Origin of the sequence: Microcoleus sp. B6-A1 (assembly GCF_036705085.1) — a bacterium.
Lineage (GTDB): Bacteria > Cyanobacteriota > Cyanobacteriia > Cyanobacteriales > Microcoleaceae > Microcoleus.
The window spans coordinates 1-46,717 of record NZ_JAUBTU010000057.1 but is presented as its reverse complement, the minus strand read 5'-3'; the positions used below and the strand labels follow the sequence as shown (position 1 = coordinate 46,717).

Below are 46,717 nucleotides of genomic sequence, written 5' to 3'. Positions count from 1 at the left end.
ATATATTGATTCCATGGCTTTATGCCTCCCAATTTAAAACTATTAAATTTGTCTAAATATCTGCGGAATGTGGGTTGGATATCGGCAACAGTTTCTTGTACTTTAGCCGTTAGGAATTCGAGCGGATTCTGGCTAATTTCCATGTTGATCCAGCTTGCATCGTTAATGATTGAATTATTTTGACTATAACATTCCTCTTCAGTAAGTGTGATTTTTTACTGAATTGCTTCTACCTTCTAACTCCGGCTGTAAATTTAGAGCTTTTTTTTGATAAAATAAACCTTCATTGATTCGACCTTGCTCTTCCAAACTTTTGCCTAAATTCCAATAAGCGACGGCTAAATCTGGTTGAAGAACGATAGATTTTTGGTAGTAACTTATGGCCTCATCGAGCTGGCCTTGTTTGTAAAACATACTGCCCAAATTAACATAGGCTTCGACAAAATTAGGATCAAATTCGATCGCCTTGGAGTAGGCGCGAATTGCCGCGTCTATTTTGCCTTGGGCTTGCAGGATATTCCCTAGGGTTTTGTAGGCGGCAGGGAAATTGGGTTGCTGGCGAAGTGCTTGGTAACAGGATGCGATCGCCTCTGCATATTTCTGTTGCGTATAATAAATTTCTGCTATCTTGTTGAGTGCGATCGCACTATCCACTTGAATGGCTAGTAATTTTTGATATTGAGCGATCGCCTCCTCAAGTTTTCCTGATTTCTGAAGGCTATCGCCCGCTGACAAATACTGCTCTGCTAACTCGGAATTTGCGGTCATATATTTTAGTTTAACAGCCGACACTACTTTACCACAAGTGTTAGTTAGCAACTGCGATTTCTAGGGATATTCTGACTCTTTGATATTTTAAATTTGTTTTTGTACCAACATAGGAATTACGCAATCATTCCAGGTATGGGGGCAACCGGGCGTGGGTTTGGTCCCTACAAAACACTAGATCGGGCAACCGGGCGTGGGTTTTGCCCCTACAAAACACTATATATTGAGGCTGTGCGTAAGTCCTGCAACAGTTCGGACAGTTTTTGATTACTAACCGTAGAATAGAGGTGTCAGGGAACCCCGATTAAAGCAAGATAAAAGCCAGCAAAGTCCTGGACACACTCTTGACAATCTGAAACCCGGTTGCTCACTAGATTTATCGTTCCTGTTAGCAAAACTCATAGGAACTGGGTTTCTAAAACCCATGCGTCAGCCTTGAAACTGTCCGAAGCGTTGATAGATAAATTAGCTAAATGTTCGATCGCCCTAGCTGTTCAAAAATTGATTGAACGGGCGATCGAAAAAATTAAGGAGACAGTCGCCACACCTTAATCGTGTCGTCAAAACTGCCACTGATCAGAGTTTTGTCTTGAGGATTAAAAGCCAAATCCACCCAGGTAGAATGACCCTTCAGCGTACCCGCGATTTCGCCGGAACTCATGCGCCACAGCTTGATAGTCCCGCTCAAATCCGCGCTGGCGAGTTTGTCTCCGTCGGGACTGAAAGCCAAGGACTTAACCTTGTCGGAATGGCCGATCAAAGTCCGTAGCAGAGAACCGTTGGGCTGCCCGGAGTGATTATTTGCGCTGATATCCCACAGCTTCACCGTCTTGTCCCAACTGCCACTGGCGAGAGTTTGACCGTCCGGGCTGATGGCCAGAGACCAAACCGCCTCGGAATGACCCCAAAAAGTGTCTTTGAATTCTCCAGTCTGCCAGTTCCACAGGTTGATCTTACCGTCGCTGCTGCCGATCGCCAAAGTTTCTCGATCGGGACTGAAAGCCACCGACTGCACCTCGTCCAAAACCCCCTTGAGAGTTTGCAACTCGGCCCCGCCTTCGACTTGCCACAACTTCAAAGTTTTGTCCTTACCGACACTGGCCACAGTCCGGCTATCGGGACTGAAAACCACCGAGAACACGCCGTCTTGGTGTCCCTCCAAAGTCCGAATTAACTTGCCCGAATAGAAATTCCACAATTTAATCGTACCGTCAACGCCACCGCTGGCGATCGTCCTGCCGTCGGGACTGACTGCCACCGACCACACCGGCCCCAAATGTCCGGCTAAAACCTTGAGCAGCTTGCCGTGACGCTTGTGCAGCAGGTGAATTGTGCCGTCGTTATTCCCGCTGACAATCACGCGGCCCTGGGGAGCAACTGCTACCGCCCAAACCGGGTTTTTGTGTTGATCCGCCAGAGTCCGTACAGCCGGCCCTGACGGCGATGCCTCACCCCGGAAATTCTGCATGGGGGGCGGATTGAACCGAATTTCGGGAATGCTAGAAGCAGGCTCACCAGAAGTGAAAGCCTGCGGTGCAGGAGATGGCAAGCGAACACCCAGCACTACGGACAGCAGGGCAACCGTAGTTGCTCCCCACATGGCCAAAGTCCACTTGGGTTTGCTGAGAATCACGTCTACCGGTGCCGGGCCGTATTTCATGTCTGTGAGAATTGCCTCGGTCGAGCGATAGCGTTTTGATGGTTCTCGCTGCACCATTTTATCCAGAATGCGGCCGAGTCGCGCCGAAACTGGTACTTTCAAATAATGTCTCCAAGTCCAACTTTCGGCTTTGATGTCAAACAAATCAAAGGGCGACATTCCCGTTAACAAGTGAATGCAAGTGACGCCCAAACTGTAGATGTCGCTGCTCTTAATCGCTTGGCCTTTAATTTGTTCCGGGGCCGCGTATTCCGCAGAACCTGTCACCGTTTCGGTTTTGAGCGGCCCACTATTAGCCGGAATTGCCGCGCCGAAATCGACTAAAACTAGCCCAGAGGCACTTTCTTGGGACACTCCATGTAAATCCTCTTTCCCTGCCAAAGCTGGGGATGCTTGGGGAGTTTTCCGGTGAATAATATTGGACGGTTTGATATCTCGGTGAATCAGTTGATTTTCGTGAACAAATTGCAGGACTGGCAACAATTCGCTCAGCAGATACCAAATTTGAATTTCTTTAACAACACCTTTTTCTGAAAGCCGATCGGCTAAATTGCGGCCTTCGATGTATTCTTGGACTAAATACTGGCAGCCTTCGACTTCAAAAGATGCCAGCAGTTTCGGTATTTGCGGATGTTTGCCCAACTCGTCGAGAACTGACGCCGAGCCGCGAAATGTCCGGTTTTGCTGTGTGCCACCGTCTGCGGCTGCTGCTGAGCCGCAGAACTGTTGAATGACGCAGCGGGGTTGCGAAGGTTGGTCTTCATCGACTGCTAAGAAGGTGCGACAACTGAGACTTTGACCGAGGGTGTGAAAGACTCGGTAGCGGCCTTTTAGCAGCAAGTTCGACTCGCAACTTTTGCATACTGTCGCGCGATCGAGATTTTGGGGCTTCTGGCAATGGGGATTGATGCAGTAACTCATTTGTCTTTCCGCTGGAGACCCCCGTCCGACATTATTGCTGGTGGGGGAGGAAAGCGGGGCGGTGCGTGCCGCTTCCTGTGGACAAATTAAATAATTGGAATCTTTGCTTGATCATAATTGTTTCCCAGATTTTCGCCACAATTGCTGCCGTCGATCGCGCGTAAATAATTGCTGACTTTCCTGCGAGCGAGGTTTAATAGGTCGATCGTACCGAGCTCATTCGAGCGATCGGCGGGATTTGCTGTTACCGAATTACGTTATACTGTCATTGCGAATACTTTCAGTGCGATCGCAAGCATTGCCAAAGCTATCGCGAGGCATTGCCAAACATCGGCGATTCTTTGTTCTATGGAGTGAATCTAAAAGTTGAAATTTCCCATGTCAAATCGACTAAGCGATTAAAAATTAGGCAATTTTTGCCAAACTAACTATAGCGGTTCTCAGGAATGTAAGGTATTCTTCCAATGCCCAATGCCCCATGCCCAATGCCCGATGCCCAATGCCCAAGAACACCTCATGTTACTGAGAAAGGCTATACTAACTTTTAACTATTACTTATGCCCTTAATTCGCGTACCCAAACCTTGGGAAATTCTCGAACCCCAAATTACCCCAGAAACAGCCTTTCTCAACCGCCGCCGCTTCATGACAAACTTAATCGGCGCCGGCGTGACTGCTTCGCTGCTGCCACTGACCGGCTGCCAAAGCAATGCTAGCTCAAAAACTGCTCTGGATCAAAGCTCAACCCAAGCATATTCGGAATTGAGCCGGAATCCCGCCTTTGCGAAAGTCGATCGAGCGATTACCGACGAAGCCTTAGCTACAAAATACAACAATTTTTACGAATACGGCGGCACAAAATCAATTTGGCAAGCCGCTCAAGCTTTGCCAACAGAAAACTGGAAAGTTGAAGTAGGCGGTTTAGTAAAAAATCCCCGCACTTATGATATTGACGACCTCAACAAAAAATTTCCTATCGAAGAACGAGTTTATCGATTTCGCTGTGTAGAAGCCTGGGCGATGGTAGTTCCTTGGGTCGGATTTCCCATGAAATTACTGATGGCTGATGTCGAACCGCAATCGAAAGCTAAATTCGTTCGCTTCACCTCATTTTACGATCGCAAAATAACTCCCGGCCCCGGTTTAATGTCGCAATTTTATCCTTGGCCTTATACAGAAGGTCTGCGAATTGAAGAAATGGCGAACGATTTAGCATTTTTCGCCACAGGCTTGTATGGTCGAAGGCTACCAAAGCAAAATGGTGCGCCGCTGCGGCAAGTGATTCCTTGGAAATACGGTTTTAAGGGCGCAAAGTCGATCGTCAAAATTGAATTTGTCGAACAGCAGCCCGCCACTTTTTGGAATACAATCGGCCCCAACGAATACGCTTTTGAAGCAAATGTCGAGCCCGACAAACCGCACCCCAGATGGTCGCAGGCCAGCGAACGCATAGTCGGTCCCGGTAACAGTTGGTCGTGGGAAACTCGCCCAACTTTGCCCTACAACGGTTACGGCGAATATGTGGCGAGTTTGTACAGTTAATTAACTACGCGAGATGTAATTTGAGAAACAGGCTTTTCTGCTTCTCAAATTATTAATTTATCTCTTTTCTCTTTCTCTGCGCCCTCTGCGTTCTCTGCGGTTAATAAAAAAATTATTTTTTTCGGTTCAGCAAAATGAAATACAGGACACGGCATTGCCCTATCCCTACCCTATACCTTCACTTTGTTTTTAAATTTTACCTTAAATTTGAAGTCCATCGACTACAATAAAAATTGATGAATCTACCAAGGAATTGTTAAATGGTAACAACAACATCAACTCCCATCGAGCAGCAAACTACCCCAGAAAACCGAGTTATTTTAAAAGGTGTCAGTTGGTCAACTTTTAAAGCATTGGTGGCAGATGTTGGGGACGAGAGAGCTTGGAGAATTGCTTACGATGAAGGAGTATTAGAAATCAGGATGCCACTGGAAGAACACGAAGAACCCAAACGACTGATAGAAAGCTTTGTGGAAGCTATTGTAGATGAGCTGGAAATTGAACTTAGAAGTCTTGGTTCGCTGACTCTTGAACGAGAAGATTTAACTCGTGCTGTCGAACCTGATTCCTGTTTCTACATTCAAAATGAATCTTTAGTTAGAGGCAGAAATATCAATTTGCCAAATGACCCGCCGCCCGATTTAGCAATAGAGTCGGATTACACGAATTCTTCTGTTAATAAAGATTCCATATATGCTGCTCTTGGTGTTCCCGAACTGTGGAGGTATCGCCGAGAATCTCTGCAAGTTTATCAACTTGTAGATGGAAAATATGAAATGTGCGATCGGAGTTTAGCATTTCCCTTTTTACCAGTTGCTGAAATTCCCGGTTTCATAGAACAAAGCCGAACAATCGGACAGCGTGCTGCTGTGCGTTTGTTTCGGCAAAGAATTAGAGAAATTTTGCCAAATTAAAAATAACACTTACATCTCTCCTTAACTCTTTCTCTGTGCCCTCTGCGCCCTCTGCGGTAAAAAAACTCTTTATTGTTCGCAAAACTCTGCAACCCTCCGCCAAACTCGATCGCACAAATCTGGTGCGCTAACATCAAACCATTCAATTTGAGGATAGGCCCGAAACCAAGTCCCCTGTCTCTTCGCAAATTGCCGCGTGTGCAAAATTGTTAATTCTTTCGCTTCTTCAAGCTTAATCTCGCCAGCCAAATATTGTTTCATTTCCTGATAGCCCAGCGTGTTCAACAGTGGCAAGTCGCAGCCGTATTTTTTACACAAATATTCTACTTCCGCGATCCAACCGCGTTCTAGCATTTGTTCGGTGCGCTGTTTGATACGATCGACCAAAACATCGATCGCGCAATCCAACCCAATTTGTAAAATAGGATAATTGGGAGGATTTTCGCCCTGCTGTTCGGAGATAGGGCGACCGGTCGCATAAAATACTTCCAGTGCTCTTAAAGTTCTTACTGGGTCATTGAGGTGAATTTTCTCAGCGGCAGAGCGATCGACCTGCTGCAACATCGCGTAACATTGAGATTGTCCGAGTTCCGCAAGCTGCGATCGCAATTCGGGCATCGGTGCTACCCTCGGAATTTTTAAACCGCGCACGATCGATTTAATATATAAGCCCGTCCCTCCAACCAACAACAGGGGGGGAGACAGGGGAAAATCGACAGCAGCAATTAAATTTTGAGCTTGTTCCTGGTAATCTGCTAGTGTCAGAGTTTCTGTCGGATCGCAGATGTCAATTAAGTGATGCGGTACACAAGTGCGATCGACCGCCGTCGGTTTTGCGGTTCCGATGTCAAATTCGCGGTACACTTGACGAGAGTCCGCACTTAGAATCGAGGATTGCAGTCGCCCCGCCAAAGCCAAAGCCACTCCCGACTTCCCCGTCGCCGTCGCCCCGCAAATCGTAATTAATCTAGGCATAAGCTGTCGCAAATTTCCCTATAAAAACTCTCAAATCCTCTCCTCTCCATGCTTTCCCCTCTCTCCTACACTGATTCACCGCGATCTGCCAGGGCATTCCTCCAGCAATCTCAAAACTATTCCCATCCCTCCCCCCGATAAATTTCCCTTCAGAAAGCCCTAGCATCGCCTTTAACGGTTTTGTGCTATAATTTTAGGAGTTTTCCCATTTTAGAAGCTTTTGGGGCTTTAGGCCTCATTATTGGAGCTATTTTTGTATGACCAGCAGCTACAGCGCCGACCAGATTCAAGTTCTCGAAGGTCTCGAAGCAGTCCGTAAACGACCGGGGATGTACATCGGTACCACCGGCCCGCGAGGACTCCACCATCTAGTTTACGAGGTTGTGGACAATTCCATCGATGAGGCGCTGGCTGGCCACTGCACTCACATCGAGATTGACATCAACGCCGACGGTTCCGTTACCGTGACAGACGACGGCCGGGGTATTCCGACCGGCATCGTTGCCAAGACTGGCAAATCGGGAATAGAAACAGTAATGACTGTACTCCACGCCGGCGGTAAATTTGGCGGTGGTGGCTACAAGGTTTCTGGAGGATTGCACGGTGTAGGTATTTCTGTTGTTAACGCGCTGTCCGAGTGGGTAGAAGTGACAGTTTGGCGCGACCAAAAAGAACATTTACAGCGCTACGAAAGAGGCAATCCAGTTACTGAACTTACTGCCAAGCCCAACAAAGGCACTCGCACCGGCACTTCAGTTTCTTTCTTGCCAGATACTCAAATATTTAGCACTGGCATTGAATTTGATTACACTACACTCGCGGGGCGCTTGCGAGAATTGGGTTACTTGAATGCGGGCGTGAGAATTACGTTTAGCGACCACCGTTTGGAACTGCTCAAAAGTAGCGAACCGCGCATCGAAACATACTGTTACGAGGGCGGAATCAAGGAATATATCGCCTACATGAACCGCGAAAAGCAGCCTCTGCACGAAGAAGTGATCTACGTGCAAGGAGAACGCAACAACGTGCAGATAGAAGTGGCTTTGCAGTGGTGCGTCGATGCTTTTAGCGACAATGTTCTAGGTTTTGCTAACAACATTCGGACGATCGACGGTGGCACGCACTTAGAAGGTTTGAAGGCAGTTTTGACGCGGACGATGAATTCGATCGCCCGCAAGCGCAACAAAATCAAAGAAAACGAGCCCAACCTCGCCGGCGAAAACGTGCGCGAAGGTTTGACAGCAGTGATTTCGGTCAAAGTCCCAGATCCGGAATTTGAAGGTCAAACTAAAACCAAGCTAGGAAATACAGAAGTTCGGGGAATTGTCGATTCCTTGGTAGGCGAAGTATTGACAGAATATTTAGAGTTTCGCCCCCAAGTAGCCGACGCTATTTTGGAAAAAGCAATTCAGGCATTTAAGGCCGCTGAAGCCGCCCGCCGTGCCCGCGATTTAGTGCGCCGAAAATCAGTCTTAGAATCGTCTCCTTTGCCTGGAAAATTAGCGGACTGTAGCTCTAGAGACCCCGCCCTGTCTGAGATATACCTGGTCGAGGGGGATTCCGCGGGGGGCTGTTTTTTTTCATTTCAGGAAATAAAATTAGCTGACGGCACCACAAAAACTATCAAACAGATAGTTGACGAACAAGCAGAAGGTAAAGAACACTTTTGCTACACCATTCGCGAGAGTGGAAACATTGGGTTTGAGCGAATAACTAATGCTCGGATGACTAAAGCAAATGCTGAAGTTGTCAAACTGACATTAGACAATGGGGAGACAATAACTTGCACTCCCGACCATCCATTCATGTTGCGGGATGGCACTTACAAAGCAGCCGCCATGCTGACACCGGATGATTCATTAATGCCGTTCCACTGCAAGTTGTCGGAAAAAAACAAACAGGGTCAGGGACTTAACGGTTACGAAATGGTTTGGAATCCCAACAGTGATAAGTGGATTTACACCCATCTTTTAGCGGATTTCTACAACCTGAAACATGGCGTTTATCTCGCATCTGACGGCAATCACCGCCATCACGTTGACTTTAACAAACTCAACAACAATCCGACAAATATTCAGCGATTGCCTGCTGAGGAGCACTTGGCTCTTCACCGCGCGAACCTTGAGAAAACCTTGCACAGGCCCGATGTCATTGAAAAGAGCCGTCAAGCTCACATGACCGATGAATTTCGGGCGATGATGAAAGAGCGGATGCGGCAGCCTGAAACGCGACAAATTCTTTCGGAACAGGCGAAAGCTCAGTGGGAAGATGAAGAGTATAAAGCTTACATGATGAGCAAGTGGCGGGAGTTTTACGATAGTGATGAAACTTATCGCCAGCAAAATAATGAACTGCTGAACCAAGCGCAGCAAGAGTATTGGAGTAGTGAAGAAAACCGTTTGGCTCAGTCGGAACGGGTGAGTAATCATTTTGCTAACAATCCTGAAGCACGGGAGACTCATTCTCAACTTGCTAAAGAACAGTGGCAAGATGAGAATTTGTTGGAGTGGCGGCGCGAAAAAACTAAGGAACAGTGGACGCCGGAGTTTCGCCAGAAACGTAAAGCGACTTTGAAGGAAACTTATTACCGCCAGACGCTGGAAGCTTTGAAGACAGTCCACCTGAAAGAAGGTTGGATGAATGTAGATGCTTACAATCTTTATCGCCGCATGAAGGGTGATAAGACTTTGTTGAAGTTTGAGACGTTTTGCGATCGCTACTTTAATGGTGATGAAGTATATGCTCGCCAAGCGGTTCGGAATTACAACCACCGCGTTGTGTCGATCGAACATTTGGAGGAACGCTACGATGTTTACGACATCGAAGTGCCCAACAGTCACAACTTTGCATTAGCTGCGGGAATTTTTGTCCACAACAGTGCCAAACAAGGGCGCGATCGCCAATTCCAAGCAATCCTGCCTTTGCGCGGTAAAATTCTCAACATTGAGAAAACCGACGACGCCAAAATCTACAAAAATAACGAAATTCAATCGTTAATTACAGCCCTGGGTTTGGGCATCAAAGGCGAAGAATTCGATCCGGGTCAATTGCGGTATCACCACATCGTAATTATGACTGACGCTGACGTAGATGGTGCTCACATCCGCACGCTGTTGCTGACTTTCTTCTACCGCTATCAGCGGGCACTTGTAGAACAAGGTTACATCTATATTGCTTGTCCTCCTCTCTATAAAGTGGAACGGGGACGCAATCATTACTACTGTTACAGCGATCGCGAAATGAACAATCTCGTCCGCAATGAATTTCCGGCGAATGCTAATTACACGATCCAGCGGTTCAAAGGTTTGGGCGAAATGATGCCGACACAGTTGTGGGATACAACGATGAACCCAGAAACTCGGACGCTGAAACGGGTGGAGATTGAAGACGCTGCTGAGGCCGATCGCATCTTTACGATCTTAATGGGCGATCGTGTCGCCCCCCGCCGCGAATTCATTGAAACCTACGGCCCCAAACTCAACCTCCTCGACTTGGACATCTAAATTAGCCAGTAGTCAGTAGTCATTAGTCAGTAGTCATTAGTCATTAGTCATTAGTCATTAGTCATTCGCTAACAGCCAATGACTAAGGACTAATGACTAAACTGCTTGTGCCTTCTACCTTCGGAGGCCTTCTGCGGAGTCTAGGTTTTGTTATAAAAATTAATACAATCTCTCATCAAATCGATCTAAGGTAAATGCTTAGGTAAATTTTAGATTTTTGGCGCATCCATCAGCTACCACAAAAATAGAAGGTTGGACAGTATAGCATGAGCATCAATTTAGCGACCAAATTGCGTGAGGGAACGAAAAAGTCCCACACAATGGCAGAAAACGTCGGTTTTGTCAAGTGTTTTTTAAAAGGCGTTGTAGAAAAAACTTCTTACCGGAAGTTAGTAGGAAACCTCTACTTTGTCTACTCGGCAATGGAAGAGGAAATGGAACGCCAAAAGCAGCATCCGGTTGTTTCAAAAATTTACTTTTCTGAGTTGAATCGCAAACACAGCTTAGAGCAAGATTTATTTTACTACTACGGTGCGAATTGGCGCGAACAAGTAGCTCCGTCAGCAGCAGCTAAAGCTTATGTGGAGCGAATTCGCGAGATTTCGGCGATCGCGCCGGAACTGTTAGTAGCTCACTCTTACACTCGCTACCTTGGCGATTTATCCGGCGGACAAATCCTGAAGGGAATTGCCCAACGCGGGATGAATCTTTCCGAGGGAGAAGGCACTGCTTTCTATGAATTCCAGGATATTCCTGATGAAAAAGAATTCAAGGGTAAGTACCGTCAGGCAATGAATGAACTGCCGATTGACGAAGCAACAGCAGAGCGAATTGTTGACGAAGCTAATGCAGCTTTTGGCATGAACATGAAGATGTTCATGGAGTTAGAAGGCAATTTGATTAAAGCAGTTGGTCAGATGCTTTTCAATACCCTGACACGGAAGCGCGGTGGTGCCAGTACCGAATTGGCTACTGCTGATTGAGTTAAAGCTCACTGGGGATAATTTGAGCCTCGTTTAAGAGGAAAAACTTAAATCCTGGGGGTTTGATGGCTGCTTTTACAGTCACCAAATCTCCGGGATTTTGCATGGTGTTTGAATTGCGGGCGATCGACTTTTTAACTCATATCGTTTCCGGTTGTATCGGAATGATTTAACCGCAGAGGTCGCAGAGAACGCAGAGGGAGAGAATACAGAGAGGAATAATTCCGATGCTACCGGATTTGATATCACAATTCAACACTATCACCTTCCCACGCCGCGATCGGGAGGCTCCTCGTCCGGGACAGGCAAAGAACTGGGCCTTACCTGCCCCTCCAAATACTTGCTCAAAGCGTAAGCGATATCTCCACGAGTCATCGGCTTCAAAGGATTAATCTTATTAGTTGCCAGCTCAACATTAACAAACCCTTCATAAAGTGCAGTAGCCAAAGACTTTCTAGCCCAATTAGGAATTTCGCCTGCATCTGGATACTTAGCTAAAATTTCGGAAATGCTGGGTTCGGGAAACTGAAAAACCCCGTAAGCTTGAGCAAAAATCGCCAAAGCTTCAGCGCGAGTCACCCTTTGATTGGGGAAAAACATTCCGTCGCGATATCCACTCATCGTTCCCGTTTTCAAAACAGTTTGAATCGCACTGTAAGCCCAGTAACTCTTCGGTACGTCCGGCAATTCCCTATCCGGTTTCTGAGCGGTTTTCCGGCGTTCCAAACCAAAAGTTTTCACTAAAATCACCGCCAAATCGGCGCGACTGACAAGGCCATCAGCATTAAAATTACCACTAGCATCTTTATTCATCAATCCGGCACTCACAACCCGATCGATCGGGTCAATTATTTGTTGAGATTGAACCGCCATTGGGACTCCTTGCATTAGCGCGATCGCCAAAAAAATACTCACTAACATTTTCACGATTTTAATCCTTTCTGTCGCTAAAACCATCATGAAAACAGCAGTAATATTTTTTAGGGTTCCATCGGTATTATTCGGTGGTTTCGGCGGTGCGCGAGATTTGGGGATTATATATTAAAATCAAAGATTGGCTTCCGGCAAAGCGCCCTGCATTTTACCCAGCCAATCAATCAAATTATCCAATTGCTTTTGGGCCGTCAAAACCGCCATACCTCGAATAGTAACCTTCCCCTTGCTGTAGACAAAACGAGAGCGCAAATGTTCCGGCAAATTAGCCTTGAGCAAATTCCAAGCAGGCTCTTCCATCGTAGTTTCCAAAACTATGTTCTGCTTATTCTCCGGTTTGATCCGAGAAAAACCGATTTTTTTAGCGATTTGTTTGAGTTCGACCACACGGATAAGTTGTTGGGCTGGCAGAGGAATTGGCCCATAACGATCGCACCAATCAACCTGAATCTGCTGTAACTCTTCTGGAGTATTAGCAGAAGCCACAGACCGGTAAGCGCTCATCTTTTGATCCAAATCTGCGATGTAATCTGCAGGAATAAACGCCGTCAAAGTTAGGTCAATTTGCGCGTCCTCAACTTTCGGAATTTCCTGACCCTTAATTTCCCGAATAGCCTCCTCTAACATTTCAGCATACAAATCAAAACCGATCGCCTCCATTTGACCAGATTGTTCAGTACCCAAAACATCACCCGAACCGCGAATTTCCATATCTCGGACAGCCAACTGATAGCCCGAACCCAACTGGGCAAACTCTTGAATAGCCCGCAGCCGCTGCCTTGCAGCATCAGACAGTTGGTTCTGCTTCGGATAAAACAGCCAAGCGTGAGCTTGAATCCCCGCGCGTCCCACCCGTCCCCGCAACTGGTAAAGCTGACCCAAACCAAACTTCTGCGCGTCTTCAATTAAAATTGTATTGACTCGCGGAATATCCAAACCCGACTCAATAATCGTCGTGCACACCAAAATATCAAACTCCGCCGCACTGAAAGTCAGCATGATGGATTCTAATTCCGAAGCCTCCATTTGACCGTGGGCGATCGCAATTCTGGCAGACGGAACCATCTCCTGCAACTGAACTGCCAACTCATCAATCCCCTCAATCCGCGGCACCACGTAAAAAACCTGACCGCCCCTGTCTAATTCTTGACGAATTGCCGATCGCACCACTTCCGGGTTATAGGGAGCCAAATGCGTCTGAATCGGGCGCCTGGAAGGAGGCGGAGTCGAAATCAAACTCATCTCGCGAATCCCCGACAGCGACATATACAAAGTCCGGGGAATCGGCGTTGCTGTCAGAGTTAGAACATCTACCTCTGTTTTGAGAGATTTAATTGCTTCCTTTTGCTTAACCCCAAACCGCTGTTCTTCATCCACCACCAACAAGCCCAAATCCCGAAATTTAATCGCTTTGCTCAAAACAGCTTGAGTACCGACAATCACATCTAATTCCCCAGTCGCCAAACGCTTGTGAATCTCCCGGCGCTCGGTTTCAGTGCGAAAGCGATTCAGCAAACCAACTTCGATCGGATAAGGGGAAAAACGCTCCGAGAGCGTGTGATAGTGCTGTTGGGTCAAAATCGTCGTCGGAGCGAGCAAAGCCACCTGCTTGCCCGCCGTAACCGCCTTAAAAATCGCTCTCAGAGCCACTTCTGTCTTACCAAAACCGACATCGCCGCACACCAAGCGATCCATCGGTCGATCGCCCTCCATATCGCGTTTCACATCTTGAGTTGCCTTCAACTGATCCGGCGTCGGCTGGTAAGGAAAAGAATCCTCTAATTCTTGTTGCCAAGGCATATCAGGAGGAAAAGCGTAACCTGTTTGTTGAGCTCTTTTAGCATAAAGATTCAACAAATCTACCGCTAATTTCTTAACAGCTTTGCGAACCTTGGTTTTAGTTTTTTCCCAAGTTTGACCTGTCAGCTTGTTTAAATCCGGTACTTTATCGGCTACAGTCCGAAACCGCGACAAAGCGCCCAATTGATCTGCCGCCACCCTCAGAGTACCGTCAGCGTATTGAATCAATAAATATTCGCGAGTTTCCCGATCAATCGTCAAACGTTCCAACTTGATAAATTTACCCACTCCATGCTGGCGGTGAACCACATAATCACCAGGGCTTAATTTATTCGGGTCTACTTGCTTAGAAGCAGCACGGCGGCGCTTGCGGACGTAGCTAAAAGTAGCGAGAGAATGCTGACCGTAAAATTCCCGATCGGTAATTAACACAATCCGAAAAGTCGGCAGAATAAAACCTTCCAATTCTGCCAGCCCGCTGTACTTCAAAGCAACCGGAACGTGCTGCAATTGCAACTTATCGATCGCCAAATAATCACGCGGATTTACCACAAACTGAGCCGGACAGTCGTGTTCCGAGAGCAAAGAAACAGAACGGCTGGGTTGAGCCGAAACCAGGAAAATAGTAAAACCCCGATCGCGCTCTTCCCTGAGCATTTGAGACAGCTTAGCAAATTGGTGAGGCATCACCGGCACAGGGCGAGAAGCCAAATTAATCGCAGACGGTAGCTGGTCGCCCTCCGCAGAGCTTTGAAGTTTTTTCGCCGTAGAATCTTCGGCTAATTCAGAAAGTTCTAGCCGCTCGAAAGCTGCGACATCTGCCATAGATTCAGCAAAAGTGCGGTGAATTTTCGGAACTTTCAAATGAGAAATTGGCAACTTTTCTGTTCCCGCCTCCGCAACAACAGATTCCCGCTCGCAATTTTTCCACTGTTGCTCTGCATTCTCAAACCAGCGGTCGCTGTGACCTTCGCACCCTTGTGGTTCGTCAATAACAACTAAAGTATTTTCTGGCAAATAATCCAACAAAGATGCGGGTTTTTCAAACGCTAAACCCAACAGCCTGCGGACAAATTTTTCGGTTTCATTTTCTGGGTCAACAGAGCCTAGATGGTTGATTTCGTCAACCTTTTTTTCAGATAAAACTGCTTTAATAATTGTGTTAAAATTAGTGGGAGTTAAAACTAATCGATCGACCTTATCGAGCGATCGCTGGGAAGACGGATCAAACTCTCGAATTTGCTCCAAATCATCCCCAAACCACTCCAGCCGCACTGGCAACTCCGCCGCTACCGGAAATACATCGACAATATCACCCCGGCGACTCCACTGGCCCTCCATTTCTACCAGAGTCACTCGATCGTACCCCATCGACACCAGTTGACGATCCAGTATCTTCGAGTCTTGAACCGCACCTCGCTTCAGCGTCAGACAGTAGGGTTCAAAAGCAGCAGGTGGCGGCAAGTGAGACTGGAGAGCTCTTTCGGTAGCTACAATCGCGATCGGCTTAGAATTAGCGTTTGTTTCTCGTTTCTCGACCAAATCCGCCAGCACCTGCATTTGCCCCCACGTCATTTCGTTCTCGTCGGAGTAAGATAGCTCGTAGGGTGAAGCCTCCGAAGTCGGGTAAAAATGTACGGTTTGCCAGCCCATCGCCTCTAAAGAGGCAACCCAGCGGCCGGCTTCTTCTAAAGTAGCCGTTACTGCCAATAAGTTTCGCCCCTCTTGCTGTGCGAGGGCGGAAGCTACCAAACTTTTAGGCAACCGGGCGATGCCGGACAGTTGCAAGCAGCGATGGCGCTTGAGCTTGTTGAGGAGTTCTGTTGCTAGGGGCGATCGCCCCAGGGTACGAATTATTGAAGAGAAAGTCATGCGCTTTTAATTTTAATCCCCGATCGGCGAAGGCTCTTTCCCTTTGCCTGTTAAGGAGATTGTACGACAAACATCCATGATTGTGCCGCTCTGCTGTTGACGCCTGGGAACTTAACTGGAGATAGATTTCTGCTTTAATGTGTCGATCCAGCGATCGGGATCGAGCCCGGGACGTTAATCTAGTGACAGGTTTAGAAAAAATTTCGATTTTGCGATCGAGATTCGCAGCTTCCAGACCTCTCCTGTGACTGCACCCAAAGACGGATACCCTGCCACGTACTCAAGTTGTGAAGATCGAAGAATTTTAGACATTAGGGAAATCCCCCAGATACTGGCGGCGTCGTCAATCTAAAATCTAAAATCTAAAATCTAAAATCGACTAACCGGGCACAGCGCTTTGCCGTTACTACCGAAAATTTTAGAAATGTCCCCAAGTACCGATATTCTGATTGTTCTCCTGCTGGTTTTCCTCAATGGCTTATTTGTGATGTCAGAGATGGCCATCATCTCTGTACGGAAGGTGAGACTGCAACAGATGGCCAACCAAGGTTCGATCAATGCCCGCGTAGCTTTGGATCTGGCTAATGCCCCCAATCAGTTCTTGCCGACAGTTCAAATCGGGATTACGATGCTGGCCATTCTGTCGGGCGCTTTCGGAGAAACGACGATTTCTAGAAGGGTAGAGCCTTTGTTGCGCCTGATCCCTGCCCTTGCGCCCTACTCTCAGACGATCGCCTCAGTAGTAGCAGTTTTAACGATCACTTATCTGACCCTAATTATCGGCGAACTTGTGCCGAAGCGGCTAGCGCTCAACAACCCGGAGCCCATCGCCTCAAGCGTAGCAATTCCCATGCGAATGCTCTCAAAAATTGGCGCTCCTGCGGTTTATCTGTTAAGTCATTCCACTGACTTAGTAATGCGGATCATGGGGATTGTGCCTTCAACAGAACCGCAAGTTACAGAGGAAGAAATTAAAGTTTTAATCGAGCAAGGAACAGAAGCCGGAACCTTTGAAGAAGCCGAACAAGATATGGTGGAAAGAGTGTTTCGTTTGGGCGATCGGCGAGTCAGCGCCTTAATGACCCCGCGTCCCGATCTTACCTGGCTCGACCTCGACGACTCAGTGGAAGAAAACCGCCAAAAAATGCTCGGCAGTGGTCATTCTCGGTTTCCCGTTTGTCAGGGAGGGCTCGACAACGTTGTCGGTTTAGTACACGTTACTGATATGCTGTCTCGGACTTTAACTGGTCAACCCCTAGATTTAAGCGCTTCTTTACGACGACCGTTATTTGTACCGGAAAGCACGCGGGGTTTAAAAGTATTAGAACTTTTCAAACAATCTAGCAATCAAATTGCCTTGGTAGTAGATGAATACGGGGTAATTCAAGGATTGGTTACAGTCAACGACATTTTGGTCGAACTCGTTGGCGACTTTCCCTCAATAGAAGATGCTGACGAGCCGGAAGCCGTGCAGCGCGAAGACGGTTCTTGGCTGTTAGACGGAATGCTAGCAGTTGAAGATTTTTTTGAGCTGTTTGGAATCGAAGAGTCAGCAGAACACAAAGGAAGTTACCACACAATGGGCGGTTTTGTGATTACAAATTTGGGCAAAATTCCCACAGCAGCAGAGCATTTTGAGTGGAACGGTTTGCGCGTGGAAGTAGTGGATATGGACGGGAATCGAGTTGATAAAATCTTGGTAATGCCGATCGACTCAGCGGGCGATCGACCTAAAACCGAACCAAAAACCTAAAACTAAAAACCATGTAATTTTAATCCATCGACATAATACCCGTAGGGGCGGGTTCACCAACCATCATCGCCGGAAACAAACAATCTCAAAAACCCGCCCCCACCCAACGATAAATCATCACCTACATTTAGGAATTAAATATAAATATCAGGTTGATGTGAATTATTGGTGAGTGGGGCGGGTTTTTATATATTGTTGGTTATCGTTATATATTGTTGGTGAACCCGCCCCTACGAGTTCGCAAATTGTACAATAACGAATCAACCAGACATAATATCACTTCTTCTTTTTTATTTCATCTTTCCGCAAAGATTCCAGAATAGAACGGCCCACATAATTGCTGAAAACTACCTCTCCAGCTTGATTGTAGTGGCAGCAGCTATCTACATAAACAGCATCTTTTGTCTTGTCAAAAACATTGACAGCATTCACTAGAGTGATATTATTTTTTTCTAAATTAGGAAACTTTTTGAAAAGAGCCGGATATCCAATTTGCACAGCTTTAGCATAAGGAGTATCCTTGTTAAAAGCAATCTGCTTTTCGGCTTCACCAAACACCCTTTTCGTCTGATAATATTGATTAGGCTGAAGAACATGAAAATAAGGCACCTTACTAGCAGACAGCACTTTTTGCATAAAAATTGAACTTTTCGCCCAATTCTGGGCCATTTGTTCAAAAGCAGCATCATCTTTTATAACAGAATTGTTAAGATTGATATAAATCACGCTGCCGCCGTCATCTTTTTTTTGTTTAGTCCGTTCTTTTTCAAACTTAATAACATCGGTTTTATAGTTATTAACTAGATTTTGAACGTAAACAGAAGTCAAAGCATCGCACGCAGCTAAAGAACAGTTTTGCAAACGTTCCAAACCCTGACTAATCCTAGCTTTATTTTCTTGGATTCTGATAGTTGCTTTCATCGCTTTGGTAGAAAGGCTATTATTCGCCAAGCTAGTCAACGGCAAAATATGCTGAATGCTTGGCATCGCCAAATCGACTTGATTTTTATTGTTTAAGTTAGAAAGTGCTACTTCATTAAAACCATCTATATTGACGACCAGATCCAGTTCTTGCCCTAAAGCCAAAAAATAGTTTAAAATCAATAATTGCTGGGGTTGTTTGTAGCCACCGGTAGCAAAAGACAAAATTACAAATTCTTTATCTTTCAAACCCGGAAGCTGCTTGAGGTATTGAGGTAAAATTTTGTTTTGAACTTCAAATATTCCATAATTAGAAGCCACAGAACCGCCAAAAACTCCGATAATAAATTGATTGGGTTTAGTCTTTTTGAAAGGGTAATCGTAAGGTGAGAGAAACCCATAGTTGTTATTTTTAAAACCGGGGCGAAAGTCAGGGCCTGGTTTCTGAATGAACCCAAAAAAAGGATGAAATCTTTCGACTATAGACTCATTGAGTCGCACTCCTTCTAAATTAATTCCCAAGGCAGATTTATCTTGCGTCTTTTCTCTCGTATAGAAAAATTGCTTGTGCTTGACAAAATACCATGCCAGGGAGCCAAGTTCCAGGAAAACCAGTAAAAGCACTAAATTAATCAAAGTTATCTTGAGGAATTCTTGCCCTTTTTTGAGAAATTTTAAATCTTTCATAAACCTCTATTTCGACTCTCTTACTACTTTAATAATGGAACTAGAAACATAGTTTGCCAATACTTCGTCTCCGACTGAATTATAGTGGCAGCAGGCATCTTTGTAAACCGTCTCTTTTGTATTGTCTAAAATATTCACTGCGCTAAAAACATTAACCCCAGCTTTTTGCAAATCATCGACTTTGGACAACAATACCGGATAACCTTTTTTCACACCTTCAATGTAAGGACTCTTGTTGTCGATCGCGATTTCGTTTTCCTTGGCGGTAAACGCTCGCTTAGTGGGATAATACTGGTTGGGCTGGATAAAGTGAAAATACTTAATCTTTCTACTTGATAAAATTTGATTCATCCCGATCGACGATTCATACCACATCGATGCCATTTTGTCAAAAGCAGCGGCCTCCTGCAAAACAGAGTCAGCTTTGGGAATGTACACTATACTGCTATTTGCCGTGTCTGGGTTGGATGGTTTGACTTGCGAATCGTACTTGACAACGGCTTGCTGGTAATTGTTGACTAATTGTTTCACCTGTAGCGAGGTGACAGCGTGACACAAAGCAAGTTGACAAGTTGGTAATTTGTCAATACCTGCTTTCAACTGTTTTTTGTTTTCGTTAATTTGCACGATCGAGCTCATCGCTTCCGGTGACAAGTTGTTGTTGGCTAAACCAGTCAGAGGCTGTATGTGCTGAACGCTGGGCATTCCTATTTCTACTTGGGCTTTGTTGTTTAAATTTGACAGTGCTACTTCGTTAAAACCGTCAATATTAATGACTAAATCTAACTCTTGACCCAAAGCCAAAAAGTAATTTAAAACTAATAATTGTTGGGGCTGTTTGTAGCCGCCGTTGCCAAAATTTAAAACAATAATTTCTTTGTTGGCAAATTCTGGATAAGTCTTCAATTTGTTAGACAATCTGCGATTGACGTATTCATCAACTGCAAAATTATTTGCAACTGAACCGCCAAAAACTCCGATAATAACTTGATTTTTATTGGTTTTAACAAAGGGATATTCGTATAGTGAAAAAAAGCCTTGTTTGTTGACTTTTAACTTTAATTTTTCATTGGTGAAAGCACCTTGTTTGAGTACATAGCCAAAAAGTGGGTGCAGTCTTTCTACGATAGATTCATCAAGTCTAATGCCGCTCCTTTCAATATCTTCTACTACTTTTTCTTTGGCTTTAGTTCGGGTATAAAAAAATTGTTTTTGATTGATAAAATAAAAAGCTAGCGATAAAGCTTCCAGACAAATAAAGGCGATCGCCAAATTAACCGCGATTATAATTAATATGTTTTTGCTTTTTTTTAGCGCCGTTGAATCTTTCATGAAATTTGACTGATTACGGTTGTTTTTTGGGTACTTGAGACTGCTTCAAATTTTCGCACAAATTTCGGTTAATCAGGATACTAGCCAGCCGATGTCCGAGTTCATTCCAGTGACCTCCACAGGGTACAGAATTATCAAAACCGTGGGCGCAGACTTGATATTTTTCCGTGTAACCTTGGATCTGTTCGGATAAATTTAGTACCCGAAAACCCTCGCGCGCGCCCAATTTTTCCAGCCGCCTATCGGGATAAAACAAATCCTGAATGTTGTTTTTTTTCATAAAATCTTTTCGCCGATCGGCCTCCGGTCTAACTTGCATCGGATCGCCGATTGTCACCACCAAAAAATCAGCATTTTTCTGCACGACTTCATTCCGCATCGTCACAATCAAACCCTCTGTCACCCTCCAAGCCTCTTCCCAAGCTGCATTCTCAGGTTCCTTGAGGTTTTTGGTACTTAAAGTGGTAAAATCCTCAGATAACTCGCGCTTTTTCCTTTCTAAGTCTACTTTTTTAATAACCTGCAAAATGCGCGAATTTTTGACGATCAAACGGGGCATTCGGTCTACAAAGGAAACTGCTCTTTCGTTGCGATCGATCGGCGGCAGATTGCGAAAAGACATATCCGGTACTAACTTGCCGCTAGCATCATAAGCAAAAAATGGTCGGTAAAGGTCATATTCCAATTTCGGCGAATTATTAATCACATCATTGCCAATAAAAAAAGCAAGAATTACAATATCAGGATTGTAATCCCACACTTTTTTTCGCAGCATTATCAATTCTTGAGCAGTACCGTAACCCTGCACGCCGAAATTCATGACCTCAACATTTTTCCGTCCCTTAACAGCTTCGCAGTTGCCTAACTTTCGTTCCAATTTTGACCAGAAAGTTTGTTCGACAGGTACCTGAATTGCTTCGGTGAAAGAATCGCCCAAAACCGCAACGCGCAAAGTATTTGGAGGTTTTGCTTTGGTATGTTCACGATGATCGCGCAAACCCTCGCTATTCACCTGCACAAAACTCGCACCTTCCCCATTCCACTCGCCCGACACACCAGGTTTCAGCTTCCAGCCCAAATTCGGATCGGAAGTGTGAAAACGAGTTGGCGCCGAGTCTGCGAAATCTCCTATTTTTGGATAGCCCTCAACTTTAGCAACTCGCAATCCAATTTCACCAATTACCACCCCCATCAATAAACCGCCGAGTGTCAAACCCAAATTGACACCCAAATCTTTCAACTTGCTCATTATTTCAAAACAGCGTGTAAATAAATGGAGCAATCACAGAACCCTGACTCAATACAATCAAAGCTCCCAAAAAGACTAAAGTCACAATGAGCGGCAACAGCCAATACTTTTGGCGTTCTTTCATAAACGCCCACAAATCTTTGAGAAAATCTAAAGTTGCTTCAAACACTTAAAAAGGACGCTCCATACTAACTTTTGTTCTTGCTTTACTGGGGACGCGGTAAGTATCCATTTTCGGATTTAGTTTGCGCCGCATGGCATCTTCGCCGAAAATGTTTTTGATCACTCCCATCGGCCAAACTATCAGGTAAAAAACTATCCCTAGGACGATCGGCGTTTCGATTTTGTTAAGAATAATTCCAAAGCGCATCCACCCGTGATAAACGGGATTAAGCGATTTCGGCGCAACCAATGCTAGCAGCACCAGAACTCCGCAGATTGCCCAAGGCCACCAAGGTAGAGAATGCCGCCGCAGTAAAGGTACTGCTAAACCGAACAGCACTCCAATCAAGCCGCCAATTAGCAGCCCGAAATCGCGCAAGCCTTTTTTGTCGAGTTTTTTAATTTCTTCGCTCATTAGAAATGGGGAATTTGGAATGGGGAATTGGTTATTAGTTATTAGTTATTCGTACCAACTAATAACTAATAACTAATGACTAATAACTAAGGACTCATGACTAATCTAGTTCAAATTCATTTTTCCAAGCATCATCTTGTTTCCAAGGAATTTGTTCGGACTTGGGAAGCAAGTAATTTTCCAAAACCAGATAGTCCATTTCGGTTCGCATGAAACAGCGGTAAGCATCCTCTGGAGTGCAAACAATGGGTTCGCCTCGGACGTTGAAAGAAGTATTTACCACAATTGAACAGCCCGATCGCTTTTCAAAATGGCTGATTAAGTCATAGTAGCGAGGATTCGTTTCTTTGTGAACAGTTTGAATGCGAGCCGAGTAATCGACGTGGGTGACAGCCGGAATCTCCGATCGCGGAATGTTGAGCTTTTCAATGCCAAACAACTGCTCTTGTTCGGGAGTCATCGGAATGCGGAGACTGGATTTGACAGGTGCTACCAATAGCATATAAGGACTAGAATGGTCAATCTCGAAATAATCCGCAACTCGTTCGGCTAAGATTGACGGAGCAAAAGGTCGAAAAGATTCCCGATATTTAATTTTCAGGTTCATCACGGACTGCATTTTAGCACTGCGGGGATCGCCAATGATCGATCGACCACCCAGAGCCCGGGGCCCAAATTCCATCCGCCCCTGGAACCATCCCACCACATTTCCCTGTTCCAAAATTTCCGCCAACTGCGGCATTAATTCGGCATCGTCCAATCGATGATAGCTAGCTTTGACAGCATCCAAATATTCGAGAATTTCTGCTTCAGTAAACCTCGGGCCCAAATATGAGCCCCGCATTTGATCGTGACAAGTTAAATGAGCAACAGACTTCGCCACAGTTGCCACCGCTTGGTTCGCAGTGAGAACTTCAGTCCTCTCCTCAACCGCTGCGTTTGTAGTGACAAGTTCAGTTTTGAGGGATTCTATACTATTTGCTGTCGAGTTGGCGATCACAGTGCGAGTTTGTTCGCAATACTGATACCAAATCGCCAAAGCCGCGCCCAAAGCACCGCCAGCATCTCCCGCCGCCGGCTGAATCCAAATATCTTTGAAAATACCTTCCCGCAAGAGTCTGCCGTTAGCAACACAGTTGAGAGCAACGCCGCCGGCCAGACAAAGATAATCGACATCCAATTCTTTTTTAACTGTTCTGCAAAGTCGCAAAACAACTTCTTCGGTAACAACTTGAATGGAAGCTGCAATGTCCATTTCTCGCTGAGTCAATTTTCCTTCAGCTTGACGCGGCGGCCCTTCAAACAGTTCGTCAAACTTCTTGTTTGTCATGGTTAAGCCAACTGTATAGTTGAAATAATCCATGTTCAAACGGAAAGTTCCGTCATCTTTGAGGTCGATTAAATAGTTGAGAATCTTATCTACATACTTGGGTTCGCCGTAAGGTGCTAAACCCATGAGTTTGTATTCGCCAGAGTTGACTTTGAAGCCGGTGTAATAGGTGAAAGCTGAATAAAGCAAACCCAAGGAGTGGGGAAAATCGATTTCCCACTGAGGTGTCAGTTGGTTCCCGTCTCCCAACCAAACCGAGGTTGTTGCCCACTCGCCCACGCCGTCGAGGCACAAAACGGCTGCTTTTTGAAACGGGCTGGGGAAAAATGCCGATGCTGCGTGGGATTGGTGGTGTTCGGTAAATAGCAGAGATGGCAGTTTATTTGTTTTGCAGTTTGCTATTGCTGCCAGATCTCTTTTGAGCATGGTTTTGAGGTAAAGCTTTTCTTTGAGCCATATCGGCATGGCGGCTAGGAAAGAGCGAAAACCTTGGGGTGCGTAGGCTAAATAGGTTTCGAGAAGGCGCTCGAATTTGACTAAAGGTTTGTCGTAAAAGACTATTTGATCGAGTTCCCGCAAATCTATTTGCGCTTCTTTCAAGCAATAAGCGATCGCATTCTTAGGGAATCTGGCGTCATGCTTTTTGCGGGAAAATCTTTCTTCCTGCGCTGCTGCTATAATTTCTCCGTCGCGAATTAAGGCTGCGGCGCTGTCGTGATAGTACGCCGAGATTCCAAGTATGTTCATCGCTCTCCTCACAAATCGCAATGCGTTTGCTTTTGACTATTTAGAATAGCTAACGATTATAGCTGCATAAGTGCTGATTGGGAATTGAATTTTGCGATCGCCTCTAATTTTACCTGGATTGATGTCGGTGGGCAGCCCTCGGGCGATCGGCTCTTAGACAGCATTTAACTTAGCGCCGGCTTATCCTGCGCCCCCAAGCTCTGAAGTAAGTTGCCACCGGGAATTGATAAAATTCACCGATCAACCACAGCACAATGCCTAAATGCGACAAAAAAGCTAAGCCTGTCCAAGCTACGGGCAGCCACGACAACCGGCTGCCGGGAACCGGGGGAAAATAGTAAGCTGAAAGTCCCAGCAAGGTAGTGGGAAGGAAAACTAGACCAATAGCCGCTGCCAAGTAGGGCCATCCGAATTCTACCCCTTCGAGGTGCGCTCCTATCCACTGTTTGCCGTTCCAGTGCCAAGTTACGGGCGGTTGGCGGTCTGCCATTTGGAGCGATTGTCTTTCAACGCTTGCGGTATAAATGTGCTGGCAGAAGTTGCAAGCTAGGGCATCCATCATCGGCATGGTAGAAATTTGACCGGTGCGGCACACGGGACAGGGATATGTATCTTGAGGGTTGAAAGGTCGGGTTGATTTTTTGAAAATCTGCATAGATCAGGCTGTTTGTCAAGATATTGAGCGATCTTAACAAAGTACAGAGATTATGGGTTGGCTGATGGCGGTTTTTGTATCTAGATTAGATATCTTGCTCTCGTCAAATTCACCCCCCTTATTAAGGGGGGAAACAAGAATAATCTTGCCCCCTCCCCTTACTAAGGGGAGGGTTGGGGTGGGGTGCATTGTATTTTTGCAAGAGTTCTATTGTTGGTGATTTAACAGGTTTTTTCAGGCCTACTCGCCCCTACAGGTTAATGCGGCTTGATATTAGACCTCTTCAATAATTATTATTGTGGAACAGGCATCCTGCCTGTTCAAGACTGGCAATTCTTGCGATGTCTATTGAATGATTCGGATTAATTGCGGTGATTGTTGCTGTACCGAATTCTGGCTCCTGCCCAGTGAAGTTTTTCCCTCAAAGTGTTGAAATAAGAATAGTTTTCCCGCAAAATAATAAACTGGGCTTCGCAGTCTGCCCTCCGCACGTCTACGCGCTGTCCTGGCCAAATTGCAGTACCCAAAATGCCGTCTGTCCAGAGTTTGGTACTGAGTTCGTAATCTGCTAAAGGCCAAATGCTGACGACTGAACCGGGCGGGAGGACGATCGCCCGACTGGATAAACTCAAAGGGCAAATCGGAGTAACTGCGATCGCCTCCATTCCCGAGTGCATAATCGGCCCGTTGGCAGATGCGGTGTAGCAAGTCGAACCGGTGGGAGTTGCCACAATTAAACCGTCGCCTTGATACTGATCGACTACTTCGCCGTCAACTTCCATTTCTAGAATACAGCTCGGCATTCGATCGGCTGAAGCAGGTTTGACACACATTTCATTTAGTGCCAAAAATCGATCGCTTTGGGGTTCGAGATTGGTTCTGTTTCCCTCAAAAACTGTTGCCTGCAACATCATCCGCGTCTGCACAGCATACCTGTCTTCCGCAAGTCTGTCCCAAATCTCCTCAGTATTTTGGAAATCCTCAAAAGACTCGGTTAAAAAACCCAGATGTCCCCCCACATTCGCTGCCAAAATCGGGATGCCATCAGCCGCCAAATTCCGCGCCGCAGCTAGGGCAGTACCGTCGCCCCCCAGAACTACCGCTAAATCAATTGGGGTATTACTAGAAGCTAAAAACACCGGATACGGGTTATCTTTCGGGCCACTGGGCCCCATTAAAACCTGACAGCCGCGACTTTCTAATTGGCGGGCACACTGTTCTGCCCACCGCTGGCTGAGGGTATCTCTGGCTTTGTGGGCGATAATTACTTGTTTTAGTTGCACAACCTATCGATTTTAGATTTTAGATTTTGGATTTTGGATTGTTAGATTTTAGACTGAATTGCCGCGATCGTCCCGGTCGTAGTGCACATCGATTTGAGATTTGAGATTTGAGATTTGGGATTTTAGATGATTAGATTTTAGACTGAATTGCCGCGATCGGGACGATCGCACTGTACTCGGAAAAATATTATTCCGATGCCGCAGGGCATCTCCCCTCGGAGACTCTCCCTCTGGTTTATAGTAATTCCAAAAAGTAATCCAATTTTTGGTAAGCTGCAAACCCTTATCTCATATCAATTCCGGTTAGATCGGAATGATTAAACCACAGAGGACGCAGAGGAAGGGAAGAGAGATGAATAATTCCGATGAAGGGCGGATTTGATATCATCTGTTATGCCCAATTCTTTAATCGAAACGAAAATCTAAAATCTAAAATCTAAAATCGTATTACCCGTCGCTGCGGCTGGATTTGGGCCGTGGCCAGATAATGCTGGAATCGGCCGCGAGTAGGCTAGAAACTGCGCTCGCCCCAAAGCGGTTGAGGTGGCTGGGGTCAACAAAATAGTCATTGCGGCCAGGCCACCGCTGGGACAAGTCGCGGAAAGCGAAGCCTTTTTGCCGCGAGAGTTGCTGCATTCGCTGCCGGAACTGCTGTTCGGCCCGCAGGCGAGTTCCGTCTAAATAGTCGTTGGTGAGGGGTAAATTGACGAAAATTAGGGGAATTTTGCGAGCTTTGGTAAATGCTACAACTGAATTAAAGGCTGTTGCTTGTTTGCCTCCGAGGTTGAAGTTTTCGTAGTCGCGATCGTACTGACCTGAAACGTAAGCGCGTTCTCGATAATAAGTGTTGGGATTGTACTTGCCCGACATAGCCATGAATCCGTTGGAGTCGATCGAATCTGCCAATTGGTTGACTTGTCTGATGGCTACTGTTGTCCGTCGTGAGACTGGAATCAATTGTGCTTTTTGAGTTGCTGCATCCGCTGCGATTGGTTTTAACTCATATCTTGCAGCATTCTCAGCAACGGGCAAGATGCCCGTTCCACTAGAGAGGGATTTGATTGTGGGGAGTAGGGGTTGGGTGTCAGCAACGGGCAAGATGCCCGTTCCACTAGAGAGGGATTTGATTGTGGGGAATAGGGGTTGGGCATCTTGCCCGCCCGTGAAAGGTTGATCGATAGAGGTAAATGCTTTGCGGAAAGTGTTGTTAGCGCAGGGCTGCGGGAATCTGTAACACACCGGAATCACATTCGGTTCATCCAACTCCAGTTGGGGGCGAATGCCTGCTGCTAAAAGTTGGCTGCCTTCAGAATCGACGATCGAATTAAAAGTGCGATCGTCTCGGCCGCTGTTAAATGCCCGCACACCATCCGCCCAGACAATCATTTGAGGCAAATGACCGGGCTTCAAAAGTCGCCGCAGTTGAAAGTCAACTACTTGTGCAGTTGCGCCGTTGACTGAAAAGTTAAATACTTTTAAGCCCGGACGGCCCCTTTGGGCCAAAGATTGTTTTAGTTGTTTGGGATCGACGCCCTGCAATGCGCGGGAACTGCCGACAATCAAAACATCTGGTGGGCCGACCGCAGCAACGTAGGATAGGTAAAGTTGTAGTTGTTCGTTGAGCAAATCGCTGCTGAAGCTTACTGTACTGGCTTGCGATCGGGTTGCGCTCGCTTGCTGCTGGGAATAAACCAGGTTTCTCATGTACTCGATTACTTTTTTCTCCGCAAACGCCCGTCTGGGACTGCCGGGGGGAACGGCTTGCATCCAAGCGACGGCCTGCACCCACAAGGCGGCTACTTCGTCCCAGTCTTCTTTTGAATTGGCTGATTGAGCCAAATTAGAAGCTTGGGTGGCAAAGTTAATTGACTCCGTGAAGGCATCGTTTTGCGGGCAAGAGGGAACGCTGAGGGATTTTCTGGTTTTGTTGCGGTTTTGAGCTAACAGAGACGTTGGGGACTGCGCTAGGACGGCGGATTCGATCGAACCCGATGGCGCTGCGGTGTTGAGTGGCTTCGTTGACGAACATCCCAAAGTTACGGCTAGCAAGGCGGCTGCGGCGCAGGTACGTTTGAGGATTCTGGTGCTGATGCTAGCAATGTAGCGGCGAATCATAAAGCTTTCAGCGATCGCGAAACATTACTAGATATTACTAATTATCCGGCGGATCGAGCAATTAGCTCAAACAGATGTTTTAACCATTCTATAAAAATTAAGGCGATCGGGGAATCGCAGCTAAGCACCTGCGCTGTTATTGCTTGTCCCATCGGCATTGCAGGCGTTTTCTGCCATGCCAGCCAAGTGTGGATTAGCGCTTTGGGATGATGAATGAAAGTGTAGCGGTTAAGTCCGGCTTGTTCGAGCTCTTGTAAAATTGCTTCGGCTTTCGGATGCAGGGTGTCGCCAGGGGGGATGAGATAGGCGACAAAATCTTCTAACATTCCAGGAAGTTGATTGTTTGGCATCAACCAAACTCCGACGCGAGGCAAGTATGGATCTGAAGGTGTGCAAACCCAGCCTTCGGGAGGGGGAAATTGGGGGATGTCTCGATAGCCGATCGAACTCAGTTTATCTTTAAGAGATTGCCACCGCCCACTTAAATTGCGATCGGCATCTACCACAATTCCCAACGTGCGTAAATTCTCTGCTTTCAATCTTTCTGGCAAGCCATTTAGCAGCGCATCAACTCCTTGTGTACCTTCTTTTGTACCTTCTTCTTGCGGTACTTCGACGGAAAATGTTTCTGGCAGTTGATCTTGCTGGCACAAAGCCCAGATTACGTGTCTGTCATTCTTACCTTCTACCAATAACTGTTGAGGTTTTGATTGAGGAGGTTTTCGTGCTTTTGGCATCAGCGCACCTCGATACTTTGGCGCACTGCAACGGACAATTCATCGGGAGTGTATTCAACTGCACGAATATCCTCGCCGCGCCGGCTCAAGCGAAATAATTTGCCAACAGAACTATCTTCTGACTGTTCTAACGCTTCTTGAAATGCGGCTATGCAGTCCCAACTGTGGGTAGTTGCAAAGACTTGAACGTTCAACCGCTTTGCTGTTTCAAATATCAATCGCCACATATCAGTTTGCGTTTGATAGTAAAGACCTGTATCAATTTCATCAACCAACAAAAACCCATTCTCTGATGAGACGGCTGCCATTGCTATACTAAAAATTCGTTGCATACCATCTCCCATACTGCCTAGAGGAATTGGGTGATTCTGTCCTCTAATTTTAATCAAAATACCACTGTTATTAGTGGGATTACTGGTAAAACTAATACGTTCTACATCTGGTTCTAAGATTTGCAGTGCTGCTACTACGCTTTCTTCTTTTGGTGTCAGTGTAATAGCATCCCAAAACACAGCCATTTCGTTAAAAGTTATTGCCGTAGTTTTGAGTAAATTAAAATTATCTTGACTGGAACCAACAAGCGATAAATAGTTATTATTTCTCTCGGTCAATTTAGAAGAAACTAGATGAGCAATAGAAGCATCGCGCAGCAGTGAAATTTTGACTGTGGCATTCTGATTGTAGTAAGCAATTAATTCCCATGCTAAAAATCTTGTTTCTAGTTCTTCAGCTACCGGAATTATCACTTGTTGGTTTGTAGGGTTTGCTTGGATTTTGAGTGAGAGTTGTTCTTCTTTCTGGGATTGAATGTAAATGCTTCGATCTGGGGTTAGTTGATGTCCGTAAAAAATATGTTCAAATTCATACTTGCTGCGGTTTACTGCTTGATCCGATGCAAGTTGAGTTTTTATGTTGCTCATTTCGCCACGGCCATTTAGCACATCAAACAAAGCTTGAATACTCTGTTGTTGGACTAATAAATAAATGGCTTCCAAAAAAGTAGTTTTACCACTATTGTTCTGACCGACTATCAGATTAACCCTAGCTAACTCGTCGATATGAAAATCTTTAAAACAGCGATAATTTTGGATGGTGAGATCGCGCAACATGGATTCCTCGCATATTAACTATATTCTATAATTTCTCCGTTCAGACTAGAAACCAGTATGGGATTCTATGACTGCTTCGGCTTGCAGGGCGATCGACCTCAATTTATCCAATGTATCCTGGTTCGCACTCTGCCACAACCCCCGCTGACGAGCTTCTAGCAATCTTTCCGCCATATCTCGCAGTGCCCAAGGATTGTTTTCTTGAATAAATGCCTGCACTTTCTCATCAAAAATGTAAGCCTCTGCGATTCCTTCATACATAAAATCTTCTACACAATTTGCCGTAGCATCGTAAGCAAACAAAAAATCAACAGTTGCTGCAATTTCAAACGCGCCTTTATAACCGTGTCGCATCGCACCTTCTATCCATTTGGGATTCACAGCCCTGCTGCGATAAACCCGCGCAATTTCTTCCCGCAGTTGCCGCACTTTCGGATTCTCAGGAATTGAATTATCTCCGAAATAGGTTTCAGGATTTTTGCCTTGCAAATTGCGAATTGCGGCCGTCATTCCCCCTTGGAATTGATAATAATCGTCGGAGTCGAGGATGTCGTGTTCGCGGTTGTCTTGGTTTTGCAGAACTATTTGCATTTGGCCGAGGCGTTTTTCAAATGCTTCGGGTGCAGAACATCCCCATTCACCCCCCCTAACCCCCCCTTGTAAAGGGGGGGGACAAGAGTTGGAATTAACCCCGCCTTGTAAAGGAGAGGAATTAGATTTAGCCCCCCCTTGGTAAGGGGGGGTTGGGGGGGTATTCTCTGGTGGTAAAGGAGAGGAATTAGATTTAGCCCCCCCTTGGTAAGGGGGGGTTGGGGGGGTACTTGTATAGGCGTAACTGCTCCAATTAATGTAAGCTTTTGCTAAATCGGCGTCGTTTGTCCAGTTTTGAGCTTCAATTATGCCTTGAAGTCCTGCGCCGTAAGCACCCGGTTTTGAGCCAAACACTCGAAATTGCGATCGCCCTTGCGCCTCTTCCTGACTCAAACCTGTAGATTCCCAATACAAAATCTCTTCCTTAACTTGTGCTGCTAAAGGGTTGTTTTCTGGCGATTCGTCTAAATCTGCCACAGCTTTTACCGCACTGTCAAACAAATCAATTAAATTAAAAAAAGCATCGCGGAAAAATCCCGAAATTCGCAAAGTAACATCAACGCGCGGCCGCCCCAAAACAGAAACTGGCAAGATTTCAAAATCTACAACCCGGCGCGAAGGGCCATCCCAAACTGGTTGAACTCCTATCAGCGCCAAGGCTTCGGCTATGTCGTCTCCCCCCGTCCGCATGGTGGATGTTCCCCACACGGACAAACCCAAAGTTTTCGGATATTCGCCGTTTTCTTGGGTGTATCTTTCGATTAAAGTTTCAGCGGCAACTCGGCCAACTCTCCAGGCGGTTTCTGTGGGAATGGCGCGGATATCTACTGAGTAAAAATTGCGACCTGTGGGCAATACGTCTGGTCTGCCGCGAGTGGGCGCGCCGGATGCGCCGCTGGGTATGTGCCGCCCATCTAGTCCGCGCAACAGGTTGGTAATTTCTTGGTTTGTTTGGAGGAGTGAAGGTAAAAGATAGTTGTTTATCCAGTCTAATTCTTGTTGGGTTGCTTCTCCGATTTGGAAATTTTTAACTGCAGATGAACGCGGAGAAACGCGGATGTTTTCGATTAAATTATCTACTAATTCAGCGGCTTTTTCTTCGAGTTCTGCTGTTAAATCGCCTGCTGTGCGGTGCTGAATTATTGAGGTGGGATCGGCCGTTAACGGGTCGAAATCGTAGCCTGAGTCTGCTGCTAGGGCGCGGGTTAAGCCCGATCGCCCGTTGGTGGGATGGCGGGCGATCGCAATTATCAAATCTCTCAACTGTCTACCTTCGGGACACTGCCCGAAAATGTGCAATCCGTCGCGAATTTGGGATTCTTTGAGTTCGCAAAGATAGCCGTCTGTGCGGGTAATAAATTCTGTAAATTCCGATTTATTTAGTTGTATTCCTAAGTCTTTATCTAAGTTTTCTTTGTTGGTGAGGGCGAGAATGCGATCGCGAATCATGGGCAATCTGGACGGATCTAAACTTTGGGCTTCGCAATACTCATCAATTAAGGTTTCCAACTGCTGCAAAGGCCCGTAGAGTTCGGCGCGAGTCATCGGCGGTGTCAGGTGGTCGATAATCACGGCTTGCGATCGTCTTTTTGCTTGGGAACCTTCCCCCGGATCGTTGACAATGAATGGATAAAAATTCGGCATCGCGCCTAACGCTACTTCTGGATAACATTTGTTAGACAATGCTATACTTTTACCGGGAAGCCATTCTAAATTGCCGTGTTTTCCAGCATGAATTATAGCGTCAATTCCCAACTTTTCGCGCAGCCAGTAATAGTAAGCTAGATAATTGTGAGTTGGTTCTAAGTCGGGTGCATGATAGTTCAAACTAGGGTCAATTTCATATCCCCGCGATGGTTGAATTCCTACAAATACATTACCGAACTGAATCCCCGGAATCGGAAAAGACGTATTGTTACTTATAAAGTCTTGTGCATAGCTTCCCGGAATCCCCCATCTTTTACAAATCCCATCTTGCACTTCCTGCGGCAAACTAGCAAAATATTCTTCATATTCTGCCAAATCCAAAGATTGATGAACAGGCCGCAATTCGCGTCCTTCCGGGTCATTTGTCACGCCCGAAGTCAGGAGTTCAATTAACTCGTTGCCGCTAGCGGGGATGTTTTCAATTTGATACCCAGCTTGCTGCATAGCTTTGAGGATTTCGACACAGCTAGCGGGTGTATCTAAGCCGACGCCGTTGGCTAAGCGGGCGTTGCGAGTGGGGTAATTTGCTAGAATTATGGCGATGCGTCTGTTAGCGGCTGGGGTTTGTTTCATTTTCACCCAATTCGCGGTTAAATCTGCTACAAATGAAATGCGATCGCCCGCTGCTACATAGCCTACTACATCTGTTTCTAATTCGCTGTTCCAAGTCTGTACGGCTTTAAAAGAAACAGCCCTAGTAATGATTTTTCCGTCTACTTCCGGCAATGCTACATTCATCGCCACATCCCGGGGCGAAAGCCCCTGAAGTTCGGTTTCCCACTGTTCCAAACCGCCACCGCTGAAGATTGCTTGCAATACGGGAACGTCTAAGGATTTTAAGCTGTTTTGTGCCGGTTCTTGACTGCTGAAACCGGAGACTGCAAAACTTGTGGTGTTGAGCAATAATTGAATTGGTTCTGATTCTTTAGGTTGGAAATATTCCAGCAATTCTATTTGCAAATCTGGTTCCCGCAAAGAAGACACAAAGACGGGAACTGGGACTAAATTTCGCTCTGCTAGAGCTTGACAAAGTGCATCAATTGGTGCTAAGTTTCCTGATAAGTAATGAGCACGATAAAATAAGATTCCGACTTTAGATGTAGTTGGTAAACCCGGAGATCCCCCCCAGCCCCCCTTAGCAAGGGGGGAGGAAGAAGTTGTCAAAGTCCCCCTTGTTAAGGGGGATTTAGGGGGATATGAATCTGGTTGTAAAGTTGCAAAACACGCCCGCGCCTGTCCGCCCCAATCATAAATTCCGACGCGGGAAACTGTTTGAGGTAGGGGTGGATTGTAAGCAGTTTTCAGGCAAGTATCGGCTGCAAATTTGAGTGCGTTAACAAAGTTTTGGACTCCGCCTTCTGTGAAGTAACGCCACAGTTTATTGACTGCTGATAGCGATACATTTGAATGGCTGATTAAATCGGGATCGGGACTGTCTTCTCCCGGCATTACAATCAGTGAGGCGTTAGTTTTTTGCACCGTTTCTCGCAGAATTTCTAACCCGTAAGACCAATAAGAACGCCCTCCTAAAAGTCTTAAGATTATTACCTCTGCGCGTTCTAAAACTTCCTCGGCATAAGTATCAATTGTTAGTTGTTGCTGCAACTGAAGCAGGTTTACTGCCCGCACTTTGGGGAATTTTGCCGGCATTTTGGATGCGGCGGCTGCGAGTGTTTGAATGTCGGTGTCAGCAGCACTAATAAATACTATTGGTGCTGGGGTTTGCTGAATAAAAATTACTCCTTCTGCTTGAGGGTTCCAACCTCCGGGTGTGGCTGCTATTTTGTGCATTAATTTTTTTTATCTTAATAAATAGTGAGAGAAAGTGCGATCGCCTTGAGTATAACATGACTTATAGATAAATAAAGGCTAGGGCTTGTTTCTCAACCCGGACATCCCCGCCCAACCGAGAGAGGGCGGGCACGGGGAGTAGGGGTCGCACCGCCCCTAAATTCGGGGGGAGAATGAGCGTCAATCGATTTTAGATTTTAGATTTTAGATTTTAGATTTACTTGCGCGAGATAAATGCGGGGGCAATAAGTGATTTTCGATTTTCGATTTTGGATTGATTCCACGGATAAATCACGTGGCGAATACCCTCAAGAAATTCGTGGTCAAAGTCCGGGAAATCTCAACCTATAAACTGATAAATAAAACTCCCAAAATCATGATTCCGGCCCCTAATAATCTTTGTTGAATATCTTTTTCCTTAAAAATTAAATGACCGAACAATACACCCATTAACACGCTAGTACGCTTAATCGCGATCACTTGCACTACGAAAGTTAATGTCAAAGCTTGCATTTGAAAAAGCACTCCAATAGCATTGAAAGACCCCATAGCAGCTAGCATTGGTAATTGTTTGAGAATTTTTCGCCCTGGATTTGGGGTTTTGTGCAATAAAACTGGCAGTAGCAAGACACTGATTGTACCAAACAAAGAGAATAACCAAAAAATAGGGGAGGAATTTGTAACTCCTATTTTGTCAAAATTTGAGGCAATACTCCATAGCAATGCGACGATTAACATCAATTTTGGCCCTGGTTCATCCAGGAGTGCTTTGAATGGGGCTAAATATCCTTTAGATTTCTCTTTTATATTTAATAAATAAGAGCCGAGTACGATTAGTAAAATGCCAATATAATCAAAGATTTTGGGATATTCCCCGACAATTAATGGTGAAGTTACCAACATAAATAATGGTGTCAAAGCTACCAGCGGTAGTGTGAGGGATAAATCTGATACTTTGATGGCTTTGATGTAGAGGAGGGATGTGACAGCGTTGATGCTACCTCCGATTAATAGGGCGAGCCAAAAATGAGAGTTTAATGGCGGAATTCCTGTATATAATACCCAGGGAATCAAAAAGATGACTGAAAAAAATGAGAGAGACCAAGCTACAACATATTCGTCACTTTTTTTGAGATTTTGTTTGCCAAAAACGTCTTTGACGGCTTCAAAGAAAGCGGTCAAGAGTCCTAAAATTAACCAAGTCATCCTAAATATGCGCTCCTGACTCGCTCGTCGTTTAGCAAATCTGCTCCAATACCTGTGAGAGTAATGTTACCAGCTTCTAGCACGTAACCCCGATCGGCAATTTGCAGTGCTAAACTGGCATTTTGTTCGACTAAAAGGATTGTAACGCCCGTGGAGCGCAGGTTTTGAATAATTGCAAAAATTTCTTTGACGATCGCAGGTGCTAAGCCTAAACTAGGCTCGTCTAATAATAGCAGTTTAGGGCGCGACATCAACGCGCGGGCGATCGCCAGCATTTGCTGTTCCCCGCCGCTGAGGGTTCCTGCTAGCTGGCGGCGCCTTTCTGCTAAGCGGGGAAATATCTCAAATTGGCGCTCTAAATCGGCTTTTACAGCCGCCGAGTCCGATCGAATATAAGCCCCTAATTCTAAGTTAGTTAACACCGTTTGCTGCGCCAAAACCCGCCGCCCTTCTGGACTGTGGGCGATTCCCAATTTCACAACTTCGTGAGCTTGGCGGCGGCTAATATCGCGCCCGCTATAAATAATTTGTCCGTGGTGTATATTAACTATTTTGGAAATAGCCCTGAGTGTGGTACTTTTGCCCGCACCGTTGGCACCGATGAGACTGACAACCTCGCCCGCATTTATCGTGAGATTAATATTTTGTAGGGCTTGAATGCCACCATAATTTACAGAAAGGTTTTTGAGTTCTAAGAGAATGTTTTGGGTTTTTTCTGGCGGGGTGTCGTGCATTTTGTGTTACTTTGAGGTAGATTCCGATTTACCGTTGGGTGGGGGCGGGTTTATGAAATTATTGGTCTTAGGCAATTATTGTTGGTGAAACCCGCCCCTACAGAATGCGTGAGAATGGTGCAAGATGTGAGTTTTATCCAATTTCGCTATATCTACATTTCATCTCCCAAATAAGCCTCTATCACAGCCGGATCGTTCCTCACAATAGCAGGCTCGCCCAAGGCAATAAGCTGACCGAAATGCAAGACGGCAATTCGATCGCACAATCCCATAACTAGCGGTACATGATGCTCGATCAATATTACAGTTAAATTGAATTGTTGGCGCACTTCGCGGATAAATTCGCTTAATTTATGCTTTTCATTGGGATTCATCCCCGCTGCAGGTTCATCTAACAGCAATATTTGCGGTTCTAGGGCTAAAGCGCGGGCAATTTCTAAGCGCCTCTGGTCGCCGTAGGGCAAGTTTTTGGCTTGTTCGCCCGCGCGATCGCCCAATCCGACTAAATCCAACAATTCTAAGGCTTTTCGCTGGGTTTTGCGTTCCATTGCGTTAGATGCTGGCAAGCCGAAAATCCCCGCCAGCACCGATAAAACTGGATTGCCCGATCGACTGTGGATGTGTCGGGCGATCGCCACATTTTCCACAGCAGAAAGTTCCCCAAACAACCGGATATTTTGAAAAGTTCTGGCAATACCTTTATTAGCAATTTGATAAGGCTTCAATTGGGAAATATTTTCATTTTGATAAATCAGGTTGCCACTAGAAGCAGGTATCAGTCCAGTCATTAGATTAAATAGAGTTGTCTTGCCCGCGCCGTTAGGGCCGATTAATCCAAAAATTTCGTGTTTTTCAACTGTAAAAGATACGTTGTTTACAGCAATTAAACCACCAAATCGGCGAGTTAATCCTTTGGCTGCTAAAACAGGATTGCTGCTTGAGACGGTAAGGGGTTCGGAAATCATAAACAAATCATAGAATATAAGATATCTAATTATGCCTTAGACTGCGGAATGTTCTTAAAGTGCGGCTTTTTAAGCAGTATTTAGGGCGATCGATTTCACCACAGACAAGCACAAATTTAGAGCACCCGGAGTCCTGAAACAGTTTGATGAGAATGTATACACAATTATTCAAATGGCTGAGACGGCTCATCAAACACAAGGATTCTGACCCATGACGAAGCACTGCCGACAAAGATTAGCTACCGTAATTGCCCTCTCGTTTCTATCTTTCACATCCCCTTTGCTGTTGACTCGCAATGCTGCGGCTGGAATTGGGGACGAACCCACAGCTAATCCCAAAGAGATTCCCTCCCTCACCGAGAAGTTAAATATTAACGATGAAACGGCACTTGATGCAGCTATTAAGCTGTTACGAAAAATAGGTGAACCAGCCATCCCTGATTGGATGGAAGCTTTGCAGGCTCAGAATTTGTCAGTCCGCCAGAGTGCTGCTGAGGTTCGGAGACAAATGGGCCTCCCTGCTATTCCTGCCCTTGTCAAAACCTTGAAAGACTCAGATGTGTCGGTTGGTGCAGAAGCTAAAACTACACTGCCGCAGCTAATTCTCTTGCTAAAAGACTCGGATGCAGAGGTGCGTAGCCGTGCAGACTATGCTTTGGGAAGGATTGGTGCAGAAGCTAAAACTGCTGTGCCACACCTAATTCTGTTGCTGAAAGACTCCGATGCAAATGTGCGTAGCCGTGCAGCCAATGCTTTGGGAAAGATGGGTGCAGAAGCTAAAACTGCTGTGCCGCAGCTAATTCTGTTGCTGAAAGACTCCGATGCCACTGTGCGTAGCCGTGCAGACTATGCTTTGGCAAGGATGCGTGCAGAAGTTAAAACTGCACTACCACAGCTAATTTCCCTGCTTCAAGACTCAGATGCAACTGTGCGTAGTAGTGCAGCCTCTGCTTTGGGGATGATTGGTGCAGAAGCTAAAACTGCACTGCCGCAGCTAATTATCTTGCTGAAAGACTCCAATCCAAATGTGCGTAGTAGTACAGCCTCTGCTTTGAATAAAATCCGTGCAAAAGCTTAAACTGCAATGCGGCAGCTAGTGCCTGTTGACAAGGTGGAATTTAGAGTTAAATACTGACAGAATCGGCGCTGATTATAGGAATATGTACATTAGCCAACCAGACCCGGATCTTTGCAAACAAATCCGTGTGTTTGATGAACAATGTCAGGCTTTTACTTTTGTGAGGCCGGGAGTGGAGGGCGATCGAGCTTGGTGTTATTTCAAGAATGGTGTGCCGTCGCCAAGTCTGAGAGAAGGCCGGAATTCTAGTATTAGACCGAGGTGGTAACAGAAAGAGGGAAACGAAATGTTTTTAACGTTTCCCTTTGCAAGGTCAGCATTTCAACGGTCTAAAGTTCTGATTGAGTGACTCCAACTAGCCTTTGTAATCTTACCAGTCGCTTTCCCCAGTCCGTTCCAATCGCCTTGTTAGGTCGCTTTCGACAATCGTTCCTCCCAAGTTGCGACCAAAAAAGCTGCCATTGAACCCGCCAAGTTGACAGCAAGTGCAGCGTGTCGAGGAGAAGGTTTAATAGCTTGTTTCCCTTTACCATGAGCATCACTAAGCTTATTACGTAAAGTACCAAGTCCTGAAATCACACTCTGGCAACCACCAAGAATTTGTTTAAAAACCTCTTCTTGATGTTGTTGAGGAGCCAGATTAAGTTGCTTAGCCGTTTCATAATATAGTTTAGGCAAATCATCTTTATCACTATGATAAATGCCTGCTTCATCCAAAATGTGTTTACAAACCGATTCGATTAATGTACGCGCCATAGTAATCGCTGCTTCTGGATCTTGATTTCGGCGTTCAAGAGCTTTTTGCCAAGCAATATGAACCTGTTCTGTATCGAAATTGATAAGAATGGCGGAAATATCATCATCTGCTGGTTGAGCCACAATAATATTTTGCTCTAGAGACGCAATCAATGAACCAAATTCTTCCCATATAAACATCCTTCGTTCTTGGTAGGTACCGAACTTTGCTTTAATAAAACCCCAGAATTTTGAGATTTCGTCGCAATTTCTAACAAATTGAGGAAGGCGATCTCTGATTGCGCTATCTCTCAATAACTCTAAACGGAGTTTACGGTATTCCCGATCACTGTGATCGCCACCTGTTGCACAAGCAATAAATATATCTTGGAGTTGCCGTACTTTATCTAAGCGTGTCATCATCGTTTCTAAAATCTGAATTCTAACCTCAACATTCTAACCTTTACTAACTCACATTTTCCAATCAACTATCTAGCTTAAGATCGTATAGCTTTATTTTCATCTTTTTTGTGATGCCTCACTAACTACAACTATTAAACATGGTGTTCCCAAGGATCGCCATTTAGCTAAGATTCCCGGTGCAAAAGATACCGACTTTCTGCCGCAAGAAATCACATCGCGCTATAATATTACAATTGCCGTACCGCTTCAATCTCCTCAAGCCGTCTCGCCTGGGTAATCTTATGACGATGTACGTACCGGATTCGCAGCCTTCGCAAACAAAAGTCCTCCCTACGATGTACGATCTACCCAGTGAAGACCCGGAGGAGCCTGGTTTGCCTGACGAATTCCACGAGTTTCAACCCGAACTGCTGCGCCTAACCTGCCGCCCCGCTAACCATCCGCCAGAACAAATATTTATAGCGACAGACCTCAATCTCTACTACGATTCTAACCATCTCAATTGGTACAAAAGACCTGATTGGTTTGTCGTCTTGGGGGTTCCGAGATTTTATCGAGGTGACGAATTGCGCCTCAGCTACGTGATGTGGCAAGAAAATGTCAGTCCTCTGGTAGTAGTAGAACTCGTGTCACCTGGAACTGAAGATGAGGATTTAGGAATCACAGAAGAAACACGAAATAAACCGCCTACTAAGTGGCGAGTTTACGAACAGATTTTGCAGATTCCTTACTACTTTGTTTTCAGTCGGTACAACAATCAACTGAGAGTATTTCGCTTGATTGGCAATCGTTACCGCGAACAAGTTTTAACCGAACCCAGATTCTGGATACCGGAATTAGAATTAGGTATAGGTTTGTGGGAAGGTTGTTATCAAGGTTGTTCGAGGTTGTGGCTGCGGTGGTACGATGTCAGTGGCGATTGGGTTCTGACTCCAGAGGAGTTTGAAAGGCAGCGAGCTGAATTAGAAAGTCAACGAGCTGAATTAGAAAGTCAGCGAGCAAACCGATTAGCCGATCGACTCCGAGCAATGGGCATTAATCCAGAGGAGCTGTAAAATTAAGTAGCAGCGCGAAATACTGTCTGCGGTGTCCATAAAAACTTATTAACTAAAAATAAATTATGCCAGACTCTACCTCATTGCGCGATCGCTACCTAGCCCTAATCGACAAAATTGTCGAAATCACCCTCAAAGGTCAAATTCGCTCCAAAGAACAAGTTTATCAAATGCTGGTGCAAGACATTAGTACCGGTACTGGCGAAATCTTTGAACGCTGTTTCGGTGAACGCCTTGATGCCGCCGAAAATCAACTCAGAAATGAAAAAGACGAAATCAAACAAGCAAAGGCAAATCGCACCCTCCGAGCTCTCAAAACCATCCAAGGAGAATGGGAACGCTGGCAGAAAGATAACCGCGTCGATCGCGAAATTGCCTCCTCAATCCAACAAATCGTTAGTGCCGAATCTAACGCCCGCCTCCTGGCATTATTGCAAGTAATCGATCCGAATAAAGAACATCCGCTGACTCTGGCTCAATTGCAGCAATTAGCCAAATCTCTGCACCAACAAATGCTGCAAACTGCCAATCCCGAAACCGAACAAGATTTGCAGCAAATAACCGCCGGCATCGCTAAAGGTTTAGAATCTTGGCAGCGTTTGGAACCGGAACTTGTGGGCTGGATTTATCAGCCGCAGCAGCTAGGATTTGCCGGTAGTCCCGAAGAAAATGGGCCTTGGGCTTTTTGGGCCAAAAAAGTTAACAGTCCCTTTCCCCAGGCTCTTTTGAAGACTATTGCGCTCGGTGAATCTGTAGTTCAATTCGCAGCCCAGCAATCGAATTTAGATTTAGGCATATTGGTGGAAGTGGCGATTATTTTGCAGTGCTTGCAGCGGGCGTTGGCGACATGGTTTGACAAGCAAGTTTACGATTCCAAAGTGTCAACAAAAGCTTCAATTTCTACTTACATTACTTTTGCGGTAATTTGGAGTCAGCTAGCTAGTGGGTTTAATAATTCTACCAAGAGTGGGGAACAGTTGGCAAATGCTTGTTTTCAAGTAACTTTGCAAATTTTGCGTGCTTTTTCTCAGCGAGAATACTTTCCGCTTTACGGCGGGATTTTTGCTTCATTTGATGGTAAAGCTCTGCGGCATACTTTGGATTATTTAGACGAACCGCTGCGCCGAGTTGAAGGCACTCAAGCGAAAGCTCGGATTCTGACGCTTTTGGGTTATTCGATGCAGGCGGCTGGGGCTTACGAGCGATCGCTCTTGCTGCACAAGCAAGCGCTGGAAATTGCCCGTACCGAAGGAGACAAAGCTTGCGAAGTTGCCAATCTCAATCACATCAGCCGCAACTATGTTGCTCAAAAAAATTATCAGGAAGCGATTAATTACAGCCAGCGGGCTTTAATTATGGCACGACAAGCGGGAGAAAGGCAAGGCGAGGCAAATGCTCTAGCTAATTTGGGTTACAGTGAAGTGTTTCAAGCGCGGCAGTTGGAGGAGGTGGAACCGGAGGTTTATGAGAGTGCGATCGGTTATTTGGAACAAGGTTTGTTGCTATCGGAAAAATTGGGAGACAGGCAAAGTCAAGCTTTTTGTTCCAGCAGTCTCGGTATTGCTAAAATCGCCCTAGAAAATGCTGAAGGTGCGATCGAATATTTGCTCAAAGGTTGGCAAGCGGCTCAATTCTCAGGGGATTTATATTTGCAAGGTCTGAATTTGGCTTACTTGGCTCAAGCTTATTACAGAATCAACTCACTAGAAAAAGCGATATTTGCGGGCAGTTTGGGGATGTATACTTTGGAGCAAATTGGTGCGATGGAGTGGCGTCAATCGGCTGGTTTGTTGACAATTTTGCGGGGTCAAATGGGGGCTGAATCTTTTAAACAAGCTTTGGCTAAAAGTCGAGCGAATATCATTCCGGCGATCGGTGTTGATGGCTACGATTACATCCCGGAGTTGCTGGAAAAATACCAGCAATCTATTTAACTTTTTGTGGAACAGGCCGGAAAGCCTGTTGCTGACAGAGGTTTAAGGTGTCAGTTCTAACTCACCGAAAATCACCATTATCAATCAGTCTTTCATGGGCGGGCAGGATGCCCAACCCCTACTCCCCACAAGAAAATTTAATTTTTGTGGAACAGGCATCTTGCCTGTTCTGATGTTTTTTGATGCACCCCAACCTCCGAATAATTAATGCTCAACTATCACCGGCGTACCAACTGCAACTTTCTCAAATAAAGCCTGTGCATCTTTGTCAAACATTCTGACACAACCGTGAGAAGCCGCCCCCCCGATCGACTCTGGATTCGGAGTACCATGAAAACCAATCACATTCTTGCCATCCGTCCAAAACCCCATCCACCTACTCCCTAATGGATTGTCTGGCCCCGCAGGAATAAGTTCTCCTGTCCAAGGATTTTGCCAAACTGGATCTTTGATCATTTGCATCACTTTAAAATTGCCTGTAGGAGTTTCCCAGCCGCCTTTTCCCACAGCAACCGGGAAACTGGTTTGCACCTTATTTTGTCGGTAAACATAGACGCGGCGTTCTCGCAATTTCAGCACTAAACGCACTTCCTCAATAGGATTTACCGCAGGCTTTGGTTCCTGGGGAAGATAACGAAATGGTTCTCCCAAGGGCGGCAGTTCTGGGGTTCCGAGATTCGGCAATTGTGTCTCGGATGTTGGCCGCTGCGCTGCGATCGCACTATTACTTGAATTAGCCACCAGTTCGGCAGCCGCCTGCTGCTGTACGGCGACCGACAGCGCCACTGCACTCAAGCTCAGGACAATTAACTTGTTAAATAAAAATTTGCTGTTCACCATTTTTTTGTTCGCTAAACTCCTAACCAGCAGTTCCTACAAAGTTCCTATCTAATTATCCGCAAACTGCACCCGATCTGAAAAGTTTTGACGACAAGTTTTGACATAGCTTTTTGACGGCAACTGCGCTGCACAGTTTTTAGTTGAAATTCCACCACTGATAACTTGTAACTCAACACAAAGCTTAGGCAATAATACCAAAACCACAAGGTTTTTATAAGCTGCTCAGTGGAGTTACGCAAGAGAATGTCGTTAAAAAACCCGCTTTTTGCGTAAATCTTGCAAGAAAATGATTAAATTTGACCTCCGACTAATTTGATTTTTTAGCAATGGCCAGCGGGCGATCGAGTATTCAAACTATGGCGCTGCTGTATCCGGCAAGCACAATCTGTCTTTAGGTAGAGTTCCTCCCAGCAACAGTTAGGTTGGCGGAAAAAAACTGCTAAGGTCGATCGAATAAACTCAATATATCACGGCAACACTCTAGAGATGCAAACCGCTGAACTTGTTGTAAATCGGGAACTTATGATGTAAAATTTAGTCTTTCAATACTTGTTCGATAATCTTTTTTTGAGATTGTCATAAATTTCCTACTCTGGGGATTAAACTGGATTAGGTATAGAGGTTGGGACTTTCGTGCAGCGGAAGCAAACCCGACCCTGAATAGCAGTTAATGTGAGGTTTCAATGCGTCTTCAGAACATCAAATTATTGACAGGTGCAACACTGTCGGTGCTAATTTCGGCGGTCTCAGTACATCCTGCGATGGCTAACCCTGCAACTCAAATAGCCCAAACGCAGACCACCACAACAGCAAACACTACAACCATTGTCGGTTTTGTCAAAAGTATTGTCGGCGATGTAGTAACTATTCGCGAAGAAAGCGCGCCGTACAGGACTCTCAGGGTTCAAAGATGCGTCCTGAGAATTATTGGCTTAGTACCGGGAATGAAAGTCAGAGCCACCGTCGCCGGATCTCAGATCCAAAATATCGCGGTGATCCCCGATTATAAGGTTGTAGCCACAACGGTTGCTCGTCCCGCAACCCCAGCACCGGCACCGCGTCCGGCCCCAGAACCGCCACCGCGTCCGGCTCCTCGTCCGGCTCCTCGTCCGGCTCCGATTCCGGCTCCCCGTCCTATTCCGGCTCCGGCTCCCCGTCCGGCTCCTGTGAGAGGACTCTGGTAAAGCTAGGTTATACCATTTTCGATTTTCGATTTTCGATTTTCGATTGAAGATTGGCAATGACAATCAAGCAGTTTGATCCGGGGCCCTTGGATTCATTCGTGGGCTCGCTTTCTTCAATCTAAAATTTAAAATCTAAAATCTAAAATCTAAAATCGATTGACTGATCAAGCTCAAGGTTTGGATCGCAGGTCTACAGTTGCATTCTTTTTTGCAACTGATATGAGTAAGCAGAATTAAGCCACCGCGTGCGCGGTGGCTTCGCTGTTTAGGATCGTGAATTAAATAATTTGCATAAGCCTGTGGGATGGGCGTCTCGCCCGCCCCTTATAGACGGGCGAGACGCCCATCCCACAAGAAAATCACCATTGCAGGTTATTTAATTCTCATTTCTTAATAGAAGTTAGAATAATAGAATTGTCCAGCAATTGTGGAGAAATCGCTGCTATGTATTATCTGCGTTTCTTGCTGCTAATTCTGCTGTTGCCGATGATTGCGTGCGATCGAGCTACAGATGCGATCGCCCCTGCTGTTGGCGACAACGGCCCCCTGTCGCAAATTCCCTCCCGTGCACCGGTGGCAAATGTTGGGACAAATCAAATTGTACCGACCAAACCGCTGTCGGCGCAGCCAATCCGCATTGTTGCAACTGCTTTGCCGCAACCAGGAGCCAGCGAAAGCGCCTCAAAACCTCCTCAAGTAGTACCGATTCCCGCATCGCCCGTGCTGCGAGTGCCTCCTGGCTTTGTCGTCAACGTTTTTGCTGACAATTTAGACGCTCCCCGATGGCTAGCTTTGACGCCTACAGGCGATGTTTTGGTAACAGAAACCCGGCAGAATCGGATTACGCTGTTGCGAGATGCCAACGGCGACGGCGTTGCTGAGGTTCGCAAGACTTTTGCAAGTGCCCAAAACGGGTTAAATATTCCCTTTGGCATGGCTTTTGCCGATCGCTATTTTTTCCTCGGAAATACCGCTGAAGTCCGCCGATTTCCCTACACAAAAGGGCAGGAACAATTGACAGGTACTGGTCAAAAAATTGCCGATTTACCGGGCGGCGGCTACAACCAACACTGGACGCGAAATGTTGTCGTTTCCCCCGACAAGAGCAAGCTTTTCGTATCAGTTGGATCGCAGTCTAATGCCGATGTCGAACCGCTGCCGAGGGCGTCTGTTCAAGTCATGAATTTGGACGGCAAGAACCAGCAAATTTTTGCTTCGGGTTTGCGAAATCCGGTGGGATTGGATTTTCACCCAAAAACCAATCAACTCTACACGACAGTCAACGAACGCGACGGTTTGGGAGATGATTTGGTGCCCGATTACTTGACAAGAATTCGTCAAGGCGAGTTTTACGGCTGGCCTTACACTTATTTTAAGCCGAATTTGCTCGACCCGCGCCACGCTAGAAATGGCAATAGCGATCGACCTGATTTAGCGGCTAAAACATTAATGCCAGACGTGCTGTTTCAGGCGCACTCGGCCGCTTTGGGGCTTCAGTTTTACGACGGCAAAACGTTTCCCAAAAGATTCCTGAACGGGGCATTTGTGGCGTTTCGCGGCAGTTGGAATCGCAACGCTGGAACTGGTTATAAAATCGTGTTTGTACCTTTTAATGCGGCGAACGGACGCCCTCAAGGTTATTATGAGGATTTTCTGACTGGTTTTCTGACAGATCCGTCGGGCCCGAAAACTTGGGGGAGGCCGGTTGGTTTGCTGGTTTTACCTGACGGGAGTTTGCTGTTTACTGAGGAAGCGAACAACCGGATTTATCGGGTGCAGTATCGCCGCTGACGATTGGGCGTTCGATAAATTCTTCACCCTCGTATACTTTTCGTTGAATCAAGAATTTATCTTCTTTTCTAATTTCATATCATGTCCGATCGATTAACCATAATATCCCGGTAGGGGCGGGTTTTTGAGATGATCAATTATTGGCAGGTATTGTTGGCTCACGGGCCCCTACCAAAATCGGGGTCGCTCGACCGGACATAATTTCACTATTCAATTTGAGATTCGCTGGGTTGCGGCGGGTTTTGTAACCCACATTCCGCACCCCCAACTGGCACATACGCGGATTGAGGAAGTAAAAGTGAATCATCGGAGATAATA

At 45.9% G+C, this 46,717-nt stretch carries 35 protein-coding genes; 11 read left to right on the top strand and 24 right to left on the bottom strand.

The genetic code is table 11. From position 1 onward, the window contains the following. Positions 1-198: 198 nt before the first annotated feature. Together QUB11_RS20425 and QUB11_RS20420 are read right to left on the bottom strand one after the other, a co-directional pair. Positions 199-768, bottom strand: a complete 570-nt coding sequence (locus tag QUB11_RS20425) for a tetratricopeptide repeat protein (protein ID WP_333205756.1) — start codon at positions 766-768, stop codon at positions 199-201. 526 nt (positions 769-1,294) lie between these two features. Beyond that, on the bottom strand, positions 1,295-3,349 hold the full coding sequence (locus QUB11_RS20420) for a serine/threonine-protein kinase (protein ID WP_333205757.1): 2,055 nt from the start codon (positions 3,347-3,349) through the stop codon (positions 1,295-1,297). Between the two features lie 557 nt (positions 3,350-3,906). Between QUB11_RS20420 and msrP the strand changes: the two genes are divergently transcribed. Together msrP and QUB11_RS20410 are read left to right on the top strand one after the other, a co-directional pair. Next, a complete protein-coding gene (msrP, locus tag QUB11_RS20415) occupies positions 3,907-4,890 on the top strand; it encodes a protein-methionine-sulfoxide reductase catalytic subunit MsrP (RefSeq protein WP_333205758.1) in 984 nt (327 codons plus the stop codon). 260 nt (positions 4,891-5,150) lie between these two features. Further along, positions 5,151-5,804, top strand: a complete 654-nt coding sequence (locus tag QUB11_RS20410) for a Uma2 family endonuclease (RefSeq protein WP_333205759.1) — start codon at positions 5,151-5,153, stop codon at positions 5,802-5,804. A 69-nt stretch (positions 5,805-5,873) separates the two neighbouring features. On the opposite strand, the gene miaA is transcribed toward QUB11_RS20410, so the two are convergent. Then, a complete protein-coding gene (gene miaA / locus QUB11_RS20405; protein ID WP_333205760.1) occupies positions 5,874-6,779 on the bottom strand; it encodes a tRNA (adenosine(37)-N6)-dimethylallyltransferase MiaA in 906 nt (301 codons plus the stop codon). A gap of 257 nt (positions 6,780-7,036) precedes the next feature. Between miaA and gyrB the strand changes: the two genes are divergently transcribed. Together gyrB and QUB11_RS20395 are read left to right on the top strand one after the other, a co-directional pair. Further along, on the top strand, positions 7,037-10,282 hold the full coding sequence (gene gyrB, locus QUB11_RS20400) for a DNA topoisomerase (ATP-hydrolyzing) subunit B (RefSeq protein ID WP_333205761.1): 3,246 nt from the start codon (positions 7,037-7,039) through the stop codon (positions 10,280-10,282). Between the two features lie 266 nt (positions 10,283-10,548). Continuing rightward, positions 10,549-11,265 carry a heme oxygenase (biliverdin-producing) gene (locus tag QUB11_RS20395; RefSeq protein WP_333205762.1) on the top strand — a complete coding sequence of 239 codons (717 nt, stop codon included), beginning with the start codon at positions 10,549-10,551 and terminating at the stop codon, positions 11,263-11,265. Positions 11,266-11,526: 261 nt separating this feature from the next. Here the strand turns inward: QUB11_RS20395 and QUB11_RS20390 are convergent, their stop codons facing one another. Next, a complete protein-coding gene (locus QUB11_RS20390) occupies positions 11,527-12,186 on the bottom strand; it encodes an S-layer homology domain-containing protein (RefSeq protein ID WP_333205790.1) in 660 nt (219 codons plus the stop codon). A gap of 126 nt (positions 12,187-12,312) precedes the next feature. Continuing rightward, on the bottom strand, positions 12,313-15,870 hold the full coding sequence (gene mfd, locus QUB11_RS20385) for a transcription-repair coupling factor (RefSeq protein WP_333205763.1): 3,558 nt from the start codon (positions 15,868-15,870) through the stop codon (positions 12,313-12,315). A gap of 424 nt (positions 15,871-16,294) precedes the next feature. Between mfd and QUB11_RS20380 the strand changes: the two genes are divergently transcribed. Beyond that, on the top strand, positions 16,295-17,623 hold the full coding sequence (locus QUB11_RS20380) for a hemolysin family protein (protein ID WP_333205764.1): 1,329 nt from the start codon (positions 16,295-16,297) through the stop codon (positions 17,621-17,623). A gap of 276 nt (positions 17,624-17,899) precedes the next feature. On the opposite strand, the gene QUB11_RS20375 is transcribed toward QUB11_RS20380, so the two are convergent. From QUB11_RS20375 to QUB11_RS20300, 16 genes are all read right to left on the bottom strand, one after another. After that, positions 17,900-19,231, bottom strand: a complete 1,332-nt coding sequence (locus QUB11_RS20375; protein ID WP_445300787.1) for a hypothetical protein — start codon at positions 19,229-19,231, stop codon at positions 17,900-17,902. A gap of 6 nt (positions 19,232-19,237) precedes the next feature. After that, positions 19,238-20,563 carry a hypothetical protein gene (locus QUB11_RS20370; RefSeq protein WP_333205766.1) on the bottom strand — a complete coding sequence of 442 codons (1,326 nt, stop codon included), beginning with the start codon at positions 20,561-20,563 and terminating at the stop codon, positions 19,238-19,240. Between the two features lie 13 nt (positions 20,564-20,576). Next, complete coding sequence (locus tag QUB11_RS20365) at positions 20,577-21,812, bottom strand: SGNH/GDSL hydrolase family protein (RefSeq protein ID WP_333205767.1); 1,236 nt, start codon at positions 21,810-21,812, stop codon at positions 20,577-20,579. A 4-nt stretch (positions 21,813-21,816) separates the two neighbouring features. Continuing rightward, entirely contained in the window at positions 21,817-21,981 is a 165-nt protein-coding gene (locus QUB11_RS20360) for a DUF5989 family protein (protein WP_190657062.1), read from the bottom strand. Further along, positions 21,982-22,389 carry an SxtJ family membrane protein gene (locus tag QUB11_RS20355; RefSeq protein WP_333205768.1) on the bottom strand — a complete coding sequence of 136 codons (408 nt, stop codon included), beginning with the start codon at positions 22,387-22,389 and terminating at the stop codon, positions 21,982-21,984. Positions 22,390-22,489: 100 nt separating this feature from the next. After that, on the bottom strand, positions 22,490-24,466 hold the full coding sequence (locus QUB11_RS20350; protein ID WP_333205769.1) for a carbamoyltransferase: 1,977 nt from the start codon (positions 24,464-24,466) through the stop codon (positions 22,490-22,492). Between the two features lie 169 nt (positions 24,467-24,635). Then, positions 24,636-25,121 (bottom strand): hypothetical protein, encoded by a 486-nt coding sequence (locus tag QUB11_RS20345; RefSeq protein ID WP_333205770.1) that lies wholly within the window; start codon positions 25,119-25,121, stop codon positions 24,636-24,638. Positions 25,122-25,483: 362 nt separating this feature from the next. After that, on the bottom strand, positions 25,484-26,404 hold the full coding sequence (locus QUB11_RS20340; RefSeq protein ID WP_333205771.1) for an NAD(+) kinase: 921 nt from the start codon (positions 26,402-26,404) through the stop codon (positions 25,484-25,486). Positions 26,405-26,452: 48 nt separating this feature from the next. After that, positions 26,453-26,683 (bottom strand): hypothetical protein, encoded by a 231-nt coding sequence (locus QUB11_RS20335; RefSeq protein ID WP_333205772.1) that lies wholly within the window; start codon positions 26,681-26,683, stop codon positions 26,453-26,455. Positions 26,684-26,851: 168 nt separating this feature from the next. Then, the gene (locus QUB11_RS20330) at positions 26,852-28,519 is read right to left on the bottom strand and encodes a hypothetical protein (RefSeq protein ID WP_333391566.1); all 1,668 of its coding nucleotides are present in this window, start codon (positions 28,517-28,519) and stop codon (positions 26,852-26,854) included. Positions 28,520-28,560: 41 nt separating this feature from the next. Next, entirely contained in the window at positions 28,561-29,256 is a 696-nt protein-coding gene (locus QUB11_RS20325) for a DUF3226 domain-containing protein (protein ID WP_333391564.1), read from the bottom strand. After that, positions 29,256-30,365: an AAA family ATPase gene (locus QUB11_RS20320; protein ID WP_333391562.1), complete on the bottom strand. Its 1,110-nt coding sequence runs from the start codon at positions 30,363-30,365 to the stop codon at positions 29,256-29,258. Before QUB11_RS20320 ends, QUB11_RS20325 begins: the two co-directional genes overlap by 1 nt. A gap of 45 nt (positions 30,366-30,410) precedes the next feature. Continuing rightward, on the bottom strand, positions 30,411-34,454 hold the full coding sequence (gene cobN / locus QUB11_RS20315; RefSeq protein ID WP_333391560.1) for a cobaltochelatase subunit CobN: 4,044 nt from the start codon (positions 34,452-34,454) through the stop codon (positions 30,411-30,413). 345 nt (positions 34,455-34,799) lie between these two features. Then, the gene (locus QUB11_RS20310; RefSeq protein ID WP_333205778.1) at positions 34,800-35,660 is read right to left on the bottom strand and encodes an EamA family transporter; all 861 of its coding nucleotides are present in this window, start codon (positions 35,658-35,660) and stop codon (positions 34,800-34,802) included. Then, on the bottom strand, positions 35,657-36,394 hold the full coding sequence (locus tag QUB11_RS20305; RefSeq protein WP_333205779.1) for an ABC transporter ATP-binding protein: 738 nt from the start codon (positions 36,392-36,394) through the stop codon (positions 35,657-35,659). Before QUB11_RS20305 ends, QUB11_RS20310 begins: the two co-directional genes overlap by 4 nt. A gap of 152 nt (positions 36,395-36,546) precedes the next feature. Then, positions 36,547-37,359 carry an ABC transporter ATP-binding protein gene (locus tag QUB11_RS20300; protein ID WP_333205780.1) on the bottom strand — a complete coding sequence of 271 codons (813 nt, stop codon included), beginning with the start codon at positions 37,357-37,359 and terminating at the stop codon, positions 36,547-36,549. A 211-nt stretch (positions 37,360-37,570) separates the two neighbouring features. On the opposite strand from QUB11_RS20300, the gene QUB11_RS20295 reads away from it, so the two are divergent. Both QUB11_RS20295 and QUB11_RS20290 read left to right on the top strand, forming a co-directional pair. After that, entirely contained in the window at positions 37,571-38,437 is an 867-nt protein-coding gene (locus tag QUB11_RS20295) for a HEAT repeat domain-containing protein (RefSeq protein ID WP_333205781.1), read from the top strand. Between the two features lie 25 nt (positions 38,438-38,462). Next, positions 38,463-38,705 carry a PAN domain-containing protein gene (locus QUB11_RS20290; protein ID WP_333205782.1) on the top strand — a complete coding sequence of 81 codons (243 nt, stop codon included), beginning with the start codon at positions 38,463-38,465 and terminating at the stop codon, positions 38,703-38,705. 140 nt (positions 38,706-38,845) lie between these two features. On the opposite strand, the gene QUB11_RS20285 is transcribed toward QUB11_RS20290, so the two are convergent. Next, entirely contained in the window at positions 38,846-39,595 is a 750-nt protein-coding gene (locus QUB11_RS20285; RefSeq protein WP_333205783.1) for an abortive infection family protein, read from the bottom strand. A gap of 281 nt (positions 39,596-39,876) precedes the next feature. On the opposite strand from QUB11_RS20285, the gene QUB11_RS20280 reads away from it, so the two are divergent. Both QUB11_RS20280 and QUB11_RS20275 read left to right on the top strand, forming a co-directional pair. Then, positions 39,877-40,650, top strand: a complete 774-nt coding sequence (locus QUB11_RS20280; RefSeq protein WP_333205784.1) for a Uma2 family endonuclease — start codon at positions 39,877-39,879, stop codon at positions 40,648-40,650. A gap of 65 nt (positions 40,651-40,715) precedes the next feature. After that, complete coding sequence (locus QUB11_RS20275) at positions 40,716-42,584, top strand: tetratricopeptide repeat protein (RefSeq protein WP_333205785.1); 1,869 nt, start codon at positions 40,716-40,718, stop codon at positions 42,582-42,584. Positions 42,585-42,788: 204 nt separating this feature from the next. On the opposite strand, the gene QUB11_RS20270 is transcribed toward QUB11_RS20275, so the two are convergent. Further along, entirely contained in the window at positions 42,789-43,424 is a 636-nt protein-coding gene (locus tag QUB11_RS20270) for a L,D-transpeptidase (protein ID WP_333205786.1), read from the bottom strand. A gap of 683 nt (positions 43,425-44,107) precedes the next feature. On the opposite strand from QUB11_RS20270, the gene QUB11_RS20265 reads away from it, so the two are divergent. Next, the gene (locus QUB11_RS20265) at positions 44,108-44,608 is read left to right on the top strand and encodes an autotransporter (protein WP_333205787.1); all 501 of its coding nucleotides are present in this window, start codon (positions 44,108-44,110) and stop codon (positions 44,606-44,608) included. 444 nt (positions 44,609-45,052) lie between these two features. After that, positions 45,053-46,399, top strand: coding sequence for a sorbosone dehydrogenase family protein (locus tag QUB11_RS20260; RefSeq protein ID WP_333205788.1), 1,347 nt, complete (start codon positions 45,053-45,055; stop codon positions 46,397-46,399). A 133-nt stretch (positions 46,400-46,532) separates the two neighbouring features. Here QUB11_RS20260 and QUB11_RS20255 read toward each other — a convergent pair. Continuing rightward, positions 46,533-46,717 (bottom strand): hypothetical protein (locus QUB11_RS20255; protein WP_333205789.1); only part of this gene is annotated, 185 nt, incomplete at its 5' end.

What these genes read in the sequence shown, in the direction of transcription:
- QUB11_RS20425 (WP_333205756.1), bottom strand. Translation starts at nt 768, where the DNA reads ATGACCGCAAATTCCGAGTTAGCAGAGCAGTATTTGTCAGCGGGCGAT.
- QUB11_RS20420 (WP_333205757.1), bottom strand. Translation starts at nt 3,349, where the DNA reads ATGAGTTACTGCATCAATCCCCATTGCCAGAAGCCCCAAAATCTCGAT.
- msrP (WP_333205758.1), top strand. Translation starts at nt 3,907, where the DNA reads ATGCCCTTAATTCGCGTACCCAAACCTTGGGAAATTCTCGAACCCCAA.
- QUB11_RS20410 (WP_333205759.1), top strand. Translation starts at nt 5,151, where the DNA reads ATGGTAACAACAACATCAACTCCCATCGAGCAGCAAACTACCCCAGAA.
- miaA (WP_333205760.1), bottom strand. Translation starts at nt 6,779, where the DNA reads ATGCCTAGATTAATTACGATTTGCGGGGCGACGGCGACGGGGAAGTCG.
- gyrB (WP_333205761.1), top strand. Translation starts at nt 7,037, where the DNA reads ATGACCAGCAGCTACAGCGCCGACCAGATTCAAGTTCTCGAAGGTCTC.
- QUB11_RS20395 (WP_333205762.1), top strand. Translation starts at nt 10,549, where the DNA reads ATGAGCATCAATTTAGCGACCAAATTGCGTGAGGGAACGAAAAAGTCC.
- QUB11_RS20390 (WP_333205790.1), bottom strand. Translation starts at nt 12,186, where the DNA reads ATGTTAGTGAGTATTTTTTTGGCGATCGCGCTAATGCAAGGAGTCCCA.
- mfd (WP_333205763.1), bottom strand. Translation starts at nt 15,870, where the DNA reads ATGACTTTCTCTTCAATAATTCGTACCCTGGGGCGATCGCCCCTAGCA.
- QUB11_RS20380 (WP_333205764.1), top strand. Translation starts at nt 16,295, where the DNA reads ATGTCCCCAAGTACCGATATTCTGATTGTTCTCCTGCTGGTTTTCCTC.
- QUB11_RS20375 (WP_445300787.1), bottom strand. Translation starts at nt 19,231, where the DNA reads ATGAAAGATTTAAAATTTCTCAAAAAAGGGCAAGAATTCCTCAAGATA.
- QUB11_RS20370 (WP_333205766.1), bottom strand. Translation starts at nt 20,563, where the DNA reads ATGAAAGATTCAACGGCGCTAAAAAAAAGCAAAAACATATTAATTATA.
- QUB11_RS20365 (WP_333205767.1), bottom strand. Translation starts at nt 21,812, where the DNA reads ATGAGCAAGTTGAAAGATTTGGGTGTCAATTTGGGTTTGACACTCGGC.
- QUB11_RS20355 (WP_333205768.1), bottom strand. Translation starts at nt 22,389, where the DNA reads ATGAGCGAAGAAATTAAAAAACTCGACAAAAAAGGCTTGCGCGATTTC.
- QUB11_RS20350 (WP_333205769.1), bottom strand. Translation starts at nt 24,466, where the DNA reads ATGAACATACTTGGAATCTCGGCGTACTATCACGACAGCGCCGCAGCC.
- QUB11_RS20345 (WP_333205770.1), bottom strand. Translation starts at nt 25,121, where the DNA reads ATGCAGATTTTCAAAAAATCAACCCGACCTTTCAACCCTCAAGATACA.
- QUB11_RS20330 (WP_333391566.1), bottom strand. Translation starts at nt 28,519, where the DNA reads ATGATTCGCCGCTACATTGCTAGCATCAGCACCAGAATCCTCAAACGT.
- QUB11_RS20325 (WP_333391564.1), bottom strand. Translation starts at nt 29,256, where the DNA reads ATGCCAAAAGCACGAAAACCTCCTCAATCAAAACCTCAACAGTTATTG.
- QUB11_RS20320 (WP_333391562.1), bottom strand. Translation starts at nt 30,365, where the DNA reads ATGTTGCGCGATCTCACCATCCAAAATTATCGCTGTTTTAAAGATTTT.
- cobN (WP_333391560.1), bottom strand. Translation starts at nt 34,454, where the DNA reads ATGCACAAAATAGCAGCCACACCCGGAGGTTGGAACCCTCAAGCAGAA.
- QUB11_RS20310 (WP_333205778.1), bottom strand. Translation starts at nt 35,660, where the DNA reads ATGACTTGGTTAATTTTAGGACTCTTGACCGCTTTCTTTGAAGCCGTC.
- QUB11_RS20305 (WP_333205779.1), bottom strand. Translation starts at nt 36,394, where the DNA reads ATGCACGACACCCCGCCAGAAAAAACCCAAAACATTCTCTTAGAACTC.
- QUB11_RS20300 (WP_333205780.1), bottom strand. Translation starts at nt 37,359, where the DNA reads ATGATTTCCGAACCCCTTACCGTCTCAAGCAGCAATCCTGTTTTAGCA.
- QUB11_RS20295 (WP_333205781.1), top strand. Translation starts at nt 37,571, where the DNA reads ATGACGAAGCACTGCCGACAAAGATTAGCTACCGTAATTGCCCTCTCG.
- QUB11_RS20285 (WP_333205783.1), bottom strand. Translation starts at nt 39,595, where the DNA reads ATGATGACACGCTTAGATAAAGTACGGCAACTCCAAGATATATTTATT.
- QUB11_RS20280 (WP_333205784.1), top strand. Translation starts at nt 39,877, where the DNA reads ATGACGATGTACGTACCGGATTCGCAGCCTTCGCAAACAAAAGTCCTC.
- QUB11_RS20275 (WP_333205785.1), top strand. Translation starts at nt 40,716, where the DNA reads ATGCCAGACTCTACCTCATTGCGCGATCGCTACCTAGCCCTAATCGAC.
- QUB11_RS20270 (WP_333205786.1), bottom strand. Translation starts at nt 43,424, where the DNA reads ATGGTGAACAGCAAATTTTTATTTAACAAGTTAATTGTCCTGAGCTTG.
- QUB11_RS20265 (WP_333205787.1), top strand. Translation starts at nt 44,108, where the DNA reads ATGCGTCTTCAGAACATCAAATTATTGACAGGTGCAACACTGTCGGTG.
- QUB11_RS20260 (WP_333205788.1), top strand. Translation starts at nt 45,053, where the DNA reads ATGTATTATCTGCGTTTCTTGCTGCTAATTCTGCTGTTGCCGATGATT.